Source organism: Paraburkholderia sp. J94 (assembly GCF_905220285.1).
GTDB lineage: Bacteria > Pseudomonadota > Gammaproteobacteria > Burkholderiales > Burkholderiaceae > Paraburkholderia > Paraburkholderia tropica_A.
The window spans coordinates 396,047-452,332 of sequence record NZ_CAJMZH010000003.1 but is presented as its reverse complement, the minus strand read 5'-3'; the positions used below and the strand labels follow the sequence as shown (position 1 = coordinate 452,332).

49 protein-coding genes and 5 tRNA genes (2 of these 54 only partly in view) are annotated in these 56,286 nt (G+C 66.1%); 27 read left to right on the top strand and 27 right to left on the bottom strand.

Annotation, left to right across the window (positions count from 1 at the left end; translation table 11 throughout):
* Together bioD and bioB are read left to right on the top strand one after the other, a co-directional pair.
* On the top strand, positions 1 to 638 hold the 3' portion of the coding sequence (bioD, locus tag U4Y88_RS08315) for a dethiobiotin synthase (RefSeq protein WP_224004329.1). 106 nt of this gene lie to the left of the window's left edge; the window shows 638 of its 744 coding nt (coding positions 107-744); its start codon lies beyond the left edge, outside the window; its stop codon occupies positions 636 to 638.
* 49 nt (positions 639 to 687) lie between these two features.
* Positions 688 to 1,773 carry a biotin synthase BioB gene (gene bioB, locus U4Y88_RS08310; protein ID WP_176080785.1) on the top strand — a complete coding sequence of 362 codons (1,086 nt, stop codon included), beginning with the start codon at positions 688 to 690 and terminating at the stop codon, positions 1,771 to 1,773.
* A gap of 93 nt (positions 1,774 to 1,866) precedes the next feature.
* Here bioB and cytX read toward each other — a convergent pair whose 3' ends face one another.
* Complete coding sequence (gene cytX / locus U4Y88_RS08305) at positions 1,867 to 3,186, bottom strand: putative hydroxymethylpyrimidine transporter CytX (RefSeq protein WP_321783312.1); 1,320 nt, start codon at positions 3,184 to 3,186, stop codon at positions 1,867 to 1,869.
* A 320-nt stretch (positions 3,187 to 3,506) separates the two neighbouring features.
* Between cytX and U4Y88_RS08300 the strand changes: the two genes are divergently transcribed.
* From U4Y88_RS08300 to U4Y88_RS08290, 3 genes are all read left to right on the top strand, one after another.
* Complete coding sequence (locus U4Y88_RS08300) at positions 3,507 to 4,838, top strand: replication-associated recombination protein A (protein ID WP_321783310.1); 1,332 nt, start codon at positions 3,507 to 3,509, stop codon at positions 4,836 to 4,838.
* A gap of 110 nt (positions 4,839 to 4,948) precedes the next feature.
* Positions 4,949 to 6,241 (top strand): serine--tRNA ligase, encoded by a 1,293-nt coding sequence (gene serS, locus U4Y88_RS08295; RefSeq protein WP_224004321.1) that lies wholly within the window; start codon positions 4,949 to 4,951, stop codon positions 6,239 to 6,241.
* A 148-nt stretch (positions 6,242 to 6,389) separates the two neighbouring features.
* Positions 6,390 to 6,480: transfer RNA gene (locus U4Y88_RS08290), tRNA-Ser, on the top strand.
* A gap of 124 nt (positions 6,481 to 6,604) precedes the next feature.
* Here the strand turns inward: U4Y88_RS08290 and U4Y88_RS08285 are convergent.
* Positions 6,605 to 7,405, bottom strand: a complete 801-nt coding sequence (locus U4Y88_RS08285; protein WP_321783308.1) for a hypothetical protein — start codon at positions 7,403 to 7,405, stop codon at positions 6,605 to 6,607.
* A gap of 186 nt (positions 7,406 to 7,591) precedes the next feature.
* Between U4Y88_RS08285 and map the strand changes: the two genes are divergently transcribed.
* From map to U4Y88_RS08245, 8 genes are all read left to right on the top strand, one after another.
* The gene (gene map, locus U4Y88_RS08280) at positions 7,592 to 8,377 is read left to right on the top strand and encodes a type I methionyl aminopeptidase (RefSeq protein ID WP_224004317.1); all 786 of its coding nucleotides are present in this window, start codon (positions 7,592 to 7,594) and stop codon (positions 8,375 to 8,377) included.
* Positions 8,378 to 8,531: 154 nt separating this feature from the next.
* Positions 8,532 to 9,068, top strand: coding sequence for a GNAT family N-acetyltransferase (locus tag U4Y88_RS08275; RefSeq protein ID WP_224004314.1), 537 nt, complete (start codon positions 8,532 to 8,534; stop codon positions 9,066 to 9,068).
* A 283-nt stretch (positions 9,069 to 9,351) separates the two neighbouring features.
* The gene (minC, locus tag U4Y88_RS08270) at positions 9,352 to 10,203 is read left to right on the top strand and encodes a septum site-determining protein MinC (RefSeq protein WP_224004311.1); all 852 of its coding nucleotides are present in this window, start codon (positions 9,352 to 9,354) and stop codon (positions 10,201 to 10,203) included.
* Positions 10,204 to 10,296: 93 nt separating this feature from the next.
* Positions 10,297 to 11,112, top strand: a complete 816-nt coding sequence (gene minD, locus U4Y88_RS08265) for a septum site-determining protein MinD (RefSeq protein ID WP_224004310.1) — start codon at positions 10,297 to 10,299, stop codon at positions 11,110 to 11,112.
* Between the two features lie 14 nt (positions 11,113 to 11,126).
* A complete protein-coding gene (gene minE / locus U4Y88_RS08260; RefSeq protein ID WP_028215841.1) occupies positions 11,127 to 11,381 on the top strand; it encodes a cell division topological specificity factor MinE in 255 nt (84 codons plus the stop codon).
* A gap of 261 nt (positions 11,382 to 11,642) precedes the next feature.
* Complete coding sequence (locus U4Y88_RS08255; protein WP_224004307.1) at positions 11,643 to 11,957, top strand: YXWGXW repeat-containing protein; 315 nt, start codon at positions 11,643 to 11,645, stop codon at positions 11,955 to 11,957.
* A 362-nt stretch (positions 11,958 to 12,319) separates the two neighbouring features.
* Positions 12,320 to 13,327, top strand: a complete 1,008-nt coding sequence (waaC, locus tag U4Y88_RS08250; RefSeq protein WP_321783306.1) for a lipopolysaccharide heptosyltransferase I — start codon at positions 12,320 to 12,322, stop codon at positions 13,325 to 13,327.
* Between the two features lie 302 nt (positions 13,328 to 13,629).
* Positions 13,630 to 13,851: a hypothetical protein gene (locus U4Y88_RS08245; protein ID WP_224004674.1), complete on the top strand. Its 222-nt coding sequence runs from the start codon at positions 13,630 to 13,632 to the stop codon at positions 13,849 to 13,851.
* A gap of 35 nt (positions 13,852 to 13,886) precedes the next feature.
* On the opposite strand, the gene U4Y88_RS08240 is transcribed toward U4Y88_RS08245, so the two are convergent.
* The 8 genes from U4Y88_RS08240 to rph all read right to left on the bottom strand — a co-directional run bounded on the left by U4Y88_RS08240 (position 13,887) and on the right by rph (position 19,943).
* Positions 13,887 to 14,066: a hypothetical protein gene (locus tag U4Y88_RS08240; protein WP_310634124.1), complete on the bottom strand. Its 180-nt coding sequence runs from the start codon at positions 14,064 to 14,066 to the stop codon at positions 13,887 to 13,889.
* A 175-nt stretch (positions 14,067 to 14,241) separates the two neighbouring features.
* The gene (locus U4Y88_RS08235) at positions 14,242 to 15,555 is read right to left on the bottom strand and encodes an MFS transporter (protein WP_224004285.1); all 1,314 of its coding nucleotides are present in this window, start codon (positions 15,553 to 15,555) and stop codon (positions 14,242 to 14,244) included.
* A gap of 454 nt (positions 15,556 to 16,009) precedes the next feature.
* Complete coding sequence (locus U4Y88_RS08230; protein WP_321783304.1) at positions 16,010 to 16,555, bottom strand: TonB family protein; 546 nt, start codon at positions 16,553 to 16,555, stop codon at positions 16,010 to 16,012.
* 131 nt (positions 16,556 to 16,686) lie between these two features.
* Entirely contained in the window at positions 16,687 to 16,899 is a 213-nt protein-coding gene (locus U4Y88_RS08225; RefSeq protein WP_224004279.1) for a hypothetical protein, read from the bottom strand.
* Positions 16,900 to 17,186: 287 nt separating this feature from the next.
* A tRNA-Ser gene (locus tag U4Y88_RS08220) sits at positions 17,187 to 17,276 on the bottom strand.
* Positions 17,277 to 17,366: 90 nt separating this feature from the next.
* A complete protein-coding gene (gene hemW, locus U4Y88_RS08215; protein WP_224004647.1) occupies positions 17,367 to 18,536 on the bottom strand; it encodes a radical SAM family heme chaperone HemW in 1,170 nt (389 codons plus the stop codon).
* A 44-nt stretch (positions 18,537 to 18,580) separates the two neighbouring features.
* Positions 18,581 to 19,210 carry an RdgB/HAM1 family non-canonical purine NTP pyrophosphatase gene (gene rdgB / locus U4Y88_RS08210; protein ID WP_310634122.1) on the bottom strand — a complete coding sequence of 210 codons (630 nt, stop codon included), beginning with the start codon at positions 19,208 to 19,210 and terminating at the stop codon, positions 18,581 to 18,583.
* Positions 19,203 to 19,943, bottom strand: a complete 741-nt coding sequence (gene rph / locus U4Y88_RS08205) for a ribonuclease PH (protein WP_224004273.1) — start codon at positions 19,941 to 19,943, stop codon at positions 19,203 to 19,205. Before rph ends, rdgB begins: the two co-directional genes overlap by 8 nt.
* 316 nt (positions 19,944 to 20,259) lie before the next feature.
* Here rph and U4Y88_RS08200 point away from each other — a divergent pair, with 316 nt between their 5' ends.
* From U4Y88_RS08200 to U4Y88_RS08180, 5 genes are all read left to right on the top strand, one after another.
* Positions 20,260 to 21,195, top strand: a complete 936-nt coding sequence (locus tag U4Y88_RS08200) for a YicC/YloC family endoribonuclease (protein ID WP_224004270.1) — start codon at positions 20,260 to 20,262, stop codon at positions 21,193 to 21,195.
* Positions 21,196 to 21,289: 94 nt separating this feature from the next.
* Positions 21,290 to 22,003 carry a guanylate kinase gene (gene gmk / locus U4Y88_RS08195; RefSeq protein ID WP_224004267.1) on the top strand — a complete coding sequence of 238 codons (714 nt, stop codon included), beginning with the start codon at positions 21,290 to 21,292 and terminating at the stop codon, positions 22,001 to 22,003.
* 39 nt (positions 22,004 to 22,042) lie between these two features.
* Entirely contained in the window at positions 22,043 to 22,246 is a 204-nt protein-coding gene (gene rpoZ / locus U4Y88_RS08190) for a DNA-directed RNA polymerase subunit omega (RefSeq protein ID WP_027817423.1), read from the top strand.
* 105 nt (positions 22,247 to 22,351) lie between these two features.
* Positions 22,352 to 24,718 carry a bifunctional (p)ppGpp synthetase/guanosine-3',5'-bis(diphosphate) 3'-pyrophosphohydrolase gene (locus U4Y88_RS08185; protein WP_321783302.1) on the top strand — a complete coding sequence of 789 codons (2,367 nt, stop codon included), beginning with the start codon at positions 22,352 to 22,354 and terminating at the stop codon, positions 24,716 to 24,718.
* 253 nt (positions 24,719 to 24,971) lie between these two features.
* Positions 24,972 to 25,460 (top strand): phage protein NinX family protein, encoded by a 489-nt coding sequence (locus tag U4Y88_RS08180; protein WP_321783300.1) that lies wholly within the window; start codon positions 24,972 to 24,974, stop codon positions 25,458 to 25,460.
* A gap of 103 nt (positions 25,461 to 25,563) precedes the next feature.
* Here U4Y88_RS08180 and U4Y88_RS08175 read toward each other — a convergent pair.
* Positions 25,564 to 25,640 (bottom strand) — tRNA-Arg (locus U4Y88_RS08175).
* A gap of 75 nt (positions 25,641 to 25,715) precedes the next feature.
* A tRNA-Arg gene (locus U4Y88_RS08170) sits at positions 25,716 to 25,792 on the bottom strand.
* 185 nt (positions 25,793 to 25,977) lie between these two features.
* Here U4Y88_RS08170 and greB point away from each other — a divergent pair.
* On the top strand, positions 25,978 to 26,541 hold the full coding sequence (gene greB / locus U4Y88_RS08165) for a transcription elongation factor GreB (RefSeq protein ID WP_224004261.1): 564 nt from the start codon (positions 25,978 to 25,980) through the stop codon (positions 26,539 to 26,541).
* A 105-nt stretch (positions 26,542 to 26,646) separates the two neighbouring features.
* Here greB and U4Y88_RS08160 read toward each other — a convergent pair whose 3' ends face one another.
* Both U4Y88_RS08160 and U4Y88_RS08155 read right to left on the bottom strand, forming a co-directional pair.
* Entirely contained in the window at positions 26,647 to 27,828 is a 1,182-nt protein-coding gene (locus tag U4Y88_RS08160; protein WP_321783298.1) for a porin, read from the bottom strand.
* Between the two features lie 550 nt (positions 27,829 to 28,378).
* Positions 28,379 to 28,582 (bottom strand): hypothetical protein, encoded by a 204-nt coding sequence (locus tag U4Y88_RS08155; RefSeq protein ID WP_224004671.1) that lies wholly within the window; start codon positions 28,580 to 28,582, stop codon positions 28,379 to 28,381.
* A 412-nt stretch (positions 28,583 to 28,994) separates the two neighbouring features.
* Here U4Y88_RS08155 and U4Y88_RS08150 point away from each other — a divergent pair, with 412 nt between their 5' ends.
* Together U4Y88_RS08150 and U4Y88_RS08145 are read left to right on the top strand one after the other, a co-directional pair.
* Positions 28,995 to 29,198, top strand: coding sequence for a cold-shock protein (locus tag U4Y88_RS08150; RefSeq protein ID WP_065058198.1), 204 nt, complete (start codon positions 28,995 to 28,997; stop codon positions 29,196 to 29,198).
* A 335-nt stretch (positions 29,199 to 29,533) separates the two neighbouring features.
* Positions 29,534 to 30,724 carry a 3'-5' exonuclease family protein gene (locus tag U4Y88_RS08145; protein ID WP_321783423.1) on the top strand — a complete coding sequence of 397 codons (1,191 nt, stop codon included), beginning with the start codon at positions 29,534 to 29,536 and terminating at the stop codon, positions 30,722 to 30,724.
* Positions 30,725 to 30,755: 31 nt separating this feature from the next.
* Here the strand turns inward: U4Y88_RS08145 and U4Y88_RS08140 are convergent, their stop codons facing one another.
* Positions 30,756 to 31,346, bottom strand: coding sequence for a chorismate mutase (locus U4Y88_RS08140; protein ID WP_321783296.1), 591 nt, complete (start codon positions 31,344 to 31,346; stop codon positions 30,756 to 30,758).
* Positions 31,347 to 31,706: 360 nt separating this feature from the next.
* A complete protein-coding gene (locus tag U4Y88_RS08135) occupies positions 31,707 to 31,856 on the bottom strand; it encodes a hypothetical protein (RefSeq protein ID WP_167371414.1) in 150 nt (49 codons plus the stop codon).
* Positions 31,857 to 32,528: 672 nt separating this feature from the next.
* On the opposite strand from U4Y88_RS08135, the gene U4Y88_RS08130 reads away from it, so the two are divergent.
* Positions 32,529 to 34,295, top strand: coding sequence for a tetratricopeptide repeat protein (locus tag U4Y88_RS08130; protein ID WP_321783294.1), 1,767 nt, complete (start codon positions 32,529 to 32,531; stop codon positions 34,293 to 34,295).
* A 69-nt stretch (positions 34,296 to 34,364) separates the two neighbouring features.
* On the opposite strand, the gene U4Y88_RS08125 is transcribed toward U4Y88_RS08130, so the two are convergent.
* The 3 genes from U4Y88_RS08125 to pepN form a co-directional block, all read right to left on the bottom strand.
* A tRNA-Thr gene (locus tag U4Y88_RS08125) sits at positions 34,365 to 34,440 on the bottom strand.
* Between the two features lie 67 nt (positions 34,441 to 34,507).
* Complete coding sequence (locus tag U4Y88_RS08120) at positions 34,508 to 35,524, bottom strand: class 1 fructose-bisphosphatase (RefSeq protein WP_310630110.1); 1,017 nt, start codon at positions 35,522 to 35,524, stop codon at positions 34,508 to 34,510.
* Positions 35,525 to 35,774: 250 nt separating this feature from the next.
* Positions 35,775 to 38,465 (bottom strand): aminopeptidase N, encoded by a 2,691-nt coding sequence (gene pepN, locus U4Y88_RS08115; RefSeq protein WP_321783421.1) that lies wholly within the window; start codon positions 38,463 to 38,465, stop codon positions 35,775 to 35,777.
* Between the two features lie 465 nt (positions 38,466 to 38,930).
* Between pepN and U4Y88_RS08110 the strand changes: the two genes are divergently transcribed.
* Complete coding sequence (locus tag U4Y88_RS08110; RefSeq protein WP_224004243.1) at positions 38,931 to 39,611, top strand: DUF4136 domain-containing protein; 681 nt, start codon at positions 38,931 to 38,933, stop codon at positions 39,609 to 39,611.
* 150 nt (positions 39,612 to 39,761) lie between these two features.
* Here the strand turns inward: U4Y88_RS08110 and guaD are convergent, their stop codons facing one another.
* The 5 genes from guaD to U4Y88_RS08085 form a co-directional block, all read right to left on the bottom strand.
* Complete coding sequence (guaD, locus tag U4Y88_RS08105) at positions 39,762 to 41,069, bottom strand: guanine deaminase (RefSeq protein WP_224004240.1); 1,308 nt, start codon at positions 41,067 to 41,069, stop codon at positions 39,762 to 39,764.
* 300 nt (positions 41,070 to 41,369) lie between these two features.
* On the bottom strand, positions 41,370 to 42,407 hold the full coding sequence (locus U4Y88_RS08100) for an adenosine deaminase (RefSeq protein ID WP_321783292.1): 1,038 nt from the start codon (positions 42,405 to 42,407) through the stop codon (positions 41,370 to 41,372).
* Between the two features lie 38 nt (positions 42,408 to 42,445).
* On the bottom strand, positions 42,446 to 43,534 hold the full coding sequence (gene xdhC / locus U4Y88_RS08095; protein ID WP_321783290.1) for a xanthine dehydrogenase accessory protein XdhC: 1,089 nt from the start codon (positions 43,532 to 43,534) through the stop codon (positions 42,446 to 42,448).
* 632 nt (positions 43,535 to 44,166) lie between these two features.
* Positions 44,167 to 44,697, bottom strand: coding sequence for a disulfide bond formation protein B (locus tag U4Y88_RS08090; protein ID WP_321783288.1), 531 nt, complete (start codon positions 44,695 to 44,697; stop codon positions 44,167 to 44,169).
* A 249-nt stretch (positions 44,698 to 44,946) separates the two neighbouring features.
* Positions 44,947 to 46,353, bottom strand: a complete 1,407-nt coding sequence (locus tag U4Y88_RS08085) for an amidase (protein ID WP_321783286.1) — start codon at positions 46,351 to 46,353, stop codon at positions 44,947 to 44,949.
* Between the two features lie 217 nt (positions 46,354 to 46,570).
* Here U4Y88_RS08085 and U4Y88_RS08080 point away from each other — a divergent pair, with 217 nt between their 5' ends.
* The 3 genes from U4Y88_RS08080 (at position 46,571) to U4Y88_RS08070 (ending at position 50,996) form a co-directional block, all read left to right on the top strand.
* Complete coding sequence (locus tag U4Y88_RS08080; RefSeq protein WP_224011423.1) at positions 46,571 to 48,328, top strand: cation:proton antiporter; 1,758 nt, start codon at positions 46,571 to 46,573, stop codon at positions 48,326 to 48,328.
* Positions 48,329 to 48,558: 230 nt separating this feature from the next.
* Positions 48,559 to 50,040 carry a gamma-glutamyl-gamma-aminobutyrate hydrolase family protein gene (locus U4Y88_RS08075; protein WP_321783285.1) on the top strand — a complete coding sequence of 494 codons (1,482 nt, stop codon included), beginning with the start codon at positions 48,559 to 48,561 and terminating at the stop codon, positions 50,038 to 50,040.
* Between the two features lie 233 nt (positions 50,041 to 50,273).
* The gene (locus U4Y88_RS08070) at positions 50,274 to 50,996 is read left to right on the top strand and encodes a DUF2968 domain-containing protein (RefSeq protein ID WP_321783283.1); all 723 of its coding nucleotides are present in this window, start codon (positions 50,274 to 50,276) and stop codon (positions 50,994 to 50,996) included.
* A gap of 93 nt (positions 50,997 to 51,089) precedes the next feature.
* Here U4Y88_RS08070 and U4Y88_RS08065 read toward each other — a convergent pair whose 3' ends face one another.
* Entirely contained in the window at positions 51,090 to 52,373 is a 1,284-nt protein-coding gene (locus U4Y88_RS08065; RefSeq protein ID WP_321783281.1) for a hypothetical protein, read from the bottom strand.
* A 262-nt stretch (positions 52,374 to 52,635) separates the two neighbouring features.
* Entirely contained in the window at positions 52,636 to 53,205 is a 570-nt protein-coding gene (locus tag U4Y88_RS08060) for a GNAT family N-acetyltransferase (RefSeq protein WP_321783279.1), read from the bottom strand.
* A gap of 387 nt (positions 53,206 to 53,592) precedes the next feature.
* Here U4Y88_RS08060 and U4Y88_RS08055 point away from each other — a divergent pair, with 387 nt between their 5' ends.
* Positions 53,593 to 54,888 carry an MFS transporter gene (locus U4Y88_RS08055; RefSeq protein ID WP_310631453.1) on the top strand — a complete coding sequence of 432 codons (1,296 nt, stop codon included), beginning with the start codon at positions 53,593 to 53,595 and terminating at the stop codon, positions 54,886 to 54,888.
* Positions 54,889 to 54,984: 96 nt separating this feature from the next.
* On the opposite strand, the gene U4Y88_RS08050 is transcribed toward U4Y88_RS08055, so the two are convergent.
* Positions 54,985 to 56,286, bottom strand: partial view of a tetratricopeptide repeat protein gene (locus U4Y88_RS08050; RefSeq protein WP_310631452.1) — the 3' portion only. It continues 609 nt past the right edge of the window; 1,302 of the gene's 1,911 nt are visible here — the last part of the coding sequence; its start codon lies off the right edge, out of view — the gene reads right to left on this strand; its stop codon occupies positions 54,985 to 54,987.

Here is a 56,286-nt window from a genome sequence, read left to right as displayed (position 1 = left end):
GCGCCACGGCGCTCAAGCCGATCGCGGCGGGCGCTTATGAGCGCGACGGCGTCTGGCACAACGAAGACGCCGATCAGCTCGACGCCGCCGCAAGCGTGCTGCTGCCGCCGGAAATCCGCACACCGTTTCTGCTGAAGGAACCGGCCGCGCCGCACATCGCCGCCGCGCTCGAAGGCGTGACGCTCGATATGGCGCGCATCGTCGAGAGCCATCGCGAGGCGTGCACGCGCGCCGACGCGGTCGTGGTCGAAGGCGTGGGCGGCTTTCGCGTGCCGCTCACCGACGAGCAGGACACCGCCGATCTCGCGCTCGCGCTGAATCTGCCGGTGGTGCTCGTGGTCGGCATGCGGCTCGGCTGCATCAGCCACGCGCTGCTGACCGCCGAGGCCGTGGCCGCGCGCGGGCTCAAGCTCGCGGGCTGGGTCGCCAACCGCATCGACCCGAACATGACGTTCCCCGAAGAAAACATCGACGCATTGCGCACGCGACTCGCCGCCCAGTTCGGCGCGCCGCTGCTGGGCGTCGTGCCGCACATGCGCGGCGCGAGCGCCGACGATGCCGCCGAACACCTGAACATCGACACGCTGCTCGCACGGCTCGCCGCGCTGGCGCCGCAATCCGCACAATCGGCGCACTAAGCGCGTGTCCCGCAACAACAGTCAAAACGTCACCAAGGACGCCGACACCATGACGCAAACCCACATCGACATCACCTCGCTCAAGGCCACCGCGCCGAGCGCCCACGCCGCCGCCGAAGCCGCCGCGCGCTGGAAGGTCGCGGACGTCGCCGCGCTTTACGAACTGCCGTTCAACGACCTGATGTTCCGTGCGCAGCAAGTGCACCGCGAGCATTTCGACGCGAACGCCGTGCAGCTTTCCACGCTGCTGTCGATCAAGACCGGCGGCTGCGAGGAAGATTGCGCGTACTGCCCGCAGTCGTCGCATTACGAAACCGAACTCGAAGCGGGCAAGCTGATGGCCGTCGACGCCGTGCTCGACGCCGCGCGCGTGGCCAAGTCGAACGGCGCGACGCGCTTCTGCATGGGCGCGGCGTGGCGCAATCCGAAGGACCGCCATCTTGAGCCGATCAAGGACATGATCCGCGGCGTGAAGGCGATGGGCCTCGAAACCTGCGTGACGCTCGGCATGCTCGAAGATCACCAGGCGAAGGCGCTCGCCGACGCGGGCCTCGACTACTACAACCACAACCTCGACACCTCGCCGGAGTACTACGGCAAGATCATCTCGACGCGTACCTACGAGGACCGTCTGGAGACGCTCGAACGCGTGCGCGACGCGGGCATCAACGTGTGCTGCGGCGGCATCGTCGGCATGGGCGAGTCGCGCCGCGAACGCGCGGGCCTGATCGCGCAGCTCGCGAACATGGAGCCGTATCCGGAGTCGGTGCCCATCAACAATCTGGTGCAGGTGACGGGCACGCCGCTCGAAGGCACCGAGCCGATCGATCCGTTCGAATTCGTGCGCACGATCGCGATCGCGCGCATCACGATGCCGACGGCGATGGTGCGTCTCTCGGCGGGCCGCGAGCAGATGGACGACGCGCTCCAGGCGCTGTGCTTCATGGCCGGCGCGAACTCGATTTTCTACGGCGACCAACTGCTGACGACCAGCAATCCGCAAGCGGAAGCCGACCGCAAGCTGCTCTCGCGTCTGGGCATCACGGCGCAGGCCGCGCAGCATCTGCCCGCCGACGATCATGGTCACGCGCATGGTCACGATCACTCGCACGGCGGCTGCGGCCACTGCGAATAAGCCTGTTTTGAAGGGCTAAAAACACAAACGCCACGCTGAGGCAATCAGCGTGGCGTTTTTTATTGCGCGCTTGAAGTGGCTAGTGCGTGCGCGTCAGGCATACGCCGCGCGTCGGCGACCCGCGAGCACGAGATAGCACAGCGCGCCGACGACCAGCGCGGGCAGCGTCGCGCCCAGATTCGGCAGCCACTGATTGAGCGCGTGATAGGCGCCGATGCCGAGCGCCCACGCGATGAACGCGCTCACGTGCCAGCCGCCCGAATAACCGTAAGCGCCGCTGAGATCGGCGAGTGCGTCGGCGTCGATGCGGCGGCGGCGCACGATGAAGTGATCGGCCAGCACCACGCCGAACAGCGGCGCGAACACCGAGCCGATGAACAGCAGGAAGTTTTCGTACTTCGCCATCGGCACCACGAGGCCGATCAGCGTGCAGATCGCGCCGAACGCCGCCGACAGCCAGGGCACGCTGGCGCGCGTCCAGAACGTGCCGGTCGAGACGGCCGCCGAGTGGATATCGGCGAAGGCGTTGTCGATTTCGTCGATCAGCACCAGCAGCAGCGCGAGACCGCCGCCCGCCTGCGCGAGCGCCGTGGTCAGCAGCGCGTCGCCGCCGCCCGCCGCGAGGCCGTAGATCGCGCCGAGCGCGTAGAACCAGAGGTTCGCGATGCCATAGCCGAACAGCGTGCCGCGGAAGGTTTCGCCCGCCTTGCGGCCGAAGCGCGTGTAGTCGGCGATCAGCGGCAGCCACGAAAGCGGCATCGCCACCACGAGGTCGATCGCGCTGCCGAACGGCATGTCGCCGGTGCCGGGACGCTGCATCAGCGCGTGAATGTCGTGGCGCGCGAGCAGGCTCCACGTGAGCCACGCCGCGCCCGCGAGCAGCAGCCAGATGCCCCAGCTGCGCAGGAAGCGGCGCACGAACGAGAGCGGGCCGCTGATCGCGAGCAGCGTCGCCAGCAAGCCGAAGATCACGGTCCAGACCAGCGGCATCGAGAGGCCGAAGGCCTGCTTGGCGAGCGCGTCGGCGGAATCGCGCATCACGATGATCTCGAACGAGCCCCAGCCCACGAGCTGCACCATGTTGATGACGGCCGGAATCGACGCGCCGCGAATCCCGAGCGTCGGGCGCAGCGAGGACATGGCCGCGAGGCCGGTGTCGGTGCCGATCACGCCCGCGAGCGCGAGCAGCACCACGCCGATCACGCTGCCGATGCCGATGGCGAGCAGCGCGTGCGGCAGCGAGAGGCCGGGCACGAGCAGGGCGCCCGCCTGCGCGACCAGCAGGCCGATGCCGAGCGAGAACCACAGCGCGAAGGCGTCGCCGGTGCGGAACTGGCGGCGCGCGTCGGGCACGGGCACGTTGGGTGCGTAAGTCGAGCCGGCGTCGGCGCCGGCTTGCGAGTCTTGAGTCATGGGAAAGCGTGTCCTCTGTGTCGTATGTTGTCTTTGCTGGCCGGCGGGCGGCGCGTGCTGGCTTCTCAACGCGCGGCGCCGTGCGGCGGCTGACGCGTCGTGCGCGCAAACCGGCGAATCCGCCGCGGTGTCTGTCTCGTGCTTCGCCTTGTCCGATGCGGACCGGCGGCCGTGCGCCCGGCCCGGCCGGGTCTCGCGCGACGGCGCTGGCTGTCATAATGCAGGGCTGGCGCGGCGGCGCGGATTCAGGGCGCGATCAAACTGCAGACCGCGCCGCGCCATCCGCCGCGTCACTTAGCCGACATTATCGCGAAAACGTCATGTTTGAAGAAACCCGTGCCAACGTCCCCCTCGCCGAACGGCTGCGTCCGCGCACCATCGACGAGGTCATCGGCCAGAAGCATCTGCTCGGACCCAACAAGCCGCTGCGCGTGGCGTTCGAGTCGGGCGAGGCGCATTCGATGATCCTCTGGGGGCCGCCCGGCGTCGGCAAGACCACGCTCGCGCGGCTCATGGCCGACGCGTTCCACGCCGAATTCATCGCGCTGTCGGCGGTGCTCTCGGGCGTGAAGGATATCCGCGAGGCCGTCGAACAGGCGCAATTGCACCGCGCGCACGGCCACCAGACGCTGGTGTTCGTCGACGAGGTCCATCGCTTCAACAAGAGCCAGCAGGACGCCTTCCTGCCGCACGTGGAATCGGGCCTGTTCGTGTTCGTCGGCGCGACCACGGAGAATCCGTCGTTCGAGGTGAACAGCGCCTTGCTCTCGCGCGCGGCCGTCTACGTGCTCAAGAGCCTCGACGAAGAGGAGCAGGGCGAACTGCTCGCGCGCGCCGCCGCCGAATTGGGCGGCCTCACGTTCACCGACGAAGCGAAAGCCGCGCTGATCGGTTCCGCCGACGGCGACGGCCGCAAGCTGCTCAACAATCTGGAAATCGTCGCGCGCGCGGCGGCCCAGCAGAAGAAGGGCGAAATCGACGGCGAACTGCTCGGCAGCGCGCTCGCCGAAAACCTGCGCCGCTTCGACAAGGGCGGCGACGCGTTCTACGACCAGATCAGCGCGCTGCACAAGTCGGTGCGCGGCAGCAATCCGGACGGCGCGCTCTACTGGTTCTGCCGCATGCTCGACGGCGGCGCCGATCCGCGCTATCTGGCGCGCCGCATCGTGCGCATGGCGTGGGAGGACATCGGCCTCGCCGATCCGCGCGCCGCGCGCATGACGCTCGACGCCGCCGAAACCTACGAGCGTCTCGGCTCGCCCGAGGGCGAACTGGCGCTCGCGCAGGCCGTCATCTATCTGGCGGTCGCGCCCAAGTCGAATGCGGGCTACAACGCCTACAACGAGGCGCGCCGCTTCGTCGGCAAGGATCAGTCGCGCCCGGTGCCCGTGCATCTGCGCAACGCGCCGACCAAGCTGATGAAGGAACTCGGCTACGGCCACGAATACCGCTACGCGCACGACGAGCCCGACGCCTACGCGGCCGGCGAAACCTATCTGCCGGACGGCATGCGCGAACCGCGCTGGTATCAGCCGACGCCGCGCGGGCTCGAAGGCAAGATCGGCGACAAGCTCGCGCGCCTCGCCGACCTCGACGCGCAATGGCGCGACGAGCATCGCGACGAAATCCGCGAGCGCAAGCGCAAGGGCTGAGGCCCCGGCAAAACGGCGCGCGCGCCACAGCTGCACCGTGCCGCGCGGATTGCCCGCGCCGGTGCGCTAAAATCGCCACTTCATACAACGAAACTGCGTCTCACAATCCCATGCTCGACATCCAGCTGCTGCGCAAAGACCTCGACGGCGTCGCGAAGCGCCTCGCCGACCGCGGCTACACCCTCGACGTCGCGGCCTTTTCCGCGCTCGAAGCGGAACGCCGTGCCATCCAGACCCGTACCGAAGAACTTCAGGCGCGCCGCAACAGCCTGTCGAAGCAGATCGGCGCGATGAAGGGCCGCGGCGAGGACACCTCGGCCGTGATGGCCGAAGTGGGCGGCATCGGCGACGAGATGAAGGCGTCGCAGGTCAAGCTCGACGAGATCCAGTCGAAGCTCTCCGATCTGCTGCTCGGCGTGCCGAACCTGCCGCACGACAGCGTGCCCGTGGGCCGCGACGAAAGCGGCAACGTGGAAGTGCGCCGTTGGGGCGCGCCGCGTGCGTTCGACTTCGAGGTGAAGGATCACGTCGACGTCGGCACGCCGCTCGGTCTCGACTTCGAAACGGGCGCGAAGCTTTCGGGCGCGCGCTTCACGATGCTGCGCGGCCAGATCGCGCGTCTGCACCGCGCGCTCGCGCAGTTCATGATCGACACGCACACGACGCAGCACGGCTACACGGAAACCTACACGCCCTACATCGTCAACCCCGAAATCCTGTACGGCACGGGGCAGCTTCCGAAGTTCGCGGACGATATGTTCCGCGTGGAGAAGGGCGGCGCGGAAAACACCGTCACGCAATATCTGATCTCGACGTCGGAAATTTCGCTCACGAATACCGTGCGCGAGAGCATCGTCGAAGGCAGCGCGCTGCCGATCAAGCTGACCGCGCATTCGCCGTGCTTCCGCTCGGAGGCGGGCTCGTATGGCCGCGACACGCGCGGCATGATCCGTCAGCATCAGTTCGACAAGGTCGAAATGGTCCAGATCGTCGCGCCGGAAACGTCGTACGACGCGCTGGAGCAGATGGTCGTGCACGCGGAAACCATTCTGCAGAAGCTCGGCCTGCCGTATCGCGTGATCACGCTGTGCACGGGCGACATGGGTTTCTCGGCGACCAAGACGTACGACCTCGAAGTCTGGCTGCCGGCGCAGAACACGTATCGCGAAATTTCCAGCTGCTCGAACACCGAAGCGTTCCAGGCGCGCCGCATGCAGGCGCGCTACCGCAACGCGCAGGGCAAGCCGGAACTCGTGCACACGCTCAACGGCTCGGGCCTCGCGGTCGGCCGCACGCTGGTCGCGGTGCTGGAGAACTATCAGGAAGCCGACGGCTCGGTCACCGTGCCGGAAGCGCTGCGTCCGTATATGGGCGGCGTTTCGCGTCTGTCGCTGGACGTTTGATTGCGCTTGATCGGAACATGAACGGGGTCCTGCAGTGCCCTCGAAACTTTTTTCGTAAAAGGGCTTGCAGGATTCAAAATATGTTCTATAATCTTCGCTTCTCTGGTCGCCGACCAAGACCTGAGAAGCAGTAAAAAAGCGGTACCCCGGAGAGGTGGCAGAGTGGTCGAATGTACCTGACTCGAAATCAGGCGTACGGTTTCCCCGTACCGTGGGTTCGAATCCCACCCTCTCCGCCAAATTCTGAAAACCCCTGCATGCTTAACCGCTGCAGGGGTTTTTGCTTTGCGGCGCCTGTTTTTTGGTGCCCATTTGTCGGCGCCGGTTTGTCTCGCAGCGCCGCTTCTCTCTTTTCCCCGAACCTCACACGCCCATATGTCCGCGCCGCTCCAGCGAGCGCAGATACGTGCCCGAGATCGCCGAAGCGCCGTGATGCACGATCTTTTCGTCGATGAGCGCCCATACCGACAGGCCCGCCTCCCGCACGCGCCGGCAGAACGACAGATCCTCGGATAGGTACACGCCTTTCTCGCCGACCGTGTCGAAGAACGCGTGAAAGCGGCCGTCGGGCAGATAGGGCGCATATTGCGCGGGCGGCCGGTAAAGCTGCGTGAGCGGTGCAATCGCGTCGATCGCGTCGCGGCGCACGAGGAAAATGCCCGTGCCGATATGGCTCACCTCGGCCCAGCCGTTCGCGACCGAGCCGTTGCCCTGAGCGTCGGCGAGGATCGCGGTGTTGTACTCCACGGTCTTTTCCTGCCATTCGGCGAGCGACAGGCCCACGTCGTCCGCCGTGATGGTCTTGTTGCGGTCGAAGAAGCGATACGGGCACGCGATCCCGGCAACCGGCTTGTTGCCCGCGAGCAGACGCGGAATGGCGTCGCGCGAAAAATCCATGTCCGTGTCGAGAAACAGGATGTGCGTGAACTCCGGATGGCTCAGAAAGTAATTCGCGAAGAAATTGCGCGCGCGAATGATGTGCGACGAGGCCGTGTGGATGTACTCGAAGCGCACGCCGGTGGACTTGAACGTCTCCATCAGGCGCGCGAGCGCCATGGCGAAGTCGAGGTGCACCGAGTTGTCGTAGGTGGGCAGGGCGATCAGTACGTTGACCGGCGCTGCCGTTGCCGTCTGCGCTGCGGGGGAGAGTGTGGATGAATCCATGGGATGGTGTTCCGCGTATGTCGTTGTAAGATATTTCCCATTCTTGAGGGCGGCTTGCGCGCGGACAATCGGACAGTTCCGAATGTCCGCCGGCCGGAGCGCGGCAGCGCCCCGGTACAATGTGCCTTTGCTCCTTTGTATGCGCGGCGGATCGCCCTGGCGGCGCCGCGCTCACCTGGTTCTCAGATGGCTATCACCTACAAGTCCGCGGACGACATCGCGCGTCTGCGCATCTCGGGCCGCCTCGCCGCCGACGTGCTCGCCATGATCGGCGAACACGTCAAGCCCGGCGTTTCCACCGACGACCTCGACGCGATCTGCAACGACTTCATCGTCAAGACGCTCAAGGCCGTGCCGGCCAATGTCGGCTACCTCGGTTTCCCGAAGACGATCTGCACCTCGGTCAATTCGGTCGTCTGCCACGGCATTCCGAACCGCAACGAAGTGCTCAAGGACGGCGACATCATCAACATCGACGTGGCCGTGATCAAGGACGGCTATTTCGGGGACACGAGCCGCATGTACACGGTCGGCACCCCGAGCACGGTCGGACGCCAGCTGATCGACACGACTTACGAGGCGATGCTCGCGGGTATCCGCGAGGTGAAGCCGGGCGCGACGCTCGGCGACGTGGGCCACGCGATCCAGAAGCGCGCCCAGGCCGACGGTTTCTCGATCGTGCGCGAGTATTGCGGCCACGGCATCGGCAAGGTCTATCACGAGGAGCCGCAGGTGCTGCACTACGGCCAGCCGGGGCAGGGCCTGCGCCTGAAGCCGGGCATGGTCTTCACGATCGAGCCGATGGTCAACGCGGGCCGCGCCGGCACGGCGGTGCAGCGCGACGGCTGGACGGTCGTCACCAAGGACCGCTCGCTCTCCGCGCAATGGGAGCACATGGTCGCCGTCACCGACGACGGCTACGAACTGCTCACGCCCTGGCCGGATGGCACGGGCAGCTACGAAGCGCCGTGATGGCAGGGATGCGGCCGCTCGGCCGCTCTGTCAAGTGCGCGATGAAGTTCCGCACAGATCGCGCTCGGGGAACGTTTTCGTCAAATAAGGATTTGACTCTCTGGCCAGTTCGGTTAAAGCTACGCGTTAGTGCTTTATTGGGGTTTACGACTGCATGAGTCCGTCACTGACCGTTCGCCGTATCGCTGCCGATCAGGGTGCCGTGCTCCGCGAGCTTCGTACCGCTTCGCTGCGCGACGCGCCTTATGCGTTCGGCGACTCGCTCGAAGACGCGCTGTCCGCCGATGCAGCCGTCTACGACGCGGCGGCCGCGCGTCACGCCGATTCGCATGCCGCCACTTCGTTCATCCTCTACACCGAGGGGCATCCGGCGGGGCTGATCGGCGCGAATTTCGAGAGTGCGCCGGCGCGCCGTGCGTTCGTGTTCGCGCTGTGGGTGGCGCCTGCCGTGCGTCATCTGCGTGGCGGCGAGCTGCTGTTGAACGCCGCGCTCGAATGGCTCGTGAGCGAAGGCGCGACGCAGGTCTATGCCTGGGTCACCGATTCGAACACCACCGCCATGCGCTTTTACGAGCGTCTGGGCTTCGGGCCCACGGGCGATCACGCGCGCAGCCAGCACTCGCCGGAGCAATGGGAGACGCTGCTCGTGCGCGACGTGTCCGATCCGGCGCAGCACGCGTCGGCGCAATGACTGAATGACGCCGCGCGTCGGCTGGCTTTTTTTCGCGGGTCTTGCGCGGTTTTTTCTGTCAGCTTCCCTGCTGTCTTTTCTGTCGTCGATTCAGCCGTGACGCGCCGCCGTCGCGCCGTGCGCCACTGCGCGCGAGCGCAGCGGTGGCGGCACGGCGTCCGTCGCGACATCATTCGCGGCGTTGTTCTCGCCTCGACCCCTTGCCGCAGCATGCCGAGCCATTAAAAATGATGGCCGTGCGCGTCGGCGCCTGTAAAATACGCAAAATTTTTCGCCGATCGCCATGTCGCCCAGGAAATCGCCATATTTTGAACTGAAGAGCGGTTCAGTCGATACGCTTCTGTTCGTGGTCAAAACGACTGAACTCGATGCGATGCGCGCCGAACTCACGCGGCGCTTCGAGGCGACCCCGGAGTTCTTCGCCAACGATACCGTGGCTATCGACATCCGCCGCCTGGCCGATGGCGAGCAGGTCGCGCTCGGCGACATCGCCCGTCTGCTCGAAAGCGTGCGCATGCGTCCCGTGGGCGTGGTCGCGCAAGCCGCCCAGCACGGCTGGGCCGCCGAAGCCGGACTGCCGTTCCTCGAAGCGCGCGACAAGCGCGGCGCCCACGCGAAGGGCGGCGCCGATGCCGACACCAGCGCGGAGCAGGCCGCCGCGCCGCAGGCAGAAGCCGCCAATGTCCCGGCCGCAGCCGACAAAGGCGCCGCGCAGCCTGAACTCTTTCCCACCACGACGACCGCAGAAGATGCGGCCACGGAAACGCTGGCGGAAACCCCGTCGCGCAACGCGCCCAAGGAACCCACGCTGGTGGTCGACCGTCCGCTGCGTTCGGGCCAGCGCGTCTACGCCAAGGGCGACCTCGTGGTGCTCGGCATGGTGTCGAACGGCGCCGAGGTGATCGCCGAAGGCAACATCCATATTTACGCGCCGTTGCGCGGCCGCGCGCTCGCGGGCGTGCACGGCAATCACGACGCACGCATTTTCTGCACGAGCCTCGAAGCGGAACTCATTTCGATCGCGGGCATCTACCGTACCACTGAAGTTCCACTCGCCGACGACGTGCGGGGCAAGCCGGCGCAAATCCGGCTCGACGAAGAAAAGCTGTTGATCGAACCGTTGAGGCTCACCTGAGTCGCCGCTCGCGCACCCGTGTGGCAGGCGGGGCGCTCACGAGCGGCACGCGATGAGACCAAACTGAGAAACTGACGAACGCAAGGTAAGGGAATGGCAAAAATCATTGTGGTGACTTCGGGCAAGGGTGGCGTCGGCAAAACGACCACGAGCGCGAGTTTCGCATCGGGCCTCGCGTTGCGCGGCCACAAGACCGCGGTCATCGACTTCGACGTGGGCCTGCGCAATCTCGACCTCATCATGGGTTGCGAGCGCCGCGTCGTGTACGACCTGATCAACGTGATCCAGGGTGAGGCGAACCTCAATCAGGCGCTCATCAAGGACAAGAAGTGCGAAAACCTGTTCATCCTGCCCGCCTCGCAGACGCGCGATAAAGACGCGCTCACGAAGGACGGCGTGGAGAAGGTGATCGAGGACCTGCGCAAGATGGACTTCGAATACATCGTGTGCGATTCGCCCGCGGGTATCGAGTCGGGCGCGATGCTGGCGATGCACTTCGCCGACGAAGCGCTCATCGTGACGAATCCTGAAGTGTCGTCGGTGCGCGACTCGGACCGTATTCTCGGCATGCTGTCGTCGAAGACGAAGCGCGCGATCGAAGGCAAGGAACCGATCAAGGAGCACCTGCTGATCACGCGTTACAGCCCGAAGCGCGTCAACGAAGGCGAGATGCTGTCGCTGTCGGACATCTCGGAGATCCTGCGCATCGACCTGATCGGCGTGATTCCCGAATCGGAAGCCGTGCTGCACGCGTCGAATCAGGGCCTGCCGGCCGTCCATCTCGACGGTACCGACGTCGCGGAAGCGTACAAGGACATCGTGTCGCGTTTTCTCGGCGAGGAGAAGTCGCTTCGTTTCACCGATTACCAGAAGCCGGGGCTCCTGCAGCGCCTGTTCGGTAGCAAGTAAGGGAGGCGCACGTCATGTCGTTTCTTTCGTTTTTTCTCGGCGAGAAGAAGAAGTCCGCCTCGGTAGCGAAGGAACGCCTGCAGCTCATCATCGCTCACGAGCGCGCAGGCGGCCATCCGCCCGCCGATTATCTGCCGGCTCTCCAACGCGAACTGGTCGCGGTGATCTCGAAGTACGTGAAGATCTCCGACGACGATATCCGCGTGAGCCTCGAACGCCAGGACGATCTCGAAGTCCTCGAGGTCAAGATCGAGATTCCGCAAGCCTGATCGCAGGCACGGCGCGCGGCCTCATGGCGCCGCGCGCATCTCAATTTGCAGGGCGGCGGTGCGCGTGGTGAACGGCGCCGCCGGCCGCTTTATCAGCGCCTCGCGCCGCTGGTTTTCTGCCGCTTCGCCCCTTCCCGACCCGAACGAAATATTCGGTTTCACTTCACCCTGAGCGGTTACACGACCGTTGTCAGCGCGGCGTCGCGCTCGCGCATTGAACCGGTAACGCCACTCATGGCGTCTTACTCAAGGGTGATCAACATGAAGAATTCGCTCCGCCTGCTCGTCGCCAAAACTGCCATCGTCGTCGCGGGCGCTTGCGCCGTCGCTGCGCCGGCGTTCGCCGAAGTCATCGTCGTTGCGCCGAGTGCGCCGCCCGTCGAGCGCGTCGAGGTCGTGCCCGCGCCGCGCGTCGGCTACGTCTGGGACAAGGGCCACTGGCGCTGGGATCACGGCCGCTACGTCTGGATCGGCGGCCACTGGCAGGCCGAGCGCGTGGGCTATCACTGGGTGCCGGGCCACTGGATCGCGCACGGACCGAACTGGCGTTGGGTCGAAGGCCACTGGGCCGCTTGAGGCGCACGCGCTTCGTGATCCACTGACGTTCGCCGACGTCGCGCCATTCACGGCGCAGCGAGCCCGGCGCGCGGCAGCGGTGCGAGTTTTCGCCCGTTGCCGTGCGCCGGGCTCGTTGCATTATGCGGGCGTGTCGAGTGCGTGCCCGCCGCGCGGGCAGGGCGCCGAGGACGCCGCGCGAGCCGCGTCGAGCCTGCCATTCAGACCCATCATCAAGCCCCGCTGGCAAGCCCGGCAATTAGGGCAGGGAAAGCCTGCGTATTCCGACGCGGATTCCGTCACTCGCATCAGGCTTCGTCCGTTAAAATCTCGGAAAAACGCAGGCAAATCACTGAATTGGGCCTTCGCCGGTCCGCAGCACAATGAAACGAGTCTTGATTGTCAAGGTGACCTCGCTCGGCGACGTCGTCGAGGCCCTTCCCGTGGTGGCCGATGTCCAGCGCGCTTACCCTGGCGTGATCGTCGACTGGGCCGTCGACGACGCCTTCGCGGAAATCGTGCACTGGAACGCGGGCGTCGACCGCGTGCTGTGCGCGCCGTTGCGCCGCTTCAAGAAAGCGCGCAGCTGGAACGATCTCAAATCGATCTGGCAGTCGATTTCCGAACTGCGCGCGCATCGCTACGACGCCATCATCGACATTCACGGCGTCTACAAGAGCGCGATCATCGCGTTTCTCGCGCGTGGGCGCCGCCGCTTCGGCTATCTCGCGAAGGATCTCGGCGAGCGCGGCGCGGCGTTTGCGTACAACGGCCGCTTCGGTCCGCGTCCGCAATGCGATGCGTGGCTCGGCATGCGTATCAGCACGGGCGAGGCGCTCGGCTACACGATCGACACGCCGCCCGATTTCCAGATGCGCATTCCGCGCGACGGCAAGGCGCTGCCCGCGCCCGATGCGCCTACCGCGCTGATCTTCCACGCCACTTCGAAGGAAGAGAAGAAGTGGCCCGTCGAGCATTGGGTCGAGCTGTGCCGCGCGCTGATCGCGCGTGGCCTGCGTATCGAGCTGCCCTGGGGCTCGGACGCCGAGCATGACACCGCGCGTGAGATCGCGGCGCTCGTGCCCGGCGCGACGATCCTGCCGCGCCTCACGGTCACGCAGGTCGCGCAGCGCATCGAGGATTCGGCGCTCGTCGTGGGCACCGATACCGGCTTCGTGCACCTCGCCCACGCGCTGCTCAAGCCGACCATCATGATCTTCATCGCGACCAATGCCGAGCACCTCGGCGTGCGTGCGCCGCATCGCTCGATCTCGATCGGCGACGGTCATCACGTGCCGCCTGTTTCGGTGGCGATCGACGCCGTCGATCGCGTGTATCCCGCGCGCGATGCGGACGGCGCGCTGAAAGATCCGCGCGCGTCGAACGTCTGATTTTTAGCGGCTGTTTTTAACGGTCCTCCGCGGCATTTTTCTCGCGGTTTCCCGGCGCGCGTTCATCGCGCGCCGGCCGCTTTTGCACGATGCCTCGCGCGTCGTTTCGCATGCAGCGTCGCGTGTTTCTCCACGCTTTCTGCACGCGTTTTCCACGCCTTTTCCGCGCGTTTCTCATTACGAGGTTGTTAAAAGTGTCGTGCCTGTGTTGCACTCGGCGCGGCGCGCGCGCCTGTCCGCGTGCGAATGCGCGCGTGCTGTAACACGGGCCACACCGCTGCTTACAAATTGCAACGCCTGCGATGCGCGCCGTCGTGTTCAATGCAAACCGTCCGCAGTACGCGATTCCTCAAGCGGAACGCGCCGGACGCAAGACATTGACTCGATGGGAGAACGAAGTGAAACGATTGACGCTTACCCTGATCGCAGGTGCACTCTTCGCGGCGTCGCTGAGCGGATGCATCGTGGTGCCGCCGGGCGGCGGCTATGGCGGCGGCTACCATCACGGCTACTACTACCGTTGAGCGCGACGGGCGCGGTGCCGATGCAGGCGGCGCGCTCAGGCCAGCAGCATTTCGACGGTGATGACTGCCGCGATGGCCGCGGCGTTGGCGACCAGGGCTTCGAGGACCACCGCGCGCCACGTTCGCGTACTCAGACGGAAGGCCAGGATCAGTGAGATGCCCAGCGCGAGCGCGATCATCAGGACGATATCGGCGTTGCTCAGATGCAGGTTCATCGTTGGCCTCCCTGGCGCGGTCGCGCGGACGGTGTTGATGCCTCGTCATCGAGTATAGGCACGCGGCGCGCGGGCCCAAAGTGAACACAATCACCCACAAGAAAAAAGCGGAATCCGATGACCGGATTCCGCTTTTTTGTTTTTGGCTTCGCTTTCGGCTTGCCGGTTCAGCGCATTACGTCAGCGACGTATGGCGCGTTTCGCGCATGCAGAGCACGCCGACGAGGCTCACGCAGGCCGCGATCGACACATAGGCGCCGACCCACGACAGACCGCCGCGCGCGGCCAGCACCTGCGCGATATACGGCGCAACCGACGCGCCCAGGATGCCGCCGAGGTTGTAGGCGACGCCCGCGCCCGTGTAGCGCACGCTGGTCGGGAACAGTTCGGGCAGCAGGGCGCCCATCGGCGCGAAGGTGGCGCCCATCAGGAACAGCTCGATCACGAGGAACAGCAGCACCAGCGGCAGCGAGCCGCTGCCGAGCAGCGGCTGCATCGTGAAGCCCGAGAGTATCGCCAGAATGCAGCCGACGATCAGCACCGGCCTGCGGCCGAAGCGGTCGGACAGCGCCGCCGAAATCGGCGTGGCGATACCCATGAACACCACCGCGATGCAGAGCATGCCGAGGAAGGTCGGACGCGGAATATGCAGCGCCGTCACGCCGTGCGAGAGCGAGAACACCGTCGCGTTGTAGAACAGCGTGTAGCAGACCACCATCGCCAGCGCGCCGAGGATCGTCGGCCACCAGTAGCTCGACAGCAGCGTCGCGACCGGCACCTTGACGCGCTCCTCGCGCTCGACGGCCGCCTTGAACGCGGGCGTTTCGGCGATCTTCAGGCGCACGTACAGGCCGAGCGCGACGAGCACCGCCGAGACGATGAACGGCACGCGCCAGCCCCAGTCGCGGAACTGCTGGTCCGAGAGCGTCGAGGCGAGGCCGAAGAACAGGCCGTTCGAGGCGAGAAAGCCCACCGACGGGCCGAGCTGCGGGAACATGCCGAACCAGCCGCGCTTGCCTTGCGGCGCGTATTCGGTCGCGAGCAGCGCCGCGCCGCCCCATTCGCCGCCGAGGCCGATGCCCTGGCCGAAGCGCAGCACGCACAGCAGGATCGGCGCGAGGCTGCCGATCGAGTCGTAGCCGGGCACGAAGCCGATCAGCGTGGTCGAGACGCCCATCACGAGCAGCGAGGCCACCAGCGTCGATTTACGGCCGATGCGGTCGCCGAAATGGCCGAACAGGAACGAGCCGATCGGACGCGCGACGAAGGCGATGCCGAAGGTCACGAACGCCGACAGCGCCTGCGCCGTCGCCGAGCCGTGCGGGAAGAACACCGGGCCGATCACGAGCGCGGCGGCCGTTGCGTAGACATAGAAGTCGTAAAACTCGATCGCGGTGCCGATAAAGCTCGCGAAAATCACGCGCGCCGTGCTTTGCTGGCGGGCGTCGGGCTGGTCGGCGCTCGCCGACGAGAGCGGGGAGGTGGACATCGGGGTCTCCAGTCGTTGTGACGCGCGCTGACGCGCTTTCCCCGCCGGGCCGAGGGCGGCGGCGAGGGCGCAAGGCGCGGCGCGGGCGTCTTTGTGCAGGTTTCGAAGTCCGGCGGGCGGGCGCGGATGCCGAGGCGGCACCTTGGGGCGACATGCTTGAGCCGGCAACGAATCGTCAGTATGCATCGCGCAGCGTCAGCTGTGCGCGCGAAGGCGTGGACCGTCCGGCGCGCGCGGATAGGCGCGGGCACGATGCAGATACGGTCGAAGCGCGCTTCGGCGCGGCGCGGGTGGCGACGGACGAAGGCGTGGCCGGGCAGATGCCGGCGAGGGGTAGCGAAAAATTATAACGAGCGGGCGCGCCGCGCAGCAAGGCACATGCAAGCGTGGCGCGGGCGCGTCGAAAGGCGCGCTCGCGGGCGTAGTGGACGCTCGGTTGAAGCTCGGTCGACGCTCAGTTGAAGTTCTGCGCTTGCGGCGAGGCGAGCGTGCGGAGCTGGAACTTGCCGTTGTCGTTGAACAGCCAGTCCTCGAACAGCTCGATCTGGCCGGCCGAGTCGAGCAGGCGCGGCGGCGGCGGCGGCAGCGGCGTCGCGTGACGCAGCGTGGCGAGCGCGGTGGATTCGGCGTCGTCGTCGCCATTGGTGCGGAACACCGACGACTTGACCACCTGGCCCTCGCGATTGACCGTGAACGAGACGACCACGAGCGAACGCAGCATCGCCTGCGGCGTGCCGTGCAGCACCGCCGACGGATTGCGCTCGACGATGCGTTTCGCCACGGCCGCCTTGTATTGGTCGAGCGTCGTGCTGTTGATGGCTTCGGGAGGAATCACGAGCAGCGGTCGAGGCGGCGGCGTGATCGTGCAGGCGCTCGCGAGCGCGAGCAGCACGATTGCACTCAGACGCCGCAGCGGCGCTGCGTGTGCGATGTGAGCGATGTTCAGTCGGGAGGCGCTCGCGGTGTGATCACCGCTGCGCGTGCGGACGCGGATGAGCATGTTTGCCAGGCTCGAATGCGAAACCAGATTCGAGCTTAGTCGAAACGGTGCGGGATGCAATCCGAACTCTCCCGCGCAAGGGCGGGAAGCTGGCGGGTTGTGTGCGGCTGGGCGCTTATCGGCTGCCGCGTTTATTCGACGGGGAATTGCGCGCAGGGGTCCGCGGTCACGGTCGCGCAGGCGTACGAGTATTCGCCGCTCTTGAGGAACAGCTCCTTGCCGACTTGCACGTTCGCGCGCAGATCGGGCGAGCTTTCCCAGGCGATGTAGCCCGAGCACATCACGGCAGACAGAACGACGAACGAAAAGGCCAGCTTTTCAAAGACTTGGTAACGGTGCGGCATGGTGAGCAATCCCCTGAACAGGCGATAGTTTACCGCAATACTAGGGTTTTCACCTAGGGTTATGCCAGGGTTCTGGCATGGTGTATGAAATGGGCGAATTAGTTATTCGACCCTTAAAATGGAATCGACGTACGCGGGCCGTTGTCGAGCGAGGCTCGATGAGCGATTGAGGCGTTGTGTGTCGGGCGTGTCGGGAATTTTTCAGCCGCGTTGCGCGGATCTGAGAGCGAAGCGTCGGTGCCGCGAAAAGGGCGCCGGGCGTTCGCGATGAGGCGTGCGAGGGTCGCTGGCGGAGGCGGTGAGATTCGAACTCACGGAAGGGTTACCCCTTCGCCGGTTTTCAAGACCGGTGCATTCAACCACTCTGCCACACCTCCGAAGGCGCGCATTGTAACCTGGAATGTGCGCGCGCCGGCAGCCTCGCCGGCGGCGCGCACCGAAATGCGCATTGGAACCTCGGCGCGAACTCAGGACCCGTCCTTGAGAAACAGCTCCTGCAGATCGTTGAGAAAACGCTGACCCAGCTCGGTCGGCACGATCTTCTCGTAATCGCGCGTGATCAGCCCGCGTTTTTCCGCTTCCTGCAATTGCGGTTCGATCGTCGTGATCGGCAAGCCCGTGCGCTCGATGAAGCGATGCACCGGAAAGCCTTCCACGAGCCGCAGCGCGTTGAGCATGAACTCGAACGGCAGATCGCGCGCGCCGACCTCGTGTTCTTCCTGCACCGGCGAGCCCGCGCGCGCCTGCTCGATGAAGGTCGACGGATGCTTGTAGCGCATCTGCCGCACGATGCGGTTCGGGAACGACAGCTTCGTATGCGCGCCCGCGCCGATGCCGAGGTAATCGCCGAAACGCCAGTAGTTGAGGTTGTGGCGGCTCTGATGGCCGGGCTGCGCATACGCCGACACCTCGTAGCGCCCATAACCCGCCTCGGCCGTGCGCGCGTGAATCCACTCCTGCATGTCCGCGGACTGGTCGTCGTCGGGTAGGGCAGGCGGAAACTTCGCGAACAGCGTGTTCGGTTCCAGCGTGAGGTGATAGAGCGACAGATGCGGCGGCTTGAACGCGAGCGCCGTTTCGATATCGGCCTGACATTCGGCGAGCGTCTGCTGCGGCAGCGCGAACATCAGATCGAGATTGAAGTTGTCGAAGGTCTTCGCCGCGACTTCCACCGCGTGGCGCGCCTGCGCCGCGTCGTGAATGCGCCCGAGCGCCTTCAGATGCGCCTCGTTGAAGCTCTGGATGCCGACCGACAGCCGGTTCACGCCGCTCGCGCGGAACTGTGCGAACTTGTCCGCCTCGAACGTGCCCGGATTGGCTTCGAGCGTGATTTCGGCGTCGGCGTCGAGCGGCAGCAGCGCGCGCACGTCGGAGAGCAGGCGGTCGAGCCCTTTCGCCGAGAGCAGGCTGGGCGTGCCGCCGCCGATGAAGATCGTGTGCACCTGGCGGCCCCAGACGAGCGGCAGTGCCTGTTCGAGATCGGCGCGCAGCGCGTCGAGGTAATCGTCCTCGGGAAAGCGATCGCCTTTCCATTCGTGCGAGTTGAAATCGCAGTACGGGCACTTGCGCACGCACCACGGGAAATGCACGTAAAGCGAAAGCGGCGGCAGCGATGTGAGGCGGATGCTGCCCGGCATCGTGAACGACTTCACGACTTCGATGCCGATGCGGTGCTGCTGGCTCACGCTAGCTCCTCGAGGCGCGCGAGCAGGGCGCGCAGGGCGATCGCGCGATGGCTCGACGCGTTCTTGAGCGCCGGATCGAGTTCGGCGGCGGTGGCTTCGAGGCCCGGGATGTAGAAGTACGGGTCGTAGCCGAAGCCGTTCTCGCCGCGCGGCGCGTCGATCACTTCGCCGTGCCAGCGGCCTTCGGCGATCAACGGTTCGGGGTCGTCGGCGTGGCGCACGAGCGCGAGCACGCAGTAGTAATACGCGCGGCGGTCGGCGTGTTGCTGCAGATTCGCGACGAGCAGCGCGTTGTTCGCGGCATCGCTTTTCTCGCCGCCCGCACGCTGCGCGTAGCGCGCCGAATACACGCCCGGCGCGCCGCCCAGCACGCGCACGCAAAGGCCGGAATCGTCGGCGATGGCGGGCAGGCCGGTCAGCTTCGCGGCGTGGCGCGCCTTGGCGAGCGCGTTCTCCACGAAGGTGACGTGCGGCTCCTCGGCTTCGGGCACGCCAAGCTCGCCTTGCGTCACGAGTTCGATGCCCGCCGCGCCGAGCAGCGCCGCGAATTCACGCAGCTTGCCGGCGTTGTTCGAGGCCAGCACGACGCGGCCCGACAGGCCGCCCTGGCCAGCGGTATCAGCCATGTGCGATCTCCAGCGCGGCCTTTTGCTTCTCGATCAGCGTGCGGATGCCGCCTTGCGCGAGGTCGAGCAGCGCGTTGAGTTCGTCGCGCGAGAACGGCGCGCCTTCGGCCGTGCCTTGCACTTCGACCATGCCGCCCGAGCCCGTCATGACGACGTTCATGTCGGTGTCGCATTGCGAGTCTTCGGCGTAGTCGAGGTCGAGCACGGGCAGGCCTTCGTAGACGCCGACCGAGATCGCCGCCACGTAGTCGGTGATCGGCGAGCGTTCGATGCGGCCCGTCGCGAGCAGCTTCGAGACGGCATCGTGCGCCGCGACGAACGCGCCCGTGATGGCGGCCGTGCGCGTGCCGCCGTCGGCCTGCAGCACGTCGCAATCGAGGTTGATGGTGCGTGCGCCGAGCGCTTCCAGATCGAACACCGCGCGCATCGCGCGGCCGATCAGGCGCTGGATTTCCTGGGTGCGGCCCGTCTGCTTGCCGCGCGCGGCTTCGCGGTCGCTGCGCGTGTGCGTGGCGCGCGGCAGCATGCCGTATTCGGCGGTGAGCCAGCCCTGGCCCTTGTCGCGCAGGAACGGCGGCACGCTTTCCGAGACGCTCGCGGTGCACAGCACCTTGGTGTCGCCGAATTCGACGAGCACCGACCCTTCTGCGTACTTCGTGAAATGGCGGGTGATGCGGACGTCGCGAAGCTGGTCGGCGGCGCGGCCGGAGGGGCGCTGGATGGATTGGGTCATCGTCGGGCGTGCGGGGGCACGGCAAAGGAAGGGGAAAACGCAATTTTAGCGCCTTCGCACTGTGGGCGCGGGGCGCGGGTTCCGGCCCGGCGGGGCCGGTTCCGCGCCGCACGCCGCCGCGGCTGGCTGGCGGCCCGCCGCTGGGCCGGCCGGCGGACCCCGCCGAACGGGCGGGCGCGCGGCCAAAAATGGGATAATGGCGATTCTCCGCCCCGCGTCATCGATTGCACGAGTCCACGCCGGGCGCCTCGATTTTTCCTCGCCGTGAGCCGCGCCCGTCATCGGCGCGCCGCATGGCTTTTACGCGAGACGAACCATGATCTACAGCATGACCGGCTATGCCAGCGCCACGCGCGAACTGGTGGCGGCATCGGGCACTGGCGGCGCCAGCGTGTCCGTCGAACTGCGCACCGTGAATTCGCGCTTTCTCGACCTGAATTTCCGCATGCCGGAAGACGTGCGCGTGTGCGAACCCACGCTGCGCGAAATGCTGATGACGAAGCTCTCGCGCGGCAAGGTCGATATCCGCATCAACATCCAGCGCAGCGAGCAGGGCGCCAACGCCGGCTCGCTGAACCGCGACGCGCTCGAACAACTCGCCTCGCTCGAACGCGCGGTGCTCGACGCGTTTCCCGAGTCGGGCCGCCTGCGTACCGGCGAGATCCTGCGCTGGCCGGGCGTGCTGGCGGAAAGCGGCGTCGCACCCGAAGTGCTGCGCGACGCGGTGCTCGGCTGCGGCAAGCAGGCCATCGCGGATCTGATCGATGTGCGTGGCCGCGAAGGCGCGCAACTCGCGAACATGCTGCTCGCCAACGTCGCCGAGATGGAAGCGATCGTCGCAAAGATCACGCCGCTCGTGCCGGACCTGATCGTCAAGCATCAGCAGAAGATCGTCGAACGTCTGCAGGAAGCGCTCGGCATCGCCGCGCCGGAAGCGAACGGCAACGGCAACATCGGCAGCGTGTCGCGCGAGGAAGTCGCCGAACGCATTCGCCAGGAAGTGACGATGTACGGCATCCGCATCGACATCACCGAAGAACTCTCGCGCCTGTCCGCGCATCTTTCGGAAACGCGTCACGTGATCGAGAAGGGCGGCCGTGTGGGCAAGCGTCTCGACTTCATGATGCAGGAGCTGAACCGCGAAGCGAACACGCTCGGTTCGAAGGCGGCGGCCAAGGAACTCGCCGACGCGTCGATGACGCTCAAGCTGCTCATCGAGCAGATGCGCGAGCAGGTGCAGAACCTCGAATAAAACGTGCGCGCGGCAACATGTGCAAGCGCGCGTAAAGACGTATAAGCACGCATCAACACGCAGTAACACAGCAGCAAAACAGGAAGCAACGAACATGACCGACCAGACTAGCGGCGCCGGTGCGCACAAGTCCGAAACGAAACCGCGCAATCCGTACGTGGGCGTTTATCCGGGCAATCTCTTCATGGTGGTCGCGCCGTCGGGCGCGGGCAAATCCACGCTCGTGAACGCGCTGCTCGCCGAAGACAGCGCGATCTGTCTGTCGATTTCGTACACGACGCGCGAGCCGCGTTCGAAGGAGCGCGACGGCGAGCACTACCACTTCACGACCGTCGACGATTTCCTTTCGCGTCATGCGCAAGGCGAGTTCCTCGAAAGCGCGGAAGTGCATGGCAACTACTACGCGACGTCGCGCGTGTGGATCGAAGATCAGATGAAGATCGGCCATGACGTGCTGCTCGAAATCGACTGGCAAGGCGCGCAGCAGGTGAAGAAGCAATTCCGCAACGCCGTGGAAATCTTCATCCTGCCGCCGTCGCTCGATGCGCTCGCCGACCGTCTGCGCAAGCGCGGCGAGGACGAGCCCAACGTCATCACGCGACGCCTGCTGGCAGCGGGCAGCGAGATGGCGCACGCGAGCGAAGCGGAGTACGTCGTGATCAACGAGAACTTCGATCGCGCGCTGCAGGAGCTGCGCAACATCGTGAGCGCGACGCGTCTGCGCTTCACGTCGCAATACGCGCGGCACACCGAGCTGTTCGTGCAGCTTGGTATCCATCAGCCGCAGCCCGGCGCATCGGGCACATAAGGTAGAATAAGAACCTGTGAGAATGAGAAGGAACCCGACATGGCCCGCATCACCGTCGAAGACTGTCTGAAACAAATTCCGAACCGTTTCGAACTGGCGCTTGCCGCAACGTATCGCGCACGTCAGCTCGCCCAAGGTCACACGCCGAAGATCGAAAGCCGCGACAAGCCGACCGTCGTCGCGCTGCGCGAGATCGCGTCTGGCCAGGTGGGTCTGGAAATGCTGAAAAAGGTGCCCGTTTAACGGCGCCTTGCTGTACCCATACGTCGTGTAATTCGTGCCGGGCGGCGTTTGCCGGGCATTGCTCTCGCGCTAACCGCTAACGCCTGACCTGAAACGGAGGGGAACATGAGCACCACGCCCTCGCCGGCCACCGACGTGGACCAGGAAGCGGAAGCCGCGAACCCCGCGCGCAATTACATCGACGCGGTCCTCGAACAGTCGTTTCGTCATCTGTTCGGGCCGACCGCCACACCGGAGCAGCCCCGCAAGCACGGGGTCGTCTCCATCGCCAATCTGACCGCAGCGCTTTCCGGTTACCTCACACCTGAGGAAATCAAGGAAGTCAAAGCGGCGTTTCACTTCAGCGACGAAGCCCACCTCGGGCAGTATCGTCAGAGTGGCGAACCCTACATCACGCATCCCGTCGCCGTCGCGGAAATCTGCGCCGGCTGGAAGCTCGACGCCCAGGCCATCCAGGCGGCGCTGCTTCATGACGTGATCGAAGACCAGGGCGTGACCAAGGCGGAGATCGCCGAGCGCTTCGGCGCCAAGGTCGCGGAACTGGTCGACGGCCTCTCGAAACTCGACAAGATGGAGTTTCGCAATCGCGAGGAAGCGCAGGCGGAGAACTTCCGCAAGATGCTGCTCGCGATGGCGCGCGACGTGCGCGTGATTCTCGTGAAGCTCGCCGACCGGCTGCACAACATGCGCACGCTGGGCGCGGTGCCGCCCGAAAAGCGCCGCCGCGTGGCGCGCGAGACCATCGATATTTACGCGCCCATCGCGCACCGGCTCGGCCTGAACAACACGTATCGCGAGTTGCAGGATCTGAGCTTCCAGAACTTCAACCCGAACCGCTACGCCACGCTTGAAAAAGCGGTCAAGGCCGCGCGCGGCAACCGGCGCGAAGTGGTCAGCAAGATCCTGGAAGCGGTGCAGCGCGCGCTCGGCGACGCGAAGCTCGACGCCGAAGTCACCGGCCGCGAGAAGACCATCTTCAGCATCTACAAGAAGATGCGCGACAAGCAATTGTCGTTCTCGCAGGTGCTCGACGTGTACGGCTTTCGCGTGGTCGTCGAGTCGGCGCTCGAATGCTATACGTGCATCGGCGCGCTGCATGCGCTCTACAAGCCGGTGCCGGGCAAGTTCAAGGACTACATCGCCATTCCCAAGGTGAACGGCTATCAGTCCTTGCACACCACGCTCGTCGGCCCGTTTGGCGCGCCTATCGAGTTCCAGGTGCGCACGCGCAAGATGCATGAGATCGCCGAGGCGGGCGTGGCCGCGCACTGGCTCTACAAGAACGGCGGCGCCGACCTGAACGACGTACAAAAGCGCGCGCATCAGTGGCTCAAGTCGCTGCTCGACATCCAGAGCGAGGCGGGCGATTCGAGCGAGTTCCTCGAACACGTCAAGATCGACCTGTTCCCGGACGCCGTCTACGTATTCACGCCGAAGTCGAAGATCATGGCGCTGCCGCGCGGCGCCACGGCGCTCGACTTCGCGTATTCGATCCACAGCGACCTGGGCAACCAGTGCGTCGCCGTGAAGATCAACAACGAGCTGCTGCCGCTGCGCACCGAGCTCAAGAGCGGCGATATCGTCGAAGTGATCACCGCGCCGTATTCGAAGCCGAATCCCGCGTGGCTCGGTTTCGTGCGTACCGGCAAGGCGCGCTCGGCGATCCGTCACTACCTGAAGACGATGCGGCTCACGGAGTCCGTGCAGCTTGGCGAGCGTCTCGTCGACCAGGCGCTCAAGGGCTATGGCTACCAGCTTTCGGAGATCACGCCGGAAGTCTGGGAAAAGCTCGTGCAGTGGACCGGCAACAAGAATCGCCAGGAAATTTTCGCGGACATCGGCCTTGGCCGACGCGTGGCGGCGGTCATGGCCAAGCGCATCGAGGTGCTGGTGACCGGCCTCGACGCCGACGACGAAGACCATCACCATGCGCCGCGCGATCCGAACGCTCCGCATGCGCCGCCTGTGGTCATCACGGGCACCGAAGGCATGTCGGTGCAGCTTTCGGCCTGCTGCCGTCCGATTCCGGGCGACGACATCATGGGTTACATCGGCATCGGGCTCGGCATGGCGATCCATACGACCGACTGCCGCGTGGCGCAGCGCATCCATCGCCGCGATCCGGGCCGCTGGATCGACGTCGCGTGGGCGCCGCAGCCTGGTCGTCTGTTCGACGTTGCCGTGAAGGTGCTCGTGAAGAACACCAAGGGCGTGTTCGCGCGCGTGGCTGCCGACATCACGTCCGCCGACGCGAACATCGTGCACATCGCCATGGACGACGATCTCGCGCAGGAGTCGAACATGCTGCGCTTCGTGATCCAGGTGAGCGACCGCGTGCACCTCGCGAACGTCATGCGCCGCGTGCGCACGAACCCGGACGTGATGCGCATCACGCGCGAGCGGCCGAGCGACGAAGGGCATCATCGTCACGACGGCGGCATGCGCATCGACCGCGAACGCGCCGATTACTGACTTCGGCGTTTGACTGGCGCTTAGGTGGCACTTAGGTAGCGCTTAACCAGCCTGTGACCAGCGTTTAACGACAGGCGAGCCGCTCGCCCGCGCGCGCCGGCAGGAACGGGCCGCAGCACGGGCCGCCATCTTCGCGGCGCCTGGGCGGCTCTGCCCCATCTCTGTCTCTCTTTCTGGCCCGGCTTTCTGCGGCCCGCAGGCGCGGCTCTCTCGCGCCGCCTCGAACCTCTTCAACCGGAAGCGAGGACACGCCATGAACGTAGCGGATCTCACCGGCCTCGCGCTCGACTACTGGGTGGCGCGCAGCCTGCCCGACTTCGTGCGCGAGATTTATTTCACCGATAGCGGCGAGACCGTCGCCGTGCGCGGCAACGATCGCGGCCGGCCGTGGGACGGTCGCTTCGAGCCGTCTACATCGTGGGAAGCCGCGGGCGTCGTGCTCGACCGCACGCAGCGTCTGGATGTGCGTGAGCATCGGGACGGCGAGACGGTGATCTGCGTGGCCGAGTTCGCCGGCAGCCATCGCACGGCGCAAGCGCAGGGCGCGACGATGCGTGAGGTGCTGCTGCGCGCGTTCGTGGCCAGTCGTTTCGGTGATGAGGTGGGCGCTGTGCTGCGCCAGCCGCAGGCGCTCTCCGGCATCGGCACGGAGCTGGCGGCGGAACCGGCCAATGTGGGCGACGTGGAGGATTTGCCGCGTCCCGATGGACAGATCGGCGATATCGGCACGCAGCCGCGTTAGAGCGGAGGGTGCGAGGTAGAGAAGGGGAGCAGCCGGGACGCTGCACGAAAAACGCAGCTAGAAAGACAAAGGGCCTTCCTGATCAGGAAGGCCCTTCGAAAGGTGGTGCGGCTGGCAGGATTCGAACCCACGACCCCTTGGTTCGTAGCCAAGTACTCTATCCAACTGAGCTACAGCCGCACGCTAAAACGATACTACTTACTGCAGTGTTACTGGAGACCTGCGCGATAAAACTGACGCAAAACTCTGAAAAGGTGGCGCGGCTGGCAGGATTCGAACCCACGACCCCTTGGTTCGTAGCCAAGTACTCTATCCAACTGAGCTACAGCCGCACACAGAAAAGAGAGTATAGCACCGATTTCGGGAAATGGAAGCCCCTTATCGCAATTTGTTTGCAGACGCGCTTCGTGTACCCTGAAGGCTGGGGCCGCAGCGCCGGGCGCGCGGTGTCCCGCAACCTTCGTGGCATTGAAGCAGGCGTGTCAGTACAGCAGCGCATCGAACGTATCGAACCATCATGAACAAGGCCTTTGTCAAAGAATCGACCGACAACGACGACGACGATCTCGAAGCCGGTCACCCCGAGATTCCCGCCGGGACCAAGAACTACATGACGCCCGCGGGCTACCAGCGCATGCGCAGTGAACTGCTGCATCTGCTCGACGAGGCGCGGCCCGAGGTGGTCAAGCTCGTCTCGTGGGCGGCGTCGAATGGCGACCGTTCGGAGAATGGCGACTACATCTACGGCAAGCGCAGGCTGCGCGAAATCGACCGGCGTATCCGCTTCCTGACGAAGCGGCTCGATCTGGCCGAGGTGGTCGACAGCAGCCGTCAGGAGAGCGTCGATCAGGTGTTCTTCGGCGCGACGGTCGAGTACGGCACCGAGGACGGCGAGTCGCATACGATCACGATCGTCGGCGTCGACGAAATCGATCTGGATCGCGGCCACGTGAGCTGGATCTCGCCGATCGCACGCGCCTTGCTGAAGGCGAAGATCGGCGATCAGGTGACCTTGCATACGCCTACGGGCCCGGCGTCCATCGACGTGCTCGATGTGCGGTATCCGGCGCCCGGCGCGTAGGCGCTTTATCCCTCCGGCTCTGCCGGATCGGTAAACGAAAAAAAGGCGCCGCGAGGGCGCCTTTTTCAGCTACACAGCTGGCCGAAGCGGCCAGCGGCGTGAAGCTTAGAAGCGGTGACGCATACCAACCGTCACAGCGATCTGGTCTTGACGGGTCGAAGCCGAACCCAGACCGTTCAGGTAAGCACCGATGTTGGCCGAGTTGTCCGACACGTGTTGCCAGTCGCCTTGGAGGTAGACGTCCGTGCGCTTCGACAGTGCGTAGTCCGACTGCAGAGCGACCGTGTTGTAGTTCGGGTTCACACCGCCACCCAGGTTTGCACGGGTGTACGTGTACGCGCCAGCCAGGCTCAGGGCCGGGGTCAGAGCGTAACGGATGTTACCTTCGAAGTTCTGGAAGCGCGCGCTGTCAGCACGGAAAGCGATGCCGCCGGTCGAGCCCGTGCCCGTACCCGATTGCGTACCCGAGATGCCGCCGCCGTTTGCGTCCGACAGGTTCGTCTGCGTGTACACGAAGCCAGCCGTTGCCGGGCCGAACGTGTAGTTCACGCCGCCGCCGAACGTGCGTTGACGGCCAGCCAGGAACGTCCATTCGCCGGTTTGCGAGCCGTTTGCGCCCGAGGTCGGCAGACCGTTCGCGAAGGTTGCGCTCGTGACGTCGTTGTTCAGCTGCAGGTAGCCAGCTGCGACGTTCAGGCCGCCCCAGTTGTACGTTGCGCCGAAGCTGTACGCGCGGTTGTTCGCGAATTCGCTGCTGTTCGAGAACGAGTACGTGCCGCCGAACTTGAAGCCAGCATAGTTGACGCTGCTGTACTTGATCGTGTTGTTGAAACGGATCGAGTTGTTCAGGTTGTCGTTGTCATACGGGTGAGCAGCGATCGTGCCGCCGTATTGCGTACCCGTGTTCGACAGCGGAGCCAGGTAGTCGACGACGGAGTCGTACTGGCGACCGAGGGTGACAGCACCGTACTGGTTGCTTGCCAGACCGACGAACGCTTGACGGCCGAACATGCGGCTCGACTGACCTGCCGTGCCGTTCATGATGTTGAAGCCGCTTTCCAACGTGAAGATGGCCTTCAGACCGCCACCGAGGTCTTCCGAACCACGCAGGCCCCAACGGCTACCGTTGACGGTGCCGCTCGAAGCCTTCCACAGGCTGTGGCCGCCCGAGTTGTTCGCGTAGGTGATGCCGGCGTCGACCAGGCCGTACAGCGTGACGCTGCTTTGAGCGTGTGCTGCCGTTGCAAAAACGCCCGTGAGGGCAGCGACCATGAGAGTCTTTTTCATCTTTGTAAACTCCGAGAACAGAGGTGGGTTTCGTCGAACCCTGTTTGGGAAGCCGTCCACGCGATTGGCAGCGAGAGGCGAACTCGCGTGGCGCGTAAATCCGTCGAAGTCGGCTTCCGGACAGGCAGAGTGTAGAGACGGTGCTCGGAAAGCAGGCATTCCGATTTGCGCAATAAAGTATTGCGGATTTGGAAATGGTTACCGGATCTTCGTTTCCGCCTTGCTGGATGGGGCTTTCAGAGGGATTGCAGAGCGCGGGTGGGGAGTGTCAACCGAATGGCGTTGTGCGATCGCTACAACAATTGATTGCGAAAAACAACGTAAATCACGGTTAAGCAGGATTATTGCGTGCAACGTAACAGATGATTGTGCTGCGTACAGTTAATGCGCCAGAACGCTGCCGCTATACTGAACTCACTGCTTTCCGAAGCAGACTTTTTCGTTGACGAAAAAGATCTCCAAACCTTTGTCGGCGCGGCCATTGGCTGCGCTTTTTTTTGCCCGCCAATTAGCAGCGGGACATGGCGCCCCGCCTCGCATCCTGTCTGCCCTAACGACCACGCTCCTCGGGCGGTTCGGATTGCAGACTCCAGTCTTCCATTACATAGTGCCGGGCGTCCATCGGGGAACACAGCAGGTTGTGCCAGTGATCGCCGTGCCACGGACCATAAGTGTCGAGCTCACCGGCGGTGGCCTGATCGGGACCGTCGATTTCCACGAGCCAATGCATCCAACGTCGCAGAGTCGTCAGCATGATGACCTCCCTTTGCACGCGAACGTATTCATGATGAGTTGAACGTAATACTCGAACAACCGGTAAAAACACTTACGTTTGACACCAATTGTTACACTTCGGGAAATTTTCCCGACATATACCGAAGTCAGGTAATTAAGCGGATAAAGATGCCGCCGATGCCGCGTCTCCGATAATCATTCCGCTTGCATATATTTTTTGTGCGTTTTTTGATGCGTGCGGGTTTATCGCGAAAACGGGAATGCTGTTATAAAAAATTCGCTTGACTGGCGATTGTCGTTCCCCGTATAACGGCACTTCTGATTTACTTCTTTAGCGGTAATTGAATTGTCGCAGGAAAAGGAAGTGATTCAGCAAAGCATTCGGCGTGAGGATAGTGCCCGCGTCATTAAATTTTGAGGGAAACGGAAACATGGAAACCGGTATTGTCAAATGGTTCAATGATGCAAAGGGCTTTGGCTTCATCACGTCGGACGCCGGCGGCGACGACCTGTTCGCGCACTTCTCGGAGATCCGCGCAGACGGCTTCAAGTCGCTGAAGGAAAACCAGCGCGTGTCGTTCGACGTCAAGGTTGGCCCGAAGGGCAAGCAAGCCGCGAACATCCAGCCGATCTAAGCCGGGTGCGCTGCGCCAGCGGGCGCGAAAGGCTGCATGTCCAAGTCTGCGCGTCTGCTTGCCGCACGAACAAGCCCTGGAGAAACCAGGGCTTTTTTGTTTCTGGATTCGCATGAATGACGCGAAAGCCGCGTAATAATCGCCGCTCAGTAATTAAGATTCGCGGGAAAACCCCGATTCAAAAAAACTCGTCAATTAGAATTAAAGACCGGGTGCGCGCGTCGGGGTCTTATCCGTGGAAATCGCCGGGAAGTCCAGCGCGCTTCGTCCAAACGGTGCATACTTGGGCGGATTTCTTTTTCACGTCTTACTGTTTCACCATGTCCGACACCTCCATGAGCGCCGAATCGAGCGCTGAACTGAGCGCCGAACTGAGCGCCGAACGCTCGTCCGGCGACGTTCCGCTGGTCTTCGTGGATCTCGAAACGACGGGCGGCTCCGTGGGCGAGCATCGCATCACCGAAGTCGGCGTCGTCGAGGTCAAGGATGGCGAGGCCACGCGCTGGAGTTCGCTCGTCGATCCGCAGCAGTCGATCCCGCCCTTCATTCAGCAGCTCACCGGCATTACTAATCAGATGGTGCGCGGCGCACCCACGTTCGCCGAGATCGCGCCCGCGCTGTTCGAGCGCCTCGCCGGCAAGCTGTTCGTCGCGCACAACGCGAGTTTCGACCGCGGCTTTCTGCGCGCCGAATTCGAGCGCGCCGGTATCGCGTTCAATCCCGACGTGCTGTGCACCGTGCGCCTCTCGCGCGCGCTCTTTCCGTCCGAAAAGCGTCACGGACTCGACGCGCTGGTCGAGCGCCACGCGCTCGTGCCCGCCGACCGCCACCGCGCGCTCGCCGACGCCGATCTGCTCTGGCAATTCTGGCAGCGCCTGCCGGGCCTCGTGCCCGCGCAGATGCTCGCCACGCAGATCGACCGGCTCACCCGCCGTCACCGTCTCGCGGGCGACATCACCGACGAATTGATCGAATCCGCGCCGGCCGGTCACGGCGTGTACGCGTTTTTCGGCGAGAACGAGGCGCCGCTTTACGTGGGACGCAGCGTGCGGGTGCGCCAGCGCGTGCGCTCGCATCTGTCGGGCGAGCGCCGTTCGGCGCGCGAGCAGCGCATGGCGCAGCAGGTGCGCCGCGTCGAATGGCAGGCCACCGGCGGCGAGATTGGCGCATTGCTCGTGGAGGCGCGCTGGATCGCGCAGTGGCGGCCGTCGTTCAACCGCGTGCCGCGCGTGTCGAAGCAGGATCCGCTGTCCGCGCCCTGGCCGTTCGACGGCGCCGTACTGATCGAAGAGGGCGACGCCGCGAGCGCTGCGCCCGTGTTCCATCTGATCGACCGCTGGTGCTATCTGGGCGCCGTCGCGAACGAGGCCGAAGCGGCCATGCTCTGCGCCGCGACTCGCGAGCCGGCGTTCGAACTCACGACCTGGCGCATTCTGCAGACGCGTTTCGAACGCGTCTTGCGCGTCTTGCCCTTGCCGGCGTCCTCGTCCGCGTCTGTCGACGACGGCCTGACGACCGCCGTCTAACGCTAACGCTTAAGAACTCGCGCGTTCGCGCTTACGCCATGCCGCCCACGCCGCCCGTCTCGCAGACGTGGCCGAGCGCGCGCGTCATGGCGTCGGCGCGCGTCGAGTCGTAGCGCGTCAATTCCTTCCAGTTCGCCACCGCACGCGCGACGCGCGCGGGGCAATCGTCCGCCATGCGCGTGGCTTGCGCGCGCGCGAGCGCGCCGATCAACTGACCCGTGAGCCGATCGAGCTGCGGACGCGTGACCGTCGCGAGGTCGGGCGCCGGCTCGGCGGGCGGCTGCGAGGAGCGCCACGTCGCGAACAGCGCGTTCTGCACGTCGGTGCTCGCGTCGATCTGATCGCGGAAGAACGCGCGCGCGAACGCCGGATCGACACCGGCCGCGGCGGCGCGCTTCTGCACGTCGGCGAGCAGGGCGTTTTCGCGCGGCGTATCGGTGATCGCCTTATGGTTGATCCACTTCCAGTGCGCGACCGGCTCGGCGAGCGCGAGGCGCTGCGAAACGAGGGCGACGAGATTGGTGAGCGCGGTGTCGTCGCCGTCGGCATGGGCCGAGACGGCGGGCAAGGCGAAGAGGAGGGCGGCGGCGCAGGACGCGAGGGCGCGAAAGCGGAAGGTCATTGCACGAAGAGGCCGGCTGGCCGATGAGGGAAAAGCGAAGGATAGCCGGTTGAGGACGTGGTGCCCGGAATTCGCGGCTCGCGGCGTTGAAGCGGAGCGACGATGTCGGCGATGCAGGGAGCGTGCAGGCCGGGAAGTTGGCCGGGCGCGATGGTCCGAAAGCACGCGAGCGCGCACGAGCGCACACATTCGCCGCGCGAGCGGCTTTTGCGCGTACAGCTTGTGGTCAGCGTGCGCCCAGCGCCACGCGCGCGCCGCGATCGTTCGCGGCGGCGCCGTCAGCCAGGCGCGACTCGCACGCGCGAGCGGCAAGCGGGGCGGTCCATCGTGCCGCTTGCGTCGCGCGACTGCGCTTCCCCGTCACTTCTGTTCGTGTGCCTTACGTTGCTCGTCGAGGAATGCGCGCACGTGAGCGGGCAATTCGTCGCCGAGAAACTCGACGGCCACCGGTTCCGGATCCGGGCTGAAAACTTGGTCCGGGGTCGGAAGCTTTGGCGGTTTGGCGTCCATGATCTTTCTCCTATGTAAGCCGATTATCCGGCTCGGTCCTTCCGTCGCGCTAGTGCTCGTCAGAGCAAAGGTGCTTTTCCGATCTGTCTGTTGCTTTCTTCGCACAGCGATCGATTTTATCGAGCGTCCGGGAATATAATCTTTTGGATTCCCGTCTATTGTTCCAATTCGCCCGCATTCAGGTATTTAACGGATGAATGCGCGTGCGCTATAGACCAGGGTTTTGCCGCAGTCCGTCCCACCGTCCATCACGTATCCCGTTAATGCCCCGCCAGGCGGGCGTTCCAGGCAGCTCGTCAAGTTGGACGCCCGGTTCGGTCCCCCGCGCTCAAGTCCATCTCTCTACAACGATCGATTATGAACGTTCGTTGACGCGAGATCTTTAAATACATTTAAAACACGTAAGCGATCGTTTCTGTCGAGTCTGATGATTAATGACTCGCTGGAAGCGCTTTTCAGACGGATTTATTGAGCGAATTCGCAGGAATGCAGGATTAAACGCGGCTGAGCGCGTTGTGTTCCCTCATCTGCGTACCGGAGCGCGCTTCGCGCCGTCATTTCAGAAACGTCCGATTCGATCCGACGGCGCGCACGGCTATCTTCAAAAGCGCGGCCGACGAAGCCGATGCGCACGACCGCCGCATCGCGGCGCGCACGCGATCTGGACGCCTCATGAACGACCCGCATTCCGCAGACTCGACACTGTCCCCAGCGCTGCCCTCAGCTCTGCCCATCAACGAAGCCACAGCGGCCGACTTGCATCGGCACGCGCTCGCCGCCTTTCGCGCGGGCGAGACCGCGCGTGCGCGCGACACGCTGGATCGCGCGCTTCACCTCGCGCCTGGCGACGCCACGCTCTGGGAGCATCGCGGACTGATCGCGGCGCTTGCGGGCGAACATCTCGTCGCCGAGGCGTGCTATCGCCGCGCGCTCAGTCTTTCGGGCGGCACGGCGAGCCAGCATCGCAATCTTGCCGATGTACTCAAGCTCGCCGGCCGTGCCGACGAAGCGTGCGAGCACTATCGGCAAGCGCTCGCGTGCGATCCCCGGCTGCATCATGCGGCGCGCCGTCTCGGCGATCTGCATCAGGAAGCGGGGCGCATCGACGAAGCCGCGCAGGCGTTGCGCCACGCGTGGTCGCTCGACGATGCGACCCAGCAAGACGGCGTCGATCTGCTCAACGCGCTGGCGCGCTTCGCGCCCGCGCCCGAAACGGAGATCGATGCGCTGATCGCCGCGTACCGCGCGCGCTTCGCGAGCGATGCCGTGGCGCTCAAGGAACTCGCGTTTGCGCTGAACGGCCTCGATCGCTTCGCCGACGCGCTCGATGTCGCGCGGCAAGGTCTGGCCATCGACGCCACGTTGCCGCTGCTTCATCACAACGCCGCGTACGCGCTGCACATGCAGGGCGACCACGCGGGCATGCGCCGCCACAACGTCGAGGCTGCGCGCCTCGCGCCCAACGAGGCCAACATCCAGTTCAATCTCGCGATTTCGCTGCTGCGCGACGGCGAGTACGAGGCGGGCTGGAAGCAGTATCGCTGGCACGAGCGCCTGGCGCACAACCGCACGCTCGCGCAACCGCCGTTTCCCGAGTGGCAGGGCGAGCCGGTGGACGGACGGCGTTTTCTGCTCTTGGGCGAGCAAGGTCTCGGCGATCAGGTGCAACTGCTACGTGGCGCGGACTGGCTCGCACGGCGCGGCGCGATCGTCGATGTCTGGGTCGACGCGGCGCTGGTCGGCATCGCGAGTCGCGCGCGCGGCGTGCATCGCGCGAGTGCCGCGTTGCCGCCGGGGCCGTACGACTACTGGTGCCGCATGTTCCGCATGCCCGAACGCATGGCGATGACGCTCGATACGCTGCCGGGCGCCATGCCGTATCTCTCCGCCGAACCCGATGCCGTCGCGCGCTGGTCCGACCGGCTCGACGCGGCAGCGCCGCGCAGGCCTGGGCGTCTGCGCGTGGGGCTCGTTTGGGCCGGCAATCCGGGTTACGACCTCGACCGCTATCGCTCGATGAAGCTCGCTGCGCTGTTGCCCGCGATGTTGCCTTCGCCCGGCGGCGCGGCGGTTTCATGGTTTGCGTTGCAGAAGGGCGCGGCGGAGCGCGAACTGGCCGCGTTGCCCGCCGGCATCGACATGACGGCGCTCGGCCCCGAGATCTCGACCTTCGACGACACGCTCGCGATCGCGCAATCGCTCGATCTGGTGCTGACCGTCGATACCTCGGTGGCGCATCTGGCGGGCGCGGCGGGCGTGCCGGTGTGGGTCATGTTGCCGTTGTGCACCGACTGGCGCTGGATGTGCGATCGCGCGGACAGTCCGTGGTATCCGTCGGCGCGGCTTTTCCGGCAGCGCGAGCTGGGCAATTGGGATGATGTGGTCGAGGCGGTGCGCGTGGCGTGCGTGACGTTACTCGCGCTGGCCGCTCAGCGCTAGAAGCGGGGGAAAACGGAGGCGGAAAACAAAAAGCCCAGTCCGAAGACTGGGCTTTTTGATGAAACTTGGTGGTGCCGGAAAGAGGAATCGAACCCCCGACCTTCGCATTACGAATGCGCTGCTCTACCGTCTGAGCTATTCCGGCGTCACATCAGAGAAGAAAGATTATAGGAAACTGGCCGAAAGAATGCAAGCCCTTTCCCCATCTTTTTTCATTTTTTCGCGTCGAGGTGATAACGCGTCACGCGCTCGACCTCGTTCTTCGAGCCGAGGAACACCGCGACGCGCTCGTGCAGGCTGGTCGGCTGGATGTCGAGAATGCGTTCCGTGCCGTTGGTGGCCACGCCGCCCGCCTGCTCGACGATGAACGACATCGGGTTCGCTTCGTACATCAGGCGCAGCTTGCCCGGCTTCGACGGATCGCGCTTGTCGGCCGGATACATGAAGATGCCGCCGCGGTTCAGGATGCGGTGCACGTCGGCGACCATCGAGGCGATCCAGCGCATGTTGAAGTTCTCGCCGCGCGGGCCGTCCTTGCCTTCGTTGAGTTCGCCGATGTACTGCTGGACCGGCTCATACCAGTGGCGCGCGTTCGAGGCGTTGATCGCGTATTCGCGCGTGTCTTCGGGAATGCGCATGTTGCTCTGCGTGAGCACCCACGAACCGAGTTCGCGGTCGAGCGTGAAGCAGTTCACGCCGTTGCCGGTGGTGAGCACGAGCACGGTTTGCGGGCCGTAGACGGCGTAGCCCGCCGCGACCTGCTTCGTGCCCGGTTGCAGGAACGATTCCTCGGTGGCTTGCTGGCCGTCCGGGCAGCGCAGGACCGAGAAGATCGTGCCGATCGAGACGTTCACGTCGATGTTCGACGAGCCGTCGAGCGGATCGAACACCAGCAGGTATTCGCCCTTCGGATAGTTGGCCGGAATCGGGAAGAACGTTTCCATTTCCTCGGACGCCATGGCCGCGAGGTTGCCGCCCCATTCGTTGGCGTCGAGCAGGATTTCGTTCGACAAAATGTCGAGGTTCTTCTGCACTTCGCCCTGGACGTTTTCGCTGCCCGCCGTGCCGAGGGCGTCGCCGAGCGCGCCCTTGCTGACGTTGAAGCTGATCGCCTTGCACGCGCGTGCGACGACTTCGATCAACAGACGCAGGTCGGCGGGCAGGTTCTTGTGCTCGCGTTGCTGCTCGATCAGGTACTTCGTGAGAGTGGTACGACGGTGCAAAGCCATTGCATTACTCCGGGGAGCTTGGGGAATAGCGCAATTCTACCCGCTGGGCTGTGACTGCCCGGTGCGTAAAACGGCAAAAAGGCCGCCAGCCAGCGGCCTGGGGCGCCGGGCAGGGGCTGCGGCGGGGAAAAAATTCGAAAAAAAACCGCGAAAAAAGCGCGAAAAAAAGCCGGCCCCATGATGTTCACGGGGCCGGCTCAGCGTGCCGGGCTCAATGCATCAATGCATCAACGCATCGAGGGCTCGTCCGTCAGGCCAGCGCCTTTTCGACGATCTCGCGCACGTCGCGCGACTTCGCCTGCTTCGCGACCTGTTCGAGCGCGGCGCGCATCGCATCGCGCAGCTTCGGCGTGAAGCGGCGCCACAGTTCCAGATTGCGCGCGAGGCGTGCGGCCACCTGCGGGTTGATCGCGTCGAGCGCGATGACCTGTTCGGCCCAGAACGCGTAGCCCGAGCCGTCGGCGGCGTGGAACTGCGCCGGGTTCGCCGCGCAGAAGCTGAAGATCAGCGAGCGTGCGCGGTTCGGATTCTTCAGATTGAAGGCCGGATGGCGCATCAGCGCGCGCACCGTCTCGATCACCGGACGCTGCGCCGTGCCGCGCTGCGTGGCCTGGAGCGAGAACCACTTGTCGATTACCAGCGGCTCGTTCTCGAAGCGCGCGTAGAAGTCTTCGAGCGCGCGCTTCGCGGCGTCGCCGCCCGCGGCCGCCGAGGCGTTCAGCAGCGCCGAAAGCGCCGCCGCGCGGTCGGTCATGTTGTTCGCGGCGTCGTACTGCGCGCCGGCGAGACGCAGCGCGTCGGCGGGATCGTCGACTTCCGAGAGATACGAGAGCGCGAGATTCTTCAGGCCGCGATGACCGGCGGCTTCAGGCGTCGGCTCATAGGCGCCCGGCGTGAGGTTCTGCTCATAGGCGGCGAGCCATTCGGCCTTGAGCGCATTCGCCAGATGCTTGCGCACGAACTGGCGCGCGGCGTGCACGGCGGCCGGATCGGACTCGGCCATCTGCTCGGCCAGATAGGTTTCCGACGGCAGCATCAGCGCGAGTTCGCGGAACGACGGCGAGAGCGAGGCGTCGCTCAGCACGCGGCGGAACGCCTCGACGAGCGCGTCGCTCATCGCCAGCGGCTGGCCGGCGCTCGCGCGCGTGGCGAGCGTCAGCAGCTCGCGCGTGGCGAGGCGCTGGCCCGCTTCCCAGCGGTTGAACGGATCGCTGTCGTGCGCGAGCAGGAACGCGAGTTCGGCGGTGCCGTAGTCGTACTCGACGATCACCGGCGCCGAGAAGTTGCGCAGCAGCGACGGCAGCGGCTTCGCGTTCACGTCGGCGAACGTGAAGGTCTGCTGCGCCTCGGTGAATTCGAGCACGCGCGTCGTGCCGTTCGCGGCGCTTTCGCCTTCGAGCTTGAGCGGCAGATCCTGGCCGTCCGGGCCGATCAGGCCGATCGCGAACGGAATGTGCAGCGGTCCCTTCTGCGTTTCGCGCGCGGCGGGCGAGCCGTTCGCGTAGCCCTGCGTGAGCGTCACGCTATAGCGCTTCGCGGCTTCGTCGTAGCGCGTGCTGACGGTCACGCGCGGCGTGCCCGCCTGGCTGTACCAGCGCTCGAATTGCGCGAGGTCGCGGCCATTGGCGTCGGCCATCGCGCGGCGGAAGTCGTCGCAGGTGACGGCCTGGCCGTCGTGGCGCTGGAAGTAGAGATCCATGCCCTTGCGGAAGCCGTCGCGGCCGAACAGCGTCTGATACATCCGCACGACTTCCGAGCCTTTCTCGTAGACGGTCATCGTGTAGAAGTTGTTGATCTCGACGTAGCTCTCGGGGCGCACCGGATGCGCCATCGGGCCCGCGTCCTCGGCGAACTGCATCTGGCGCAGCACGCGCACGTCTTCGATACGCTTGGTGGCGCGCGCGGCTTCGTTCTCGTCGCCGCCCGACATCGCCGCCGAGAATTCCTGGTCGCGGAACACCGTGAGGCCTTCTTTCAGGCTCAGCTGGAACCAGTCGCGGCAGGTCACGCGGTTGCCGGTCCAGTTGTGGAAGTACTCGTGGCCGACCACGGCTTCGATGTTGGCGAAGTCGACGTCGGTGGCCGTTTCGGGATTCGCGAGCACGTACTTCGTGTTGAAGATGTTGAGCCCCTTGTTCTCCATCGCGCCCATGTTGAAGTCGCTCACGGCGACGATCATGAAGCGGTCGAGATCGAGTTCGAGGCCGAAGCGCGATTCGTCCCAGCGGATCGAGTTGATCAGCGAGTCCATCGCGTGCTGCGTCTTGTCGAGATCGTGCGGCTCGACCCAGACCTGAAGCAGCTTTTCCTTGCCCGAGCCGCTCTGGATGCGTTCTTCGAGCGCGACGAGCTTGCCCGCGACCAGCGCGAACAGATAGCTCGGCTTGCGGAACGGGTCTTCCCACTTCGCATAGTGGCGGCCGTCGGGCAGATCGCCTTCGGCGATCAGGTTGCCGTTCGAGAGCAGCACGGGGTAGGCGGTCTTATCGGCGCGCAGCGTGACGGTGTAGGTAGCCATCACGTCGGGGCGGTCGAGGAACCAGGTGATGCGGCGGAAGCCTTCCGCTTCGCACTGCGTGAAGAAGTTGCCGCTCGACACGTACAGACCCGAGAGCGTCGTGTTGGCCGCCGGATCGCAGGCGCCCGTGAGCGTCAGCGTGAACGACTCGGGCACGTTCTCGACCGTCAGGCCGTGTTCGTGCGTGCGCACGTGCTCGTAAGGCTGGCCGTCGATGGCCGCGCCGATGAATTCGAGCTGCTCGCCCATCAGTTCCAGATGCGCGGCGTGCTTCGCTGCCGGATTGCGGCGCACGGCGAGCGTGCTCTTGACGATGGTGCGCTCGGGCACGAGGTCGAATTCGAGATCGACGGTGTCGATCAGGAAGGCGGGCGGCGCGTAGTCTTCGCGGCGGATCACGTTAGGCGTAGCGGTATCGGACAGGGTTTCCATGGGCGAATGTGGTGAGCGGCTCGGGTCGGATGAAGAAAGCTGCGCTGCGGTGGCCTGCAGGGGTGGCCTGCAGTGGCCAGTCGCCCCATTGTACAAAGGCTCGCGCCGCTTGTCCGTCGGGGCAAAAAGCGGCGGGGCGCGTCACGCAAGGCGCATCATGGATGTGGCGCGGATGTCGCGCAGCGTAACGATGTCGGCGGACGCGGACGGGCGTCGAACTTTCCCGGTGCCGCGCGAGTCAGTATGATCGTGCTGCCGCAAAATGAGCGCGACCCCGATTCCGCCAGGATCGCGGCTGGCGCGCCGCGGCGCTTGCGAATCGGCTACAACGCCGCTTACGAAACTGCGACAGACAGGGAATAAGCCAGGCCGCCGATTCGTATCGCAAACAGGTGAAGCAAGCGGTCCCCACGACTGCGCTTTTCCCACCACTGGCACTACTGCAACGAGAAGACCATGATGCCCGACCGATGGACCCGCCGCGCCCTGCTGATGCTGGCGGCGCTTGCCGTGACGCTGTCCGGCTGTACCACCTACGTGACGAGCCAGGTGACCGCGTTCTCCGCCTGGAACGGCGGCAGCGACGCCACCCGCACCTATGCGTTCGCGCGCAACCCCGACCAGGAACACAGCATCGAGCAGTCGACCTACGAGAATCTCGTGGCCGACGGGCTCGCCGTGCAGGCGTTCCATCAGGTGCCCCAGCCGCAGGCGCGCTATCTCGTGGGCCTCGCCTACGGCAGCCGCATGGACACCGTGACGGTTCCGCAGCCCGTGTACTACAACCCGTGGCCGGGCCCATATTGGGGGCCGTTCAATCCGTGGGGCCCGTGGGGTCCGTACGGTCCGGGCTATGTGAACCAGACTTATCCGGTCTATTCGCACGCGCTGTCGATCCGCATCACGGAGAAGGGTAGCGGCAAGGAGGTCTATAACGTCTCCGCGCGCACCTCGGGCGACGATCCCTCGCTCGTGCGCGTGATGCCGTATCTCGTGCGCAGCGCGCTCGCCAACTTCCCGCTGCAGAACGGCACGGTCACCGAGGTGAAGCTGCCGCTCGACAGTCACGGCGGCGCGCCCAACGAGGCGGCCGCGCCGATGCCCGCTTCGGCGCCCGGCAGCGCGCAGGCGAAGTAAGCCGCGCGTCGGCTGAATCGACGAATCGACGAATCGTCGATTCGACGGCGATGAAAAAAGCGCGCCGGACCCGCAAGGTCCGGCGCGCTTTGCTTTTGGCGCGCAGCGAGGAGCGTGCCGCTTCAGCGGCCGCTTCGTCGCAATGGCGGCTTAGCGCTGCGTCTGCGCGCGGCTATGCACGCGCGCGCCCGCCGCATACGTTTCGTACACGGCGCGGTCGTCGCCGAGCAGGGCGAACGCGAACAGCAGTTCCTCGAGCGAATCCACGCGCGCGGTGCGGCGCGCGAGCAGCGGTGTCGCCTGCGGATCGAGCACGACGAAATCGGCTTCGGTTTGCGGCGCGAGCGTGCCGATCTGGTCGGCGAGATCGAGCGCCTGCGCGGCGCCCGCCGTCGCGAGCCAGAACATGCGCGTGGCCGTCAGATGATGGCCGCCCATGCGCGCGACCTTGTGCGCTTCGTTCATGGTTTGCAGCATCGAGAACGAGGTGCCGCCGCCCACGTCGGTCGCGAGCGTGACGGGCATCTGCGTCTGCTGCGCCTTGTCGAAGTCGAACAGGCCGCTGCCGAGGAACAGATTCGACGTCGGGCAGTGCGCCGCGACCGTGCCGGTTTCGGCCATGCGGCGGCGGTCTTCGTCGTCGAGCCAGATGCAGTGGCCGTAGACGGCGCGGCGGCGCAGCAGGTTGTAGCGGTCGTAGACATCGAGATAGCTGCGCTGACGCGGAAACAGCTCCTTCACCCACTTCACTTCGTCGAGATTCTCGGCCACGTGGCTCTGGATGAAGATGTCGCCGTGCGCCTTCGCGAGCGCCTCGCAGGCTTCGAGCTGCGCCTCGGTCGAGGTCGGCGCGAAGCGCGGCGTGAGCGCGTACATCTGGCGGCCGTTGTTGTGCCAGCGCGCGATCAGCTCGGCGCTGTCGTCGTAGCCGCTTTGCGGCGTGTCGCGCAGGAACTCGGGGCAGTGGCGGTCCATCAGCACCTTGCCCGCGACCATGCGCAGGTTCTTCGCCGCGCTCGCCGTGAACAGCGCGTCGGCCGACTGCTTGTGCACCGTGCAGTAGACGAGCGCCGTGGTCGTGCCGCTGGCGAGCAGTTCGTCGACGAAAAAGCGCGCCGTGTCGGCGGCCACGGCTTCGTCGGCGAAACCGCGCTCGGTCGGGAACGTGTACGTTTCCAGCCACGGCAGCAGGCCCGGCGCCGGCGAGGCGATCATGTCGGTCTGCGGATAGTGGATGTGCGTGTCGATGAAGCCCGGCACGATCAGCTTGTCGCGCAGGTCGTGCACGCTCGCGCCCTCGCTCACGCGGTCCTTGAGCGCGGACCACGCGCCGGACGCGGCCACGCGGCCGTCCTCGACGATCACGACGCCGTCCTCGTGGAACACGGCGGCGTCGGGCGACTGCGCGGGGTCGCCGGTGAACGTCAGCAGTTTTGCGCGAAAAGCCGATTGAGTCATGGGTACTTCGTCTCCGGAAAATTCAGGTATTCGTCAGCAGGAAGCGTGCGCGCTTCGTCATCGCATTGGCGCGCATCGGGCGCGCCGCTCCTGAAAACGCGGCGCGCGAGAGTCGGCCCGGCATCGCTTCAATCGAGGCGAACACGCGGGCGTCGATCCATCCAGGCGCGACAGCGCCCCGGGCGCGGCGCGCGTGCGCCGTTCCCTGAGTCGTACTTCGTGCGTCATGGGCACTGTCCGGGCCGCATCGGCCTGCTGCGGCCTGCTGTGGCACGCAGCGCTCGCCGCTTTCGCTCCGGCTTAGTTCGCCGGCCAGTAAGCGTCGAGCTTCGCGATCAGCGCGGCACGCTCCTCGGGCGTCACGAACGACGCCTCGAAGCCGTTGCGCAGGATCGTGTACACCTCCTGATCGTCGAGCTTCAGCGCGTCGATGATCGCGCTGTAGTTCTCGTTCACGTAGCCGCCGAAGTAGGCCGGATCGTCCGAATTGACGGTGACCGCGACGCCTTTGTCGAGCAGCTGCTTGAGCGTGTGCTGCGTCATGTCGTCGAACACGCAGAGCTTGGTGTTCGAGAGCGGGCAGACCGTGAGCGCCACGCGCGTGTCGGCCAGACGCGTGACGAGCGCCGGGTCCTCGATGCTGCGCACGCCGTGATCGACGCGGTCGACCTTGAGCAGATCGAGCGCTTCGTAGATGTAGGCGGGCGGGCCTTCCTCGCCCGCGTGCGCGACGAGCTTCAGGCCCTTCGCGCGCGCCTTCTCGAACACGCGCTCGAACTTCGAAGGCGGATGGCCGCGCTCCGACGAATCGAGGCCCACGCCGATCATGCGCGGATAGCGGTCGAACAGCGGCAGCGCGGCGTCCCACGTGGCGAGTGCGTCGGCTTCGCTCAGATGGCGCAGGAAGCACAGGATCAGCTTGCTCGTGAGGCCGCGCTTTTCGGCGTCGGCGAGTGCGCGGTCGATGCCCGCGACTACCGTGTCGATCGACACGCCGCGTTCGGTGTGCGTCTGCGGATCGAAGAAAATTTCGGTGTGCGTGACGTTATCGGCGAGCGCGCGCTCGCAGTACGCCATCGTCATGTCGTAGAAGTCCTGCTCGTGCAGCAGCACGCTCGCGCCCGCGTAGTAGATGTCGAGAAACGACTGCAGGTCGGTGAACGCGTAGGCCGCGCGCAGCGCCTCGATCGACTCGTAGGCGAGCGTCACGTTGTTGCGCTGCGCGAGCGCGAAGATCAGCTCGGGTTCGAGCGAGCCTTCGATATGGATGTGCAGCTCGGCCTTGGGCGCGCCGAAGGCCTTCTGGACGAGCGGATTAGCGTGGGTCGTGATCGTCATGGTGTGGTCGGTCGATTCTGTTCGTTCAATAGGTGACATCACGCGGAATGGGGCATGGCGGCCGTCGCGCGCACGGGCGCCGAGGCGGCCTCGATCGCCTGCAGCAACTGCGCGGCGGCCGAAATGGCGATGACCTCGGGCGACTTGTCGACGATGCCGTCCACGCCGAGCGGGCAGTTCATGCGCGCGATCTGCGACGGGTCGATGCCGCGCGCGGCCAGCCGGTGCTCGAACTGCTTGCGCTTCGCGTGCGAGCCGATCATGCCGAAGAACACGAAGTCGCCGCGCCGCAGGATGCGTTCGGCGAGATCGAGGTCGTGCGCATGATCGTGCGTCATCACGATGAAGCTGGTGCCGGGCGGCGCGGCGTCGACGGCTTCGTCGGGCGCGTCGCTGGCGTCGATGACGACGTTCGGCGCGCCCAGCGCCGCGAACGCTTCCGGCGAGGGAAACGCCGCGTCGCGCGCGTCGACCCAGCGCACGCGGCAGGGCAGCGTGCCGAGCACGCGCACGAGCGCCGCGCCCACGTGGCCCGCGCCGAACAGCACGACGGGAAAGTCGTTCGGCGCGATGGTCTCGGTGAGCAGGATCGTGCCTTCGCCGGGCGAGGCCGAACGGGTGTCCCAGAGCAGGCAGTCGGGCGTTTGCGCGCCCGGCTCCGGCTCGGACAGCATGACGGCGTCGACGCTGGCGTCCAGGCTGGCCGATGCCGTGGCGGGCTCGCCATTCCGCGAGGAGCGGAATGATACGCTACGAACGGTCGATGCGCCCGCGCCGAGCCGGCGCGCGAGCGTGGCGAGCCAGCCGAGGTCGGCCACGTCGAGGCGCTCGAAGGCGAGCACGACCGCGCCGCCGCAGCACTGGCCGAGGCTCGGGCCGAGCGCGAGGCGTTCCAGACGGCGCGCGTGCGGCGTGCGCATGCCGTCGCGCAGCACCTGGCGGGCGATCTCGATGGCCTTCCATTCCAGATGGCCGCCGCCGATCGTGTGCCGCGCGGCCTCGCGCGTGACGATCATCTTCGTGCCGGCCTCGCGCGGCGCCGAGCCTTCCACGCGCGCGACGGTCACGAGCACGGCGGCGTCGCCATGCGCGAGCAATTGCTGCAGATCGGTGAGCCAGGCTTGCATCGGGTGCATCTCCTACAAAACTGCGGGGCGGCGCGCCGGGCGCGCGGCCGGTGGATCGTCATGGCGTCGCGCGCGGCTTGCCGCTGCCGCGCGCTCAAGGGTTCGAGCATGCCAGAACCCGAGGGGTTCGCGACGACGCATCGTCATGGCGCCGGGTGCGCGGCAGTGGACCGACGCTCGCGGAACGCGCGCATCGAGATGACGAAACCGGGTATGCGGAAGCGGCGTGGCGAGGTGATCGGCCATCGCAGGCGGGAGCGAATGCGGGGCGCGGCCGCGCCCAACCGGAAAGGACGGGCGGGGTGCGGACGAATCGCGGAAGAGTCGGATGGTGTGCGTTGTCATGTGAAGCCCAGGAGACATTGCGGATCAGGCGCGCGTTACGCAGAAACCCGACGAGCCTTGATCGGCCTCGCGCACGTAGATCGCCATCCAGTCTCGAATTTAGCACTGACAGCGGCAGGAAAGTATTCCCTGCGCATGATGGGGGCTATCAGCCGGCGGGCATGTGCGGCGCATGTCGATGCGGCCCTTTGAGCCGCCCAGCGCGAAACCAGGGAGGTAAACGAACGCGCCGCCCAGGGCGGGCGGCGCGGCGTGAAGCGGGAGACGTCGAGCGGTGTGGTGCGGAATCAGCGACGGATGCCGGGCCACGACACCTGGCGGCGGCGGTTGCGCCACAGGCTCGCGAGCACCGCGAGGAAGATCACGGCGAACGCGACGAGCGACCACTGCGGCAGCGTCAGGCCGAGAATCGGCGCGTAGGTGGTTTCGCACAGGCCCTGCACCTTGAAGATGCCGGGCAGCCAGTGCGCGGGCGGCAGGGCGTCGACGATCGGTTGCAGCGTGTCGAAACCGCAGCTGAAGCTCGGGAAGGCCTGCACCCACGCGAGACGCGCGGAGGCCACCATGCCGCCCGCCGCCGACAGCACGATGAGCGTTTCGAGCACGCGCACCCCGCGCCAGCTCGTCAGGCGCGCGCCGAGGAACGCGAACACGGCGATCAGCAGCGTGAAATAGCGCGTGAGAATGCACAGCGGACACGGGTCCTGATGCTTCACGTACTGCATGTAGATTGCGCCGGCCAGCAGCGCGAGGCAGATCAGACCAAGCAGGACCAGCAGGCCGCGTTCGCGGCGCAACAGCGCGTTATCGTCGTTCATGTGGCGTTTTTCTTCGGGTGAGTGGCGCAGCGCGCGCGACGGGCGCGGCGGCGACGGCGTGTCGGGATTCTAGCGCGAAGGTTGCGCCGCGCGAGGAAGCGGCTTGTCGCGGAACGTTGCGCGATTCGACGCGCGTGACGATCCGCGACTGTTTTAGCGTCGGCTAAGTCTCCCGAGCAGTTCTCCGATCAGTCTCCCGATCAGTCTCCCGATCAGTCTCCCGATCAGCCGCCGCCTGCGCCCGTAATTTCAGCGCAGCGGCGCGAGCACCGCTTCCACGCCGCGGCCGATGGCGAGCAGCGCGTCGTCGGCGTAGGGCGCGGCGGCCAGCATCAGGCCCACGGGTGCGTCGCCTGGATGATGGATCGGCAGCGACAGCGCGCAGGCGTCGAGGAAATTGAAGGCGCTCGGATTGCGCAGCACCAGCGCATTAATGCGCGCGAAGAAGTCGGCGTCGGCGGCGAGCGGGGCGACGGCGGGCGGCGCGATCGGCACGGTCGGCGCGATCACGGCGTCGAAGCGCGACCACAGCGTGGCCTGCGCCTGCTCCATCACGGCCGCGCGCGCGGCGATCAGGTCGATGTAGTCGGCGGCGGTCGCCGCCTCGCCCTTCAGGATGCGCGCGAGCACGCGCGCGTCGTACTCGCCGCGATGCTGCGCGATCAGCTCGCGATGCCACGCGTACGCTTCCATCGACGACAAGCCGATGCGGTTGATCTGCGCGAACTGCTCGAACGGCGCGAAGCGCACCTCGTTGACGATCGCGCCCGCGGCGTCGAGATGCTTGAGCGCCGTGTCGAGGCTTTCGGCGATGGCGGGATCGACGTCGTCGGTCACGTAGTTCGTCAGCACGCCGATGCGCACGCCTTCCAGATGGCGCGCGCCCGGCACGACCGGCGCGAGGCCGGCGAGCAGGCGGTCGACCAGCGCGCAGCACGCGACGCTGTTGCCGATCGGGCCGAACGAGTCGAGCGTGGTCGAGAGCGGCACGCCGCCGCTGCGCGGAATGCGTGCGGCGGTGGGCTTGAAGCCGGTCAAGCCGCAAAACGCGGCGGGAATGCGCAGCGAGCCGCCGGTGTCGGTGCCGAGCGCGACGGCGGCCATGCCGTCGGCGACCGAAGCCGCCGCGCCCGAGGACGAGCCGCCCGAGACGCGCTCGTCGCCCTTCACGTCGCGGTGGTACGGCGAGAGCGGCGTGCCGTAATGCGGATTGAGGCCGAGCCCGGAAAACGCGAACTCGCTCATATTGGTGCGGCCGATCAGCAGCGCGCCCGCGCGGCGCAGGCGCGCGACCACGGGCGCGTCGGCCTCGGCGGGCGCCGCGCCGGCGAGCGCCGTGGAGCCCGCGCGCGTGACTTCGCCCTGCACGTCGAACAGATCCTTCACCGACACCGGAATGCCCGCGAGCGGCGAGAGCACCGTGCCCGACGCGCGCAGGCGGTCGTGCGCGTCGGCGGCGGCGCGCACGCGTTCGGCGTCGACGTGCGTGAACACGGTCGCGCCCTGTCCGGCCGGATCGGCGATGCGCGCGAGCGCGGTTTCGGCGAGCGCGCGGCTCGTGGTGCGGCCCGCGGCCAGATCGGCGGCCAGCTGGGCGAGCGGCGGGAACGGCGCGAACGGGGAAGCGGAAGCGGGGGAAGCAGCGGAAGCGGTCATGGCGAGAGGCGGCTCGATGGCGGTTCGTTAAGCAGCGGTGGAGTGGCGCGGCAGCGCGGCGGCAAGGCGGCCCGGAGCGGGCATCGGGGGTGCGCGGCCCGCGCCGCCAGGGACACATCATTGTAGGCCGTGCTTTTTTCGATTGCGACGATTTGGCCGACGGCGATCATCGGGTAACATTCAGGCATCAGACAGCGTTTTGTAAGGAATATCGTACATGCATCAAGGAATCGGCTTCATTCAGGATCTGGCAGTGGTGATGGCGATCGCGGGGATCGTCACCGTGCTGTTTCATCGCCTGAAGCAGCCGGTCGTGCTCGGCTATATCGCGGCGGGCGTGATCATCGGGCCGTACACGCCGCCGTTTCAGCTGATCCACGACGAGCAGACCATCCAGACGATGGGCGAACTCGGCGTGGTGTTCCTGATGTTTTCGCTCGGGCTCGAATTCAGCCTGCGCAAGCTCTTTCAGGTCGGCGCGACGGCCATCGTCGCGGCCATCTCCGAAATCGTCGTGATGCTCTGGCTCGGTTACGAGATCGGCCGCGCGTTCGGCTGGGCCGCGATGGATTCGCTGTTTCTCGGCGCGATCCTGGCGATTTCGTCGACCACCATCATCGTCAAGGCGCTCGCCGATCTGGGCGTGAAGCGCGAACCGTTCGCGCAGCTCGTGTTCGGCATTCTGATCGTCGAGGACATTCTGGGCATCGCCATGCTGGTGCTGCTCGGCGGCATCGCGCAGACCGGCGAGCTGTCGCCCGGCATCGCGCTGATCACGCTCGGCAAGCTGCTGCTGTTCATGCTGGTTTCGCTGCTGGCGGGCATCCTGATCGTGCCGCGCGTGCTCGGCTACGTGGCGCGCGTGGGCAGCGACGAGATGCTGCTCGTCTCCGTGCTCGGCTTCTGTTTCGCCTTCTGCCTGCTGGTCGTGAAGCTCGATTATTCGATCGCGCTCGGCGCGTTCCTGATCGGCGCGGTGATGGCCGAGTCGCGGCATCTGGAGCGTATCGAGCATCTGGTCGCGCCGCTGCGCGACGCGTTCTCGGCGATCTTCTTCGTGACGATCGGGCTGATGCTCAATCCGCTCGTGCTGGTCGACTACGCGTGGCCGATCGCCGTGATCTCGCTCGCCGTGGTGTTCGGCAAGCTGGTGTCGTGCGGACTGGGCACCTTCCTCGCGGGCCGCGACGGCCGCACGGCGATGCGCGTGGGCATGACGGTGTCGCAGATCGGCGAGTTCTCGTTCATCATCGCCTCGCTCGGCCTGACGCTGAAGGTCACGAGCGGCTTTCTCTATCCGATCGCGGTGACGGTGTCGGCGATTACGACGCTGACCACGCCGTATCTGATCCGCGTCGCCGATCCGCTTTCGCAGCGCCTCGCGCGCGCCATGCCGCCCGCCGTCTCCAACGTGTTCGGCCTGTACAGCCAGTGGCTGCGCGCGCTGATGCCGCGCTCCAACGGGCCGACGCTCTTTTCGCTCACGCGGCGCATCGTGCTGCAGATCGCGGTGAATCTCGCATTGGTGTCGGCGATTTTCATCGGCATGTCGTATGGCGCGCGTTACGCCGCGCCGCTGATCGCGAGCTGGGTGCCCGACGAGCGCATCCAGCGCGTCGTGCTGTGGAGCGCGGCGCTCGTGCTCGCGATGCCGTTCCTCGTCGCCGTGTGGCGCAAGACGCAGTCGCTCGCGCTGCTGCTCGCCGAGGTGAGCGTGCAGCCGGAGAAGGCGGGGCGCTTCACGCGCGCGCTGCGCCACGCGATCGCGGAACTGGTGCCGGCCGTGTCGATGATCGGCGTGTTCGTGCTGGTGGCCGCGCTCTCGGGCACGATTCTGCCGCCGACGGGCTTCCTGATCGGCGTGCTCGTTTGCGCGGCGGTGCTGACGATGCTGCTGTGGCGCTGGTGCGTGAAGATCCACGCGAGCATGCAGATCGCGCTGCGCGAGACGTTCGACGAGCGCCAGGATTCGTGACCGTTGTGACGGCGCGCTGACGCCGCGTATGACACGCGTATTGCACGCGTGATGCCCGCATGCGTCGGGGCCGTCGGGGCGGCATGGCGCTTGCGGGGCGGTGCGCCGTGCCGCGCGCAGTGTCACGGAATGTGAGCAATTGTGCATTGGGGTGGCAACGGCCTGCGGTGCGACGCATAATCGGAGGCCTGTTCATTCGTTCGCGCGCGCGGCGCGCCCGTCCCCACGTCATGAGCGATAACAAGACCGACCACCCCGAGGTTCCCGACGGCGCTGGCCGTCCCGCCCAGTCCTCCGAGCCTGGCGCATCCGCTCCTCCTGCTTCGACGCCCGCTGGTTCCGCCACGGGTTCTGCTCCCCCCAGTCCTGCCGATGAAGCCGCGCGACGCGCGTCGACCGATGCGCCCGCGAGCGCGTCGTCGGTGACGTCCGACGTCTCCGGCGCGGACAGTTCGGGCGGCGGCGCCGACGAAGAACCGGGCGGCGGCCAGCCCGCGCAGCCCACCCACGCCGAGCAGGCGGCCGAGGCGCGCGAGTCTGCGGCGCGCGCGGTGGCGCGTCAGGAAGCCGAGGTGGCCGCGTCGCGCAAGCCGTCGGCGAACGTGCCGAAGGTGCACATCGAGGAAACCGCCGACGCCGGCCGTCAGGCGCCCGCGCCAACGGGCGCGCAGAGCGCGGCGGACGCCGCCGCGAAGACGCCTGCCGAACCGCCCGCCGCGCCTGAGCCGCAGGCTGCCGGCGCGCGGCCCGGCGCCGCGCCCGCGGGCTTTGGCCAGGCACCCGATTTCAGCGCGCAGAATCCGCCGCCGCCGGGCGCGCTGCCGCCCGATCCGCCGCGCTATCTGCGGCCGAGCGATTCGGCGTGGTCGGTGCTTGGGCGCATCATCGCGGCGCGCGCGCGGCAGATTTTCGACCGCGCCGGGCAGCGCATCACCCAGCGCACGCTGCGCATCGGCGTGTCGGCGCGCATCTTTCACCCCGAGCCGGGCGCGCAGGGTTTGCGCGGCAAGACGCTGCAATATCTGGAGGAATCGATCGCGCACTGGGTCATGTCGCGCGACGTGATCGTCTTCATGATTCCGACGGTCGGCCATCAGGGCATGCTGCATCCGAGCAATATTCGTCTGCGCGATTACGCGAAGCATCTCGACGGCCTGCTGCTGCAAGGCGGCGCCGACGTCTCGCCGCAGACCTACGCCGAAACCGCCGCACGCCCGGAGTGGCCCGGCGACCGCGTGCGCGACATGTACGAACTGGAACTGCTGCACGAGTTCATCGAGTCGGGCAAGCCGGTGCTCGGCGTGTGCCGCGGCTGCCAGCTGATCAATGTGGCGTTCGGCGGCACGCTGTACCAGGACATCGCCACCGACGTGCCGACTGCGGGCGTGCACGTGAGCGAGCACTACGATCAGCATCGGCACGCGATCACGTTCCCCGAGGGCTCGTCGCTGGCGAGCATGTTCCCGGGCCGCCGCGAGGCCGTCGTGAACTCGATCCATCACCAGGCGGTGCGCTCGCTGGGCCGCGATCTCACGGTCGAGGCCGTGTCGGCCGGCGACGGGCTGATCGAAGCGGTGCGCTATCGCCGTTCGCCGTTCGTGGTGGGCGTGCAGTGGCACCCCGAGTTCCATCGCGCGGGCGGCGCGGAGCTGCTCGACTGCACGCCGCTGCTCGATGCGTTCCTGCGGGCGGCGCGCGAGACACGGTTCTGATCCGCAGGTCTTGACGCGCGGGCCGGTGCACGCCGCGCGATCCAGCAAAAAAGGGGCGAGATGTTCGCCCCTTTTTTCTTGCCGGTCAGCGGACCGCGATTCCTGCAACGGGGTCAGTGATTTCAGATAAGCGTCGGATGGATTCTTCGGTTATCCGAATTTAATGCCGTTTTTGAGATTTTCGGGCGGCGATAATAAGCGGTTACGAGGAATCCACAACGGAACAGGCAGTCATGAAGCAAACCCTTCCCGTGCGCCGCGCCTTGCTGGCTGCCGCAGCCATTCTGTCGATGCAGCATGGTGCGGCCGCGTGGGCCGGCGCGCCCGCGAGCGAAGCCGTGCCGGTCGCCGGCAGCCGTCCGTCGCTCGACAGCCTGACCCCGCAGCCCGTCGACGCACTGCCGGCCGCGGGCATCGTCGACGATCAGGCAACGGTGGGCGCCACGCAGGGCGACGTCGCCACGCTGATGCAGCTGATCCACGATCAGCAACTCGTCGAAATGCGCACGACCTACAACGCCAGCTACGGCGCGAGCCTGTTTTTCTATCCGCCGGAGATGACGTATTACATCGTGCTGTTCCAGGACAAGCATTTCTGGCGCGTGATCCGTTCGCAGGACGAAACTCGCGCGGAAGCGATCTATGGGAACTTCGCGCAGCAGACGCAGCGGCTTTCGGACGTGGAAATCCGCCGCACGCAACTTGAGGCGCAGAAGGCGTTCATCGAGCGTGTGATCGCCATCAACGAAGATCGCGCGCGCCGCTTGCAGGCCGACCTCGACGTGGCACGCACGCAGCAGGCGCGCGTGGACGATTATCAGCGTCAGATGCAGGTCGACGCGCGCTCGCTCAACGCGCAGAAGGTGCAGGCGCAAACGCAGTTGCGCACGTTGCAGAATCAGGTGGATCAGTTGCAGCGCGAGACGGAATTGGGCTTGCCGGGATCGCGGCGATAGCCGTTGGTCGCGCGAAGGCGGCAGGAAGAAAAAAGCCCGGCAGATTGCCGGGCTTTTTGTTGGGGCGCCTGAACCGTGGCGCAGGTCCCGCGCTTATTTCGAGAAGCGGTCCGGGACTTCGGTCACACGGCGCTGCGAAACGTGGTTGACCCATTCCGTACCGTCCGCCGATGTCGATGCGCGGCTGGCCGATTGCGGCGCGGCGTGCGTCACGGCGTACGTGGTCACCGATGCGTAGTCGTCGGCTGCCTCGACGCTGTGCTGGCGCGGGGAATACATTTCGGCGGTCGAGTACGCGCCATGCGCGCGGCGTGTCACGGCGAGCGGTGCGCTGTGCTGCGGCGCGAACTCGTGCGCCGCGTGGCGGCTGGTGTTGCCGCGTGCGGTTTGCGTGCGGGTTTCGCGCGTTTCGCTTGACGCGGCCGATGCGTGACGCGCCTTCGCCTTGATGGCTGCGCGGCTGGCGGGCTCGGCCTTGGGCGCGAGCGTGGCGCGCATCGGGGTGTTCGGGTTGGCGGCCGCCGCGTAGTCGTGACGTTCGACGCTCAGGGGCGCGGCCTTGGGCGTGCGAAGGGCCGCGGCAGGCGTGGCCGATTCAGCGGGCTTCACGTTGGCGGGCAGGGCGGATCGAGCCGCCGCTGAGGTTGCTGCCGCTGAGGTTGCTGCCGGGATTGCCGCGGAAGTTGCTGCCGTAGTCGCAGCCGCGTTGGGCTGTTGCGCCACCACGGTGGCCCCGATCGCCACACCCGTTCCCACCGGTTTGCGCGGGGTGCTCGTGGCTGCGGCGTCGGTCGCCGGCGTGCCGCCGCGCGCGATGTGCGGTGCACTCGCAACGACGCTGCCCGAATAGCTCAGATCATGCGACGCGCGCGCTTCGGCCAGACGTTGCGACGCCGAAGCGTCCTGGTTGACCGGTGCTTTGGACGCCGCCTCGGGCGTGCGTTTGCTTTCTCCGACCTGCACATGACTGGCGACGATCCACGCAAGCAGCGCCGCGCCGCCGATGCCGACCGCGCTGGCCGTGAGCTTGTGATTGCGCGGCGGCGTGCGCTCGACGGGCGCGCTGTCTGCCGCCATCGACGCCGAAGCCGCCGACGCACCCGCCGCCTTGCGCTGCAACGACGCGGCTGCCGCCCGCTGCGCCTGCGCGACATCCAGCTTCGCGCCGACGGGCGCAGCGGCCGGGCGCGGCGTTTCGGACCGTGTGCGGCGCCCGGACTCCCAGCGGCAGACTTTGCGGAACGCTTCGGCGCTCAGGCAGACCGTGCGCAGCAGGGCGGCGTACAGCGCATGAAGTTCGGTGCGCAGGCTGAAGTGCGGCGGGATCAACGCCCACTCGCGGCCGAACGGCGGCGGGACGCGGTCGAGGGGGCGCATGTGGGGCAGGGCCAGTGCGCCTTCGACTTGAACTAACGGATAAGTTGACATGAGTCTCTCGCTGCATCGGCAAGGCGGGTGAGGCATGCCCTGATGGACGAAGCGCGCACGACTAGCTGGCCATTGAGCTGGCCAACGCGCGCCGGATTATAGAAATGGATTCTTAATCATGCGAGCGAGGCTACCGATGGTCTATCGGATAGGTCTGAAAAAACGAAGCTGACCCCACCACGACCCCACCAGGCCGTGACCAGCGCGCCGCTTATTTGCGCGCGTCGAGCCGATAGACGTAGCGCAGCGCCGTGATGTCGACGCCGCCCATGTGGTCGGGTTCGGCGCCCGAGTATTCCCAGCCCTGGCGTTCGTAGAACGCGATCGCGGGCGCGTTGCCGTCGAGCACATACAGATAGAGCTGCGATTCGCCTTGTCCGCGGGCCCAGCGCTGCGCCGCCTCCATGAGCGTCTTGCCCACGCCGATGCCCTGGTGCGCCGGCAGCGCGTGCAGATTGTCGAGCAGCACGCCCCACGGCGATTCGGGCTGGCGCTCGACGCAGACGAATCCCGCAGGCGTGCGGACCGCGTCATCGGCTTGGGTCTCGCTGTTCGAGTCGGCTTCGAGTTCGGCGATCAGCACGAGCCGGCGTTCCGCGCCGGGCGCTTCCATGCGCGCGCGCCAGTACGCGGCGCGCTCGGCGCCCACCTCCCGGTCGAGAAAGGCGGCGGGCAGCAGGCCGCGATACGTCGCTTGCCAACTGGCGGCGTGCATGGCAGCGAGCAGGTCGGCATCGGCGGCGGTGGCCGGGCGCAGGATCAGGGGAGCGGCGATGGGCATGCGAGGTGTCGGCGGCAAGTACGGGCGGCGTGGGACGGGCGGCGGCGATCGGAGCGGGCGCAAGCGCTGTGCAGGCGTGCGCTCAGCATCGCTCCGCCGCATCGGTCCACTATTGTGCACGATAGGCCAGCGCGTGCCGCCTTCAAAGCGCATGAAGCGAAAGCGTAATGAAATAATTGAATGGTTTTAGAAATAAATGCGAGACGTTGGCGCACGTTGCGTGTGGGTTGTGAGGTTTTCCCCGATATATGCTCGTCCGGGCCAGCCGGATAATGAGCGCCCGTCGGCGGAGCGCCCGTCGGCGCGTGCGCATCGGCGCCCATCGTTACCAGGTTGTCGCCAGGTCGTTGCCGGGCCGCCGTCCGGCTGTCTCTCTACGAGAACGTCATGTCTACCGCGTCCCACGCCGTATCGAGCGAATCGAAATTCAGGACCGTTTTCCGCGTGACGAGCGGCAACTTCCTGGAAATGTACGACTTCATGGTCTACGGCTATTACGCTTCGGCGATCGCCCGGACCTACTTCCCCAGCAACGACGCCTTCGCCTCCCTGATGCTCTCGCTGTCCGTGTTCGGCGCGGGCTTTCTGGTGCGGCCGCTCGGCGCGATCATCCTCGGCGCGTACATCGACCATCATGGCCGCCGCAAGGGTCTGATTCTGACGCTCGGTCTGATGGCGCTCGGCACGCTCGCGGTCGCGGTCGTGCCCGGCTACGCGACGATCGGATTCCTCGCGCCCGTGCTCGTGCTGCTCGGGCGTCTGCTGCAAGGTTTCTCGGCGGGCGTGGAACTGGGCGGGGTCTCGGTCTATCTCTCCGAGATCGCGACGAAGGGCAACAAGGGCTTTTACGTGGCGTGGCAGTCGGGCAGCCAGCAAGTGGCCGTGGTGTTCGCGGCGCTGCTCGGCGTGCTGCTGCATCGCATCCTGCCGGTCGAGGACATGACGGCGTGGGGCTGGCGCGTGCCGTTCATCATCGGCTGCTGCATCGTGCCGTTCCTGTTCTTCATCCGCCGCTCGCTGCAGGAAACCGAGGAGTTCGCGAAGAAGAAGCATCGTCCGTCGATCCGCGAAATCATGGCGTCGATGATGCAGAACTGGGGCATCGTGCTCGGCGGCATGGGCATGGTCATCATGACGACGGTGTCGTTCTACATGATCACCGCCTATACGCCGACGTTCGGCAAGGAAGTGCTCAAGCTCGGCGAACTCGATACGCTCGTCGTCACGGTCTGCATCGGCTTGTCGAATCTGTTCTGGCTGCCGGTTTCGGGCGCGATTTCGGACCGCGTCGGCCGCCGTCCGGTGCTGCTGACCTTCACCGTGCTGACCATCCTCACCTCGTATCCGGCCGTGCAATGGCTGGTCGCCGATCCGTCGTTCGGCCGCCTGCTGACGGTCGAGTTGTGGCTCTCGTTCCTGTTCGGCTGCTACAACGGCGCGATGGTCGTGGCGCTGACCGAAATCATGCCCGCCGATGTGCGCACGGCCGGTTTCTCGCTCGCCTACAGTCTCGCGACGACGATCGGCGGCTTCACGCCCGCGATCTCGACCTACCTGATTCACGTGAGCGGCAACAAGGCCGCGCCGGGCGCGTGGATGGGCGTCGCTGGCATTTGCGGTTTGATCGCGACGCTCGTGCTCTATCGCACGTCGGCGGCGCGCAATCAGTACAAGGCCGTTTGACGCATCGCGTTGCTTGACGTCCTTGCTGCACGCATAAAAAACCCCGCAAATGCGGGGTTTTTTATTGCCTGCGCGGCGCGGGCCGCGATACCTGCGTCAGCCTTCGCGCAACGCGTGCGCGACGCTCGCGACCACGGCGTCCCAGTCGCCGGGGCGCGGCTGGCGCACGAGGCGCGCGCGCGGATACCACGGGCTCGTGTCGGTGCCCGTGAACCAGCGCCAGTCGGCGGCGAACGGCAGCATAAGCCAGAGCTTCGCGCCCAGCGCGCCCGCGAGGTGGGCGATCGACGTGTCGATGGAGACGACGGCGTCGAGGCGTTCGATCACGGCGGCGGTGTCGGCGAAATCGTCGAGCTTGTCGCCGAGCCGATGGATCGTGCGCGCGCGCGGATGGGCGTCGAGCGCGGCGTGTTCGGCGGCGCTCAGATCCGGTTGCAGCACGATCCAGTCGATGCCGTCGAGCGCGAACAGCGGATCGAGCGCGGCGAGCGGCAGCGCGCGGTTTTCCTGCTTCTGGATCCGGCCCGACCAGGCGAGGCCGATCTTGCGCCGCGCCTGGCCGCCGAGCGAGCCGCGCCATTTGCGCCGATACGCGGCGGGCACGCTCAGATACGACGGGGCGGCGGGCAGCGTGTCGGGCGTGGTGCCGAGCGCGAGCGGCAGCGACAGCAGCGGAATGTGCAGGTCGGCGTCGATGCTGGCGCGCGGCGCGCCTTGCGGGATCAGCGCGACGCGCGCGGCTTCGGCGGCGGGCGCGATCAGCGGAATCAGCGGCGCCTGCACTTCGAGCACGACGCGCGCGCCGCTTTGCTGCGCGCGCGCCGCGATCTGGGGCGCGAAGCGCACGAACTGGAGCGTGTCCCCGAAACCTTGCTCGGCCTGGATCAGCAGCGTGCGGCCCGCGAGCGGCTCGCCGCACCAGCGCGGCAGCGCGCCGGGCAGGGCATCCGCGGACAACGCGACGGGCGTCCCGCGCGCGGCCGCTTCGTCGCGAAAAGCCGGATCGAGCCGCCATTCGTATTCGGGCAAGCCGCGCCGGAAGTCGCCGAGCGTGAGCCAGGTCAGCGCGCGGTTCAGGTGCGCGGCGGCCAGTTCCGGGCGCACGCGCAGCGCTTCGTCGAAGGCGCGCAGGGCGGCGGCGTGGCGGCCGAGCGCGTGATGCGCGTTGCCGAGCGCGAGCCAGGCGAGTGCGAACTTCGGATCGAAGCCGATCGCGCGTTCATAGGGACCGATCGCTTCGGCGTAACGCCCCTGCGCGGCGAGCGCATTGCCGAGGCCGAACAGCGCGGGCGGGAACTGCGGCTGCAAAGCCAGCGCCGCCTCGAATCCGGCGACGGCCTGGGCGTGGTAGCCGGTGGCGTCGAGCGTATTCGCCAGATTGAAGTGCGCCGCGACGAA

Coding starts and splice junctions, on each gene's coding strand:
- bioB (WP_176080785.1), top strand. CDS start 688: ATGACGCAAACCCACATCGACATCACCTCGCTCAAGGCCACCGCGCCG.
- cytX (WP_321783312.1), bottom strand. CDS start 3,186: ATGACTCAAGACTCGCAAGCCGGCGCCGACGCCGGCTCGACTTACGCA.
- U4Y88_RS08300 (WP_321783310.1), top strand. CDS start 3,507: ATGTTTGAAGAAACCCGTGCCAACGTCCCCCTCGCCGAACGGCTGCGT.
- serS (WP_224004321.1), top strand. CDS start 4,949: ATGCTCGACATCCAGCTGCTGCGCAAAGACCTCGACGGCGTCGCGAAG.
- U4Y88_RS08285 (WP_321783308.1), bottom strand. CDS start 7,405: ATGGATTCATCCACACTCTCCCCCGCAGCGCAGACGGCAACGGCAGCG.
- map (WP_224004317.1), top strand. CDS start 7,592: ATGGCTATCACCTACAAGTCCGCGGACGACATCGCGCGTCTGCGCATC.
- U4Y88_RS08275 (WP_224004314.1), top strand. CDS start 8,532: ATGAGTCCGTCACTGACCGTTCGCCGTATCGCTGCCGATCAGGGTGCC.
- minC (WP_224004311.1), top strand. CDS start 9,352: ATGTCGCCCAGGAAATCGCCATATTTTGAACTGAAGAGCGGTTCAGTC.
- minD (WP_224004310.1), top strand. CDS start 10,297: ATGGCAAAAATCATTGTGGTGACTTCGGGCAAGGGTGGCGTCGGCAAA.
- minE (WP_028215841.1), top strand. CDS start 11,127: ATGTCGTTTCTTTCGTTTTTTCTCGGCGAGAAGAAGAAGTCCGCCTCG.
- U4Y88_RS08255 (WP_224004307.1), top strand. CDS start 11,643: ATGAAGAATTCGCTCCGCCTGCTCGTCGCCAAAACTGCCATCGTCGTC.
- waaC (WP_321783306.1), top strand. CDS start 12,320: ATGAAACGAGTCTTGATTGTCAAGGTGACCTCGCTCGGCGACGTCGTC.
- U4Y88_RS08245 (WP_224004674.1), top strand. CDS start 13,630: ATGCGCGCCGTCGTGTTCAATGCAAACCGTCCGCAGTACGCGATTCCT.
- U4Y88_RS08240 (WP_310634124.1), bottom strand. CDS start 14,066: ATGAACCTGCATCTGAGCAACGCCGATATCGTCCTGATGATCGCGCTC.
- U4Y88_RS08235 (WP_224004285.1), bottom strand. CDS start 15,555: ATGTCCACCTCCCCGCTCTCGTCGGCGAGCGCCGACCAGCCCGACGCC.
- U4Y88_RS08230 (WP_321783304.1), bottom strand. CDS start 16,555: ATGCTCATCCGCGTCCGCACGCGCAGCGGTGATCACACCGCGAGCGCC.
- U4Y88_RS08225 (WP_224004279.1), bottom strand. CDS start 16,899: ATGCCGCACCGTTACCAAGTCTTTGAAAAGCTGGCCTTTTCGTTCGTC.
- hemW (WP_224004647.1), bottom strand. CDS start 18,536: ATGCCGGGCAGCATCCGCCTCACATCGCTGCCGCCGCTTTCGCTTTAC.
- rdgB (WP_310634122.1), bottom strand. CDS start 19,210: ATGGCTGATACCGCTGGCCAGGGCGGCCTGTCGGGCCGCGTCGTGCTG.
- rph (WP_224004273.1), bottom strand. CDS start 19,943: ATGACCCAATCCATCCAGCGCCCCTCCGGCCGCGCCGCCGACCAGCTT.
- U4Y88_RS08200 (WP_224004270.1), top strand. CDS start 20,260: ATGATCTACAGCATGACCGGCTATGCCAGCGCCACGCGCGAACTGGTG.
- gmk (WP_224004267.1), top strand. CDS start 21,290: ATGACCGACCAGACTAGCGGCGCCGGTGCGCACAAGTCCGAAACGAAA.
- rpoZ (WP_027817423.1), top strand. CDS start 22,043: ATGGCCCGCATCACCGTCGAAGACTGTCTGAAACAAATTCCGAACCGT.
- U4Y88_RS08185 (WP_321783302.1), top strand. CDS start 22,352: ATGAGCACCACGCCCTCGCCGGCCACCGACGTGGACCAGGAAGCGGAA.
- U4Y88_RS08180 (WP_321783300.1), top strand. CDS start 24,972: ATGAACGTAGCGGATCTCACCGGCCTCGCGCTCGACTACTGGGTGGCG.
- greB (WP_224004261.1), top strand. CDS start 25,978: ATGAACAAGGCCTTTGTCAAAGAATCGACCGACAACGACGACGACGAT.
- U4Y88_RS08160 (WP_321783298.1), bottom strand. CDS start 27,828: ATGAAAAAGACTCTCATGGTCGCTGCCCTCACGGGCGTTTTTGCAACG.
- U4Y88_RS08155 (WP_224004671.1), bottom strand. CDS start 28,582: ATGCTGACGACTCTGCGACGTTGGATGCATTGGCTCGTGGAAATCGAC.
- U4Y88_RS08150 (WP_065058198.1), top strand. CDS start 28,995: ATGGAAACCGGTATTGTCAAATGGTTCAATGATGCAAAGGGCTTTGGC.
- U4Y88_RS08145 (WP_321783423.1), top strand. CDS start 29,534: ATGAGCGCCGAATCGAGCGCTGAACTGAGCGCCGAACTGAGCGCCGAA.
- U4Y88_RS08140 (WP_321783296.1), bottom strand. CDS start 31,346: ATGACCTTCCGCTTTCGCGCCCTCGCGTCCTGCGCCGCCGCCCTCCTC.
- U4Y88_RS08135 (WP_167371414.1), bottom strand. CDS start 31,856: ATGGACGCCAAACCGCCAAAGCTTCCGACCCCGGACCAAGTTTTCAGC.
- U4Y88_RS08130 (WP_321783294.1), top strand. CDS start 32,529: ATGAACGACCCGCATTCCGCAGACTCGACACTGTCCCCAGCGCTGCCC.
- U4Y88_RS08120 (WP_310630110.1), bottom strand. CDS start 35,524: ATGGCTTTGCACCGTCGTACCACTCTCACGAAGTACCTGATCGAGCAG.
- U4Y88_RS08110 (WP_224004243.1), top strand. CDS start 38,931: ATGATGCCCGACCGATGGACCCGCCGCGCCCTGCTGATGCTGGCGGCG.
- guaD (WP_224004240.1), bottom strand. CDS start 41,069: ATGACTCAATCGGCTTTTCGCGCAAAACTGCTGACGTTCACCGGCGAC.
- U4Y88_RS08100 (WP_321783292.1), bottom strand. CDS start 42,407: ATGACGATCACGACCCACGCTAATCCGCTCGTCCAGAAGGCCTTCGGC.
- xdhC (WP_321783290.1), bottom strand. CDS start 43,534: ATGCAAGCCTGGCTCACCGATCTGCAGCAATTGCTCGCGCATGGCGAC.
- U4Y88_RS08090 (WP_321783288.1), bottom strand. CDS start 44,697: ATGAACGACGATAACGCGCTGTTGCGCCGCGAACGCGGCCTGCTGGTC.
- U4Y88_RS08085 (WP_321783286.1), bottom strand. CDS start 46,353: ATGACCGCTTCCGCTGCTTCCCCCGCTTCCGCTTCCCCGTTCGCGCCG.
- U4Y88_RS08080 (WP_224011423.1), top strand. CDS start 46,571: ATGCATCAAGGAATCGGCTTCATTCAGGATCTGGCAGTGGTGATGGCG.
- U4Y88_RS08075 (WP_321783285.1), top strand. CDS start 48,559: ATGAGCGATAACAAGACCGACCACCCCGAGGTTCCCGACGGCGCTGGC.
- U4Y88_RS08070 (WP_321783283.1), top strand. CDS start 50,274: ATGAAGCAAACCCTTCCCGTGCGCCGCGCCTTGCTGGCTGCCGCAGCC.
- U4Y88_RS08065 (WP_321783281.1), bottom strand. CDS start 52,373: ATGCGCCCCCTCGACCGCGTCCCGCCGCCGTTCGGCCGCGAGTGGGCG.
- U4Y88_RS08060 (WP_321783279.1), bottom strand. CDS start 53,205: ATGCCCATCGCCGCTCCCCTGATCCTGCGCCCGGCCACCGCCGCCGAT.
- U4Y88_RS08055 (WP_310631453.1), top strand. CDS start 53,593: ATGTCTACCGCGTCCCACGCCGTATCGAGCGAATCGAAATTCAGGACC.